The sequence below is a fragment of the Mesorhizobium sp. NPDC059054 genome, assembly GCF_042739215.1.
Taxonomy (GTDB): Bacteria; Pseudomonadota; Alphaproteobacteria; order Rhizobiales; family Rhizobiaceae; genus Mesorhizobium.
The window spans coordinates 1-54,328 of the sequence record NZ_JBHYHV010000004.1 but is presented as its reverse complement, the minus strand read 5'-3'; the positions used below and the strand labels follow the sequence as shown (position 1 = coordinate 54,328).

The window sequence follows — 54,328 nt, the reverse complement described above, 5'->3', positions numbered from 1 at the left end:
GTGGCACCTGCGGCGTAGTCGTCACCGCCGACGCGCGTGACCAGATAGATCGCGACGTTGAAAAGGATCAACCCGATGTTGACGTAGGCGTAGCGGATGCGGCGCAGATGATTGGAATCGTAAAGCGGAATGAACATGCGGCTGGCTTCCGCCCATTGTCCACTGATGCCAAATCAGCGGTTCTTACCCGGCACCCATAGCACGTCGGACTTTCCATTGTCATTGACCGTGCGTGCGGCAACGAACAGGAAGTCCGACAGGCGGTTGACGTATTTGAGCGCCTCGGCGCCGACCTGTTCGTCGGGATTCTGCGCCAGTGCCACCATCACACGTTCGGCGCGGCGGGTGACCGTTCGGGCGAGATGAAGAGCCGCAGCGGCCGGGGTGCCACCGTTGAGGATGAAAGATCTCAGCGGCTGCAGGTCCTTGTTGAGCAGGTCGATGTCCTTCTCGACACGTTCGACCTGCGAGGCGACGATGCGCAGCGGTTCATATTCCAGCGGCTTGCCATCGTCCGGTACGGAAAGGTCGGCGCCGAGGTCAAAAAGATCGTTCTGGATCCGGCCAAGCATCACGTCGATCGACGGGTGGGCGGTAGCCGTATGCAAGCGTGCCATGCCAATGCAGGCATTGGCCTCGTCCACCGTGCCGCAGGCCTCGATGCGCAGATCGGACTTCAGGCGTCTTGCGCCGGTACCAAGTCCCGTGGTGCCGGTATCGCCGGTGCGGGTGTAGATCTTGTTGAGTTTGACCAATGCATCCTCCCGCTCGGCCGCAAACCTGCTCGGGCTATTTGCGCGTGAAATAGACCGCAAGCATGATCAGGACCAACGCCAGGAACTGCAGCAGCACGCGTGCCTGCATGAGCTTGTTCGATGTCACCCCCGAGCCGCCGCGCATCATGTTGATGAGGCCGCGGATGAGCACCGCGACCACGGCCACCATCACGACGATGGCGAGGATGTTGAAAACAGTGCCCATGGCGATTCCGTTCCGTTCAAGCGCGCTTGGCGAGGATGCGGTAGAGCATGGAAGCTGGCAACAGACGTTTCAGCGCTACCCCGATTCTGGCTGGCATGGTTACCACATAGTGCGGCCGGGGGCGTTGCGACAGAAGCGCATGGGCCAGCACTTTGTAGACGGCTTCCGGTCCGAGCTTGTAGGGCGACCGGATTCCACCCTGCTCAAGCCGCTGCAGTTGCGCTTGATAAGCGGTGCGATGCACAGAATTCTCGTGATCGATGTGCTTGAGGAACCAGGGCAGGCCATTACTCGCGAACTTCGAGGCGATCGGCCCCGGTTCAATCAGGGAGACGTGGATCCCGCTGCCGGCCAACTCCTGCCGCAGGCACAGCATCAATCCTTCCAGAGCGTGTTTGGATGCGGCATAGGCTCCGCGAAACGGCACCGGCGTAAGACCAAGGATGGACGAGCAGTGGACGATGCGGCCATGGCCCTGGGTGCGCATCACAGGCACGATGCGACGCGTGAGGTCATGCCAGCCGAACAGGTTTGCCTCGAACTGTTCGCGCAGCGCCTCTACCGGCAGATCTTCCACCGCACCGGGTTGGGCGTAGGCGCCGTTGTTGTAGAGCGCGTCGAGCCGGCCGCCGGTGTGCTCGAGCACGGTTTCGACCAGAGCCTTGATCGAATCCGGCTCTCGATAGTCGAGATAGAACGCCTCGATACCATCGGCTTCCAGCGTGGCAATGTCCTCGGGCTTGCGGGCCGTGGCGAACACCCGCCAGCCGTCTGCCTTCAGCGCCCGCGCGCAATGGGCGCCAATGCCCGAAGAGGCGCCGGTGACGATGATCGTGCGGGGCGCTTGGGATGAAGTACCGGAAGATGCGGCGAGACTTGCCATTTGCCGCAATCACTTCCCATATTCGCCGCCTGGAAACAACTGGAGGAACAGCATCGTTGCTGCGCACCATCGTCGCCTTCCGCCGCGTGCTCTACGATGCGGCCGGTCATTTCAACAATGACGACGGTTGGGCGATGGCCAGTCATCTGGCGATCACCTCGCTGATGGCGCTGTTTCCGTTTCTGATCTTCGCCACCTCGCTGGCGAGTTTCCTTGGCGCGCAAGCTTTCGTCGAGACGATCGTGCCACTGCTGTTCGACACCTGGCCTGAGCAGATTGCCAAGCCGATCGCGCGCGAGGTCATCAACGTGCTGACGGTCCGGCGAACGGACCTTCTCACTTACGGCGTGCTGCTTGCCGGGTTCTTCGCCTCCAACGGTATCGAGGCGGTGCGCACTTCCTTGAACCGGGCCTACCGCATGACGGAGACACGCTCAATCTTCTTTCGCCGCACGCAGAGCATCGTCTTCGTGCTGATCGCCGCCGTGGGCTTCCTGGCCATCAGTCTTTTGCTGGTTTTCGCGCCGCTGATCGCGCGTCTGGCGGAAGCGCATTTCCATTGGATCGGCCCTTATATGGGCACCATCACGCTATGGCGCTTCGTCATCGCTTCGACGGTTATCGTGTTCGCGCTCTTCGCCGTGCACATCTGGCTGCCGATGGGGCGGCGCAGCATTGTCTCGATCCTGCCGGGGATCGGCTTCACGCTGGTCGGCTGGGTGGTCGGATCAACCATCTTCGCTTCTTATCTCGACCATTTCTCGTCCTACGTGACGACCTATGCCGGCCTCGCCTCGATCATGATCGCCGTGGTCTTCCTTTACATCGTCTCGGTGATCTTCATTCTGGGCGGAGAACTCAATGCCGCCATCAGCCGCTATGCCGAAGCGCGTGCCCGTGTCGGCTGAGCCGTGGCCAGCCCGACCCCGAAGGTGGTGATGGCCATGCCGGCGATCTGGACCAGGTTCAGATGTTCGCCGAACAGGATCCAGGCCATCACGGCCGTGACCGCCGGAACCAGATAGAACAGCGAAGCCACCTTCGACATCGCCCCTTCGCGGATCATCACCATCAGCAGGAAGATGGCGCCGACCGAGAGCACCAGCACCAGCCAGGCCATGGCGAAGATGAAGTCGCTGTTGACGGTGAAGACGCGGGTTTCGAGGGCGAAACTGGCAATCACCATCACGACGGTGCCGCCGACATACTGCCAGAAGGTCGAGGCGACGAGGTTGCCGGATGATCCGAAACGCTTCTGCCAGACGGTGCCAGCGCTCATGGCAATGACGGAGATCACGCAAGCTGTGAGCGTGGCCGGCGTGACACCGCCGCCCAGTGCACCGAGCTTCGGCCACAAGACGATGATGACGCCGACGAAGCCGATTGCCAGGCCGGCCCAATGCCGGGGCTGTATTTCTTCGCCGAGCAGCTTGCCGGCCATGACCGCGGTGATCAGTGGCTGAAGCCCGACGATCAACGCCGAGATTCCGGCAGGCAACCCGCGATGGATCGCCCAGAAGACCGCACCGAGATAGATGCCGTGCATGAGGACGCCGGCAATGATGGCGTGCTGCGCCTGCGTGCGGCTTGGCCAACGTGCCTTGAGCAGCACGACCAGGACTGCGAACAGCACCGCGGCGATGGCAAAACGTATCGCCAGAAAAGTGAACGGCTCCGCCCATGGCATGGCATAGCGGGCGCCGATGAAGCCGGTTGCCCACAGCACGACGAAGGTTGCGGGAATGAACCGCTTGAATTCGTGCATGGATGAAACCGCTTTCCGATGGAGAATGTGCCGCCTAGAGCGTTTCCGTTTTCGGAAACGCTCTAACTCTTTATTTTTACGCAATTCCGGACGGAAAACTGCTGCGCGCTTTTCCTGGAATTGCTCTAGCCCGGCAATTCGAGCGGGCAAAGCCAAAACCGCTTACTTTTAAAGTGACGGGAATTGAAGCTGCTGCCGAGACAGCCCTATATGCCAACCATACGGCGGATGTCTTTGGGGGTCGCGCCGGCAGCACGCAGCGCGGCCAGACCCGTATCCTTCAAGCTCTTCGAGAGTTTGCGCCCATCCAGGCCCAGGATCAGCCCATGGTGGAAATAGGCCGGTTGCGGCAGGCCGAGCAGTTGCTGAAGCAGCCTTTGCACGGCCGTTGCATGGAACAGGTCCATGCCGCGCACGACATGGGTTATGCCTTGCAAGGCATCGTCCAGCACGACGGAAAGGTGGTAGCTGGTCGGAATATCGCGGCGCGCCAGAACGATGTCTCCCCAGTCTTGCGGCCGGGCCTGGACATGGCGTGTTGCCGACAGGCCCGTATCCTCGAATTCGGTCCAGACCAGATCGCGATCGAGGCGCGACAGGGCGGCCGCGATATCGAGCCGCCAGGCAAAGGGCACTCCTTGGGCAATGCGCGCCTTGCGCTCTGCCCGGGACAGAGCTTTGTCGATCGCTGGATAGAGCGGCGCGCCATCCGGGTCGCGGGGCCAGTCGCGCCCGCGTCGTTCGCGTTCGCTGATGAAGGCGCGGATGTCGCCGCGGCTCATGAATGCAGGATAGACGAGTTCTTCGGCGATCAGTCTGTCGAGCGCCACTTGGTATTCGGCAAAATGTTCCGACTGCCGTCGCACGGCTTCTTCCCAGCGCACGCCCAGCCACTCGAGGTCACGATAGATGCCCGCCTCGAATTCCGGCGTGCAGCGCGTGGTGTCGATGTCCTCGATGCGCAGCAGCAGGCGTGCGCCAACGTCATTCGCGAGTTGCCGGTTGAGCAGCGCCGAATAGGCATGACCAAGGTGCAGGTCGCCATTCGGGCTGGGCGCGAAACGAAATGTCAGGAGTGTCATCGGTCGGCGGCAATCGGGTTTTGCAAGCGTTAGCCGGATTGCTACCTTGCCGGCCTTTCGCGGACAAGGAACATGCAGCGCATCACCTCTCTCAACGACATCGCCATGGGCCTCGATGCCTTGTGCGGCATCGATCCGCGCCTGGAGACGGTGCGTGCCTTTGCCGGCGAAGTGCCGCTGCGGCTTTCGGAGCCGGGCTTTGCCAGTCTCGCTTCGATCATCGTGTCGCAACAAGTGTCGCGAGCCAGTGCCGACGCTATTTTCGGACGACTGACCAGGTTGCTGGACCCATTGACGGCTGAGGCCATTCTGGGCGCAGGCGAGGACGTTTTTCGCGAGGCAGGACTGTCGCGGCCCAAGCAGCGCGGACTGCTCGCCGTCTCGGGGGCGGTGATGGATGGGCTCGATCTGCATCACCTGTGTTCGTTGGAAGCCGGCGAAGCAATCGCCAGACTCACGGCGGTTCCAGGCATCGGTCCGTGGACGGCAGAGTGCTATCTGCTCTTTGCCGCCGGGCACCCGGATGTATTCCCGGCGCGCGATGTGGCGTTGCAAAGCGCGGTCGGCCACGCGCTGTCGATCGAGCCGCGTCCGCCAGAGAAAAAACTCATCGTGCTGGCCGAATCATGGGCGCCCTGGAGAGGTGTCGCGGCGCGACTTTTCTGGTCTTATTACAGGGAATTGAAGGGCAGGGACGCCGCTCCGCCGGTCTAAGCCGCAAAAAAGCTTAAAAATCATGCTCTTTTGAGGGGTATTCGGCACGGCTTCCCGCTTCACATCCCTGTCATGTCGGGCTTACAGTATCCGCGCCGTGAACCAAGGAGGCAAACAACGTGACGGTTGCCGTATCTCCGGATGGGCTTCCCGCACTGGTGCTGAATGCGGACTATCGCCCGCTCAGCTATTACCCGCTTTCGCTCTGGTCCTGGCAGGACGCGATCAAGGCGGTGTTCCTCGACCGCGTCAATATCGTCGCCGAATACGAGCACGCGGTCTCCTCGCCGAATTTCTCCATGAAGCTGCCGTCCGTCGTCAGCCTCAAGGCCTATGTGAAGCCGTCGCGCTATCCGGCCTTCACGCGTTTCAACGTGTTCCTGCGCGACCGCTTCCAGTGCCAATATTGCGGGACGCCGGAGGATCTTACCTTCGACCACGTCATCCCGCGTCATCGCGGCGGCGCGACGACGTGGGAAAATGTGGTCGCCGCCTGCTCCCCCTGTAATCTGCGCAAGGGCGGCATGATGCCCTCCCAGGCCAAGATGTGGCCGTTGCAGAAACCCTATCAGCCGACCGTGCACGATCTGCACAACAACGGCCGTCTCTTCCCGCCCAACCATCTGCATGAGAGCTGGATGGATTATCTCTACTGGGATGTGGAACTGGAGCCGTAAGGCTCGCTGCCTTTTGCTTTCGCCTGATCTTTATCCGGAAGCCCTACGGCTTGGCTTGCAGACCCTCGGGGCGCGCTTGCTCAGGCGCGTTTGAAAGCTCCGCGGAAGGCAACAGCCGCCAGGATCAGGCTGGCAATGGCATTCCAGCCGGCCAGCGACAGCCCGAGGATGCGCAGCGCGGCCTTGTCGCAGGATGGCGGCACGAACTTGTCGAGCGCATCGAGCACGCCGTTGCCGCCGGTGTCGACCGGAGCGGCGACGTTGGTGCAATCGGTCGGTCCCGGCCACCAGCCCCATTCGACGCCGGAGTGGAAGACGCCGAGATAGAGGCCGTAGACCATGAGCAGGCCACCGACGATCAAAAGGGCGCGGGTGATCCAGACGGGCAACTTGAAGATCGCCGCAAGGGCCGCAAGCAACATCAGCGGCGCGCCGACATAGTAGGGGATACGCTGCTCGTAGCAGAGCTTGCAGGGGATGTAGCCGCCTATGTACTGGAAGGCGAGCGCCGAGCCGACGGTGGCTGCCATGGCCACGGTCAGGAATGCTGCTGTGAGCATCGGACCGCGGCTGGCGGAGGTCGTCGCATCGGACATGTGGTTTCGCTCCTGTTGTCGGCGCGCCTGGTTAAAGGGCGTATTTGGCCGCGAAATAAAGCAGAATGAGGATGGCCGCTGCGGCTCCCGCCAGGAGGCCGAGCCGCTTCTCGATGAAGTCACGGATCGGTTCGCCATAGCGGCGCAGCAGCCAGGCGAGCAGCAGGAAACGGCCGCCGCGCGCCACGATGGCGAGCACGATGAACAGCAGAAGATTAACGCCGATGACGCCGGAGAGGATCGTGACCACCTTGATCGGCGGCAGATGCGCTGCCCCGGAGGTGATCAGCATCAGGATGATGAAGCCGATGCCGGACGATAGCCGCAACGCCTCGAACTCATCATACTTGCCATAGAACTCGAGCACGGGCTTGGCCACGGCTTCGTAGGCGTAGTGACCGATGAACCAGCCGGCAACGCCGCCGAGGACGGAGGCAATCGTAGCGACAAGCGCGTAGCGATAGGCGCGGTCGGGACGGGAAAGCGCCATCGGCAGGTAAAGGACGTCCGCCGGCACCAGGAAGACCGAGCTCTCGACGAAAGCGATGAACGCCAGCCACCACTCGGCCGATTTCCGCGCCGCCAGTGACAGCGTCCAGTCATAAAGTCCGCGAAGCATGCAGCCCCCTTCTTGGTGAGCGTCATGCTCTAGAAAGAATTTCTTGGCCACACAATGGCGGGGGCTTCACGAAAGCGAAAGGTCGCACTGCTCGAGGCCGAAGTTTCTCGAGATTTCAGCCCGCCGATGCGTTGCGCCAGTTGACGAACCGGGTCGTGACCGTATAGTCCGCGCCCATCTGGACCGCCCGGTCCGGGGCCCCTATGGCGGAATTGGTAGACGCGCTCGACTCAAAATCGAGTTCCGCAAGGAGTGCTGGTTCGATCCCGGCTAGGGGCACCAATTTTTATCTCACGCCAGTTCGCTGCGCTCACGGCTCCGATGGGGCGGCCTGCCGGCCGACGGGCGGTCGCCCTTGCGAACCCTTTGGGTTCGATTTGCGCTTCTACGAAGTACCAAGTTCTTCACATTGGTGATTTTATCGGATGACGTGGCGCCCCGAAACGAGCCCGCTTGCCTGGGTGGGGTTGGGGGTGCGGCAAGCGGGCTACGGTAACACGACGTGCCTTCGCCCTACCGTAAGGCCACTGTAGCCCATTCAAAGAACCGCACAATGAAAAGTTTCAAAAAAGTAATATATATCAATAGTTTAGATGGAACTAAAGTATGAATTGCGCTGCGGGCAGGTGTGTGAAGATCGCGATGTCGATGGGGAACTCAGGCCAATCCCCCTGCCATGCAATCAACCGCGGCTGAACAGGTTCCTCACCCTGTTGCGCAACAGGCGGGCGAAGTTGCGGGTTTCACGATAAAGATGCAGTTGCGACGCGGCCTGTCGGGTCGCCTTGTCGGCATCGGGCGTCAGGCCGATCACGAAAGTGCCGACGGGCCTTCGTTCCATCCACAAACGGCTCATGACAGGATGGTCGGGCACAGCGCATGAATCGGTCATGACGATGTTGGGATCGTCGAGATGCTGCTTGGTCACCTCGATCATCAGCAGCGTGCCTGGCGAAAACGCAGCCAGCTTCTCGTCATACGCCGTCTTCCACGTATAGGCATGACCGGCTTCGACGAAGACGATCAGGCTTGCGATGGTGCGACCGTCCAATATCAGAGAATGGATGCGGCACATGTCCTGCTCGGCCAGACGGTGCACCGCTTCGCGTGCGAAGGCGGCGCGAAAGCGATCGATGGCCATCGCGGTGCGTTCGCGTCCCTTCCAGCCGGATGCCTCCAGAGTCAGGAAATTCTCGATGGCCTGGCGGATTTCTTCCGGTCCGCGCGCCACTTCATGTTCCAGTTTTCCGGTCTCGCCGAGCCGGCGTTTCAGGCGGCGGAACTCGCGGTAGTGATGTGAACGCAAGGATTGCTTGAGGTAGGCATCGCCATCGAGTTTGCTTTGCAGGAAGGGACGCTGCGTTTCGCCGGTGATCACCAGTGGCAGGTTGCGTGCTTCGGCAAGGGCCCGCACCAGGCTGGCCATTGGGCCGTCGAGGCGCATGTCGGGCAAGGCAAAAACCTTGGGCAGCTTCAGATGCGGGCGCGACAGCATGGAGAAGAAATCCTCGATCACGCCGATGGGGTCGTCTCGATCGGTCAAGGGGGTGCCGACGGGTCCGAACGGGCTTGCCCAGGTGCGCATGATGGGAGCCGCGAGCGGTATACCTGGCCGTTCCACCGAGAAAGGCACCAGAAGGCGCAGCCGGCTACGGTGTTCGTTGCCGTCGCGGATAACGGCCAGCCGCACCTCCTTGTCTTCCAGGCGCGGCATTGCCGGTGCCAGGAAGCGCGGGTTGAAGAAGACATTGGGTTCGACAGTGCGGTTGCACAGATAGTCGAGTTCCTCGACCAGATCGAAGCCGGCCGAGGCCGGATAGACGGCAAGCGTCCGTTCTGGGCGGTTGGAGGCCAGCAACTCGATCTCGGCGAGTTCGGCGGCATTGGGCGTGACGCCGGCCAGGCCCGTCATCAGGGTTCCTGCCGGACCGCCGCTTGTTTCCTCGATCAGTGGGACAGCGGCCATCAGGCGGCTCCTCTGGCGGGAACGAAGATAATCATGGCGATGCCGAGCTTGCGCCACACCGTGAACGACAGGGCAGCGGCTTCGAATACCATGGCAATCGCAGTGGCCAGCGCGGCGCCCCAAAGATGGAAGGTTGGGATCAGCGCCACATTGAGCGCGATGTTGATGGCCAGCGTCAAGGCGAAAACGGCGGCGCAGATGTTCTGGTGACCGCTCATGGTGAGCAGGCTCTCGCAAGGACCGACGGCGGCACGGGCAACCACGCCGCAGACGAGGAGGAACAGCAACGGATAGCCTGCGGTGAATTCCGGCCCGAACAGGATCAGCATCGGTTTGCCGAGAAGTAGAACCACTAAGGCCATCAGCAGGGAAGGCCAGAAGGTCCATGAAACCGTCTCGCGGGCAAACGCGGCAAGCTTGTCCCTTTCGCCATGGGTATAGTGGGCATAGCGTTGCGCGACGCCGGCCTTCACCGCGAAATAGACGAAATGCACCAGTGCCAGAGTCTTCACCGTGGCAAAATAGACGGCGACATCATCCGGCTTGAGATAGAGACCGACCATGAGCACATCGGCATTGGTGAGCAGGAAAAAGAAACTCTCCACCAGGAAGATCGGCAGGGATATGGCGATCCAGTCGCGGAGATGGATGGTTGTCGGGCCGGAAGGAACGCGGGCGTCGGTACGTGCGGTGACTTCGATCAACTGGATGATGGTGGTGGCATAAGTGGCGACGATCGACGCAATCAGGGCGGTCTTCGCGTCCGCCGGCATGCCGATCAACAGCGCGAGCCCCATGCAGGCGAGGATTGCAAGCGGGCGGACGATGTAGACGCGGGTAAGGGCCGAAAGTGCCCAGGAGTTGGCCCGCGCGATGCCCTGAAGCAGATCGGACATCGCAATCATCGGCAGGCAGAAGATGCCGAGTATGAAGGGCACCACGTAGTAGCTCTCGATCCAGTCCGAACACAGCCAGACTCCCGCAATGCCGACCAGTGCGATGAGGGTCGAGGCGACCAGAACGAAGATCCGGCTGGCCAGCAGAATGCCGCGCAGTTCGGCCAACTTGCCGTGCTCGCGGAACTCGGGGATGAAGCGGATGACCGAGGTGTGGAAACCCAGGCAGGACAGGTTGCCGACGATGACCATCGTCGTCCAGACCAGCACGAGGATGCCGTATTCGAAGGACCCCATCCAGCGGGCCATCAGCACCTGGCTGACAAAGGCGATGACGGCACTGATGACGCGGATGACGAAGGCAATCAGCGAGATGCGTCCGGCTTCGCCGCGTTCGTCGGGGGAAAAGAGAACCGCATCGAGCTTGCCGAGCAAAGGCCGCGCACGCAGCGCCAGGCGCTGCGGCAGAAGCCGCTCGGCAGTCGTGGCTGCGGAAAAGCGCACGCGGTACTCCCAGTCCTCACCTTGGACCTTAACAGGCCCCGGCATGGCAAACTATCTATGCGGGACAGCTTAAAAAACGGTTCGGGGGCAGCATGATCGACGAAACCGAACGCAAGGCGATGCTGAAGGCGCATTCGATCGGAGCCAAGATGATCGCCTGGCTGGAAGAGATCGGCATAGAGCGGTTGGCGGATCTGAAAGGCGCGGACGCCGACGAGATCGCCATGCGCATCGACATCGCGCTTGGCCGCAGGCATTTGAACCGGTTGGGGATCGCCGCATTGCAAAACCTTATCGCATTGGCGGACGCGCAATCGGACTAGCGGGCGGACTAGCGGGCCTGTTGTGCTGGCCGGCACGGAGTTGGCAGGCATAGTCAGGAGAATGGCACCTGTATCCGGGCGAGCCGCCTCCGGGGTTCCAATGACAACGTTTCCACACTAGTTTGCCGCCCGGGTGGCGGGCGCAAGAATCGGAAAGCTTCATGTTCGGCAGCGCCCGTTCAAAGCTCAAAGCATGGATCGTTGGTGGTATCGGCACCATCGCGGCACTCGCGGTGGGTGGCGCTCTTGGTGCGTTCGATGCCATCCAGAAGCCGGCCGTCGTGCTTGAGCCAGGCCAGCCGGTGGAGACGGGTCCCTGGGTGGTCAGGCCATTGCGTGCCTATACAGTCGACAAGGGTGTCTATGGCTTGCCGCTGAAAGCCGGCGAGAAAGCCCTGGTTTTCGAAGCTGAAATGACGAACCGCACGGCAATCTCCAGCAAAGACTATTTCACGACCTTCCGGTCGACGGGCGGTACGGACGAGAAGCCCTTTGTCGTACTGGTTCGCGACTCGACGATGTCGCCGGCACTGCAGCCTGGATTGTCGGAGCGCATGGCCTATGTCTGGGGTTTGCCGGCAGGTGCGACGCCGCCCGATCGTTTCGTGCTCGCGGTGAATGGCGAAATCTACAAGCAGCGCGACAATCTCTACGGCGCGCCCGGCTGGTACAATGAACATGTCATCGGCACCGTGGCCATGGCCGTCGGCATCGGGCCTGACACACCGGATGCCAAGCCATGATGCGCCGGGTGGCCAACATCGCTGTTTTACTGGTCGCAGCACTGCTTTGCTACGGCATGCAAACAACCACGCCGCATTATGCAAATTTGACGGCCCCCATTCCAGTCTACGGCAAGATCCAGGATACGATCCGCACACGCACGTTCGATATCGCAGTCGACAAGGTCGTCTTTGCCCGTACGCTGAAGTTGGACCAGTTCGGCAAGCAGAACCTGCTGACCACGGGCGGGGTCTGGGCCATCGTGACGGCCAGGCTCGATGCAGCAGACCGATCGGCCATGGTAGCGGCCGCGACCTGGCAGGGACCGGATAGTCTCAACTATCGGACGAGCGAACGCGCCTCGTCTGCTGCCGGCGCCTTGCCGATTGCTCTCGATCCCGGTGTGCCGGGCAGGACGAGGCTGGTGTTCGAAGTCCTGCCGTCGCAGGTCTCAGGGGCTACGCTGCTCGTATCCGGCAAATTGGCCGGGCCACTCGACTCGGAAGCGCGTATCGCACTCGGTTCGGTCGCGACGCAACCGAACGGTTTGCCGGAAGGTGTGACCGAAACCTATGAACTCGGCGACACTTTCTGAGGCTGACCTTGAGCATCGCGGCGCAGCGGACTGACGAGACCGGAGGCCAGCGTACGCCGGCCGAAAGGCGCTGGTGGCTGCGCAGCCTGCTGGCGCTGATCGTGCTGATCCCTGCCACGCTCGCGGTGATGTCGTATGACAGCGTCAGGGAACTTCTGGGCAACCGGGATCTTTTCGCGAAGGAAGTTGCCTGGGGCAGCAAAGCACGTTTCGGTGGCAGTGACTGGCAATTGACCGATCTGCGCGCGGCTCTCGGGCGCGCCGATATTCCGCCTGAGGTGGTTCCAGTGCTGGTCGACCTGACCGTGACCGTCGGCGAGACTGACCTGCAGACTTTGTGGTTGGGTTGCAAGGTCATGCTCGTCGACGCCGCTGGTCGTCGCTGGTTACCGACGGCAGCGGTGTCGTTCAGGCAGACGGACGATGCCAAGACCTGCGTTTCGGCGATCTTTTCCGGCGCGAGGAGCGGCGATACGCTGAAGATACGCGAAACCTTCCTGGTGCCCAAGGATGCCACCGCGACCATCCAGCCGGCCGTTGGCGTAGCCAGTGAGCGCCCGACCTTCCTGTTGTTCGAGCGGCCGCGGGACTGAGAATGGCAGTCTGCTAGGCGGCCGCGTCGACAGCCGCCGTGGAGGCACGCTTTGGCAGTGCAAATGCGCTTTCCAGAACGGCGGCGAGCAGACAGATGCGCAGTGGTTCAACCAGGATTCCAGTGGAGCTGTCCTGGAACGGGCTGCCGAACAGAAAAGTCACGCCATGTGCGAGCACCTGCCAGCTGTCGAGCTCATGCGGGCCGATCAGCCGCGTTGCGCCCAACCAGGCCCAGGCAGCCGCCCAGTCGATCAGGCGGTAGCCGACGATGAGAACGACGATCAGCAACACGCCGGAACTTAAAGTAAGGCGCACGCCATTGGCGATCGGCAGGTAGCGGGAGCGGTAACCGCTGATGAAATGTTCGACGAAGTCGCGCAGGAATTTCGGGATCGCCTTGTAGCGCTCACCGAGGCGCCCGACCCGCTGGTGAACGCGCATCAATTCCTTGTCGTCGCGCACGTCATAACCGTAGATCAGCGCTGCCATCACCAGCCAGATCACCGGTACGAGCATGTAGAAGAAGAGGCTGATCAGTGTGCTCGAGGCACTGGCTGGCATCATTTCGACAGGCACCATCGGCGCTGCCGCCATGGCGTTGCCGACGGGCGTGGCGATGCTCTCTGCCGTGGCCTGAAAGAAAGAACCGATGTTGCGGCTCATGACCCAGGAGAGGGCGACATCCTTCCAGCGGCTGATGACGTAGAGACCGATGAAGATCCAGTTGGTCTCGCAGATGACCACGATGATCTGCCAGGCCGAGGATGCACCACCTCGTTTTTGCATTTCCTTGGCAACGCGCCGGATCACCCAGGAGATGGCGACCGAAAACAGCAGCCAGCGCGAATCCAGCACATCCAGCACGTTTCCGGATTCACCGAATGGCGCCAGGTCGAGCGCAGCGCGCGAATACTGCCGCACGGTGTCGCCGAGGAAACCCCAGGCGGCGTAGTAGGCGAAGAATGGCAGCAGCGCGACGGTGACCATATTGGCGAGGCGGGCGCTGCCAGCGCTGGACTCTTCGCCTGTTTCGCCTCTCGCGGCGGCCTGAGCGGCACGCACCGCTGGCAGTGCGGGCCGCAATGTCTGGAACATGGCGACTGTGACAACGAGTTGGGCGAGGGCCACCAGCGTCAGCAAGGCCAGGCCGGCCATATGATTCACAATCGCCACATGCGTGGCGAGCCGCATGAACAAGCCGTTGGCGATCAGTCCAAGCAGCACCAACGCAATGAGTTGTGGCCAGAAACGCCAGAGCAGGCGCAGCGTCAGTCCGATCGGCCTTGCAATCCCAGCAAGCATATCCACCTCGCACCGCCCCCGCCGCTTTTTAGCAAAGTTTCGGATAATGTCTGCCCTCGATGTTGTCGTAACGACCGCCTGCTGACAGCCCTATCGAGGCGGTCGATCTCCGCTTTACGGAGCCCGCGCCTGCTCTCGGAAAAGCTGATTGGGCCAAGGGAACAAAGGCCGGCGGATCTTCATTTGAAAATCGTCGGAAGCGGAGGGAGCCGACGTGGAGGAATACACCATGAAGATCGCATGCGGTATTGCGCTGGCGGCCCTGATCATCGGGCAGTCGGCGGAAGAATTGGCGGCCGAACCCTTGAACACGATGGACGATGTCGGCTCTGCGCTGCAGAATTGCTGGGATCCACCCTCCGGTACGGCGAAAGGTTCAGTCACGCTGCAATTCAGCTTCAAGCGTGACGGATCGTTGATTGGTCTACCCAAGGCGACCAGCATTCGCGTGGACGGTAATGCCGATCAGCGCAAGCAATTCGTGCAGGCGGCGACCGACGCCGTTCAGAAATGCGTGCCGCTCGCCCTGGCACCGAAGCTGGCGGACGGCATGGCGGGCACGGTTTTTACCTTGCAACTGGCTTCGCCAAAGCAGAAATAGCGGCGCCGTAGCGCCTGCCGTCAGCCGAAGGCGCCGTGACAGTGCTTGAACTTCTTGCCCGAACCACACGGGCAGGGTTCGTTGCGGCCCACCTTACCCCAGCTTGCCGGGTTTTGCGGGTCGCGTTGCTCGGCGGGAACGACGCGCGCATCCTCCAGAACAGCGACATCGGCGCCTTCACCGAAATCGTTCGTGCCGGTGCTGGCATCGATGTGCTGGCCGAACATCTCCGGGGCCTCGGGTAATGGTGCGTCGGCCGCCTCGCGCACCAGCTCCACGCGCATCAACTGCGCAGTCACGGCCTGGCGGAGGTTGCCGAGCATGGCCTGGAACAGTTCGAAGGCCTCGCCCTTGTATTCATTGAGCGGATCGCGCTGGGCGTAGCCGCGGAAACCGACCACCGAGCGCAGATGGTCAAGATTGACGATGTGCTCGCGCCACAAATGATCCAGCGTCTGCAGGACGACGGACCGCTCGACGTAGTTCATCACGTCCGGGCCGAAGCGGCCCGCACGTTCGTTGGCGGCTTCGTCGGCCGCCTTGGCGATGCGTTCGCGGATATCGTCCTCGGCAATGCCTTCTTCCTTGGCCCATTCCTCGATCGGCAGATCGAGATTGAGGTACTGCTGTGCCTCGGCCTTGAGGCCGGCAATATCCCATTGCTCGGCGTAGGCATTTTCGGGAATGGCCTTGGCGACGATCTCGTCGATGACGTCGTTGCGCATTTCGGCAACCGTCTCGGAAAGGCTTTCGCCGTCCATCAGCGCGATGCGCTGCTCGAACACGACTTTGCGCTGGTCGTTGGAGACGTCGTCATATTTGAGAAGGTTCTTGCGAATGTCGAAGTTGCGTGCCTCGACCTTCTTCTGGGCCTTCTCCAGAGCCTTGTTGATCCACGGGTGGATGATCGCTTCGTCTTCCTTGAGGCCGAGCTTCTGCAGCATGCCGTCCATGCGCTCAGAACCGAAGATGCGCATCAGGTCATCCTGCAGCGACAGGAAGAACTTCGAGCGGCCGGGATCGCCCTGACGGCCGGAGCGGCCGCGCAGCTGGTTGTCGATGCGCCGGCTCTCGTGGCGTTCGGTGGCAAGCACATAGAGGCCGCCGGCGGCGAGTGCCTTTTCCTTGAGCTGTTTCACATCTTCGCGGATGGCGTTTTCCCGCGCTTCGCGCTCAGGCCCCGCAGGCATGTCATTCAATTCCTCGGCAATGCGCATGTCGGCATTGCCGCCAAGCTGAATATCAGTACCGCGGCCGGCCATATTGGTGGCAATGGTGATGGCGCCGGGCTTGCCGGCCTGGGCGACGATCGCCGCTTCGCGCTCGTGATGGCGGGCGTTGAGGACTTCGAAATCCTCGAAGCCGTCCTGGCGCAGGCGTTCGGCCAGCTGTTCGGACTTTTCGATCGACGTCGTGCCGACCAGCGTCGGCTGTCCCTTGGCGTTGGCCTCACGGATCTCCCTGACGATCGCCTTGTATTTCTCCTCGACCGTCCGATAGACCTCGTCATCCTCATCGATGCGGCTGACGGGCAGGTTGGTCGGGATCTCGGTGACTTCGAGATTGTAGATGTTGCCGAACTCTTCCGCCTCGGTCAGTGCGGTACCGGTCATGCCGGCCAGCTTCTTGTACATGCGGAAATAGTTCTGGAAGGTGACGGACGCCAGCGTCTGGTTTTCCGGCTGGATCTGCACATGCTCCTTGGCTTCAAGCGCCTGGTGCAGGCCTTCCGAATAGCGGCGGCCGGGCATCATGCGGCCGGTGAATTCATCGATGATGACGATCTCGCCGTTGCGGACGATGTAGTCCTTGTCTCGCTGGAAGAGGCAGTGAGCCTTCAGCGCGTTGTTGACATGGTGGACCATGGCGACGTTTTCGACGTCGTAAAGCGACTCGCCCTTCAACAGGTCGGCGCCGCGCAGCATGTTCTCCACCTTCTCGGTGCCTTCTTCGGTGAAGATCGCCGTCTTCTGCTTCTCGTCGACCTCGTAATCGACAGGCTGCAACTTAACGATGAAGGCATCGACGGTGTTGTACATATCCGAGCGGTCCTCGAGCGGACCGGAGATGATGAGCGGGGTGCGCGCCTCATCGACGAGGATCGAATCCACTTCGTCGACGATCGCGTAATTGTGGCCGCGCTGAACCATCTGCGCGCGCTCATATTTCATGTTATCGCGCAAATAGTCGAAGCCGAGTTCGTTGTTGGTCGCGTAGGTGACATCGCAGGCGTAGGCATCGCGACGCTCTTCGTCGGACAGGCCGTGTACGATGATGCCGACGCTGAGGCCGAGGAATTTATAGACACGACCCATCCATTCAGCGTCGCGCGTGGCGAGATAGTCGTTGACGGTAACGACATGCACGCCTTTGCCGGCAAGGGCATTGAGATAGACGGGCAGGGTGGCGACCAGCGTCTTGCCCTCGCCTGTGCGCATTTCGGCAATGCCGCCATTGTGCAGGACCATGCCGCCGATCAGCTGCACGTCGAACGGCCGTAGGCCAAGCACCCTTCGCGCCGCCTCGCGCGCGGTGGCAAAGGCGGGGATCAGCAAATCGTCCAGCTCAGCGCCATTGGCGATATCCTCGCGGAATTTTCCGGTGCGAGCGGTAAGCTCTGCGTCGGAGAGCGCGCGCATCTCGTTTTCCATGGCGTTGATCGCTTCGACCCGAGGCCGGGTCGACTTGACACGGCGGTCGTTGGAGGAGCCGAAAATCTTACGGGCGAGGCCGCCGAGACTGACCATTCAATGGTCCTTTCGCTTGCAATCCTGGGCGTGGGAGCGGATGCGGCAGCATCCTGCAAACCCGCTTGAACGGAAAAACACCAAAAAGCGCCCGGAAAACGGTTCTGGACGCCAAGTGGTTGGACAGATAAGAGGGGGCACAATCGATGTCAACGCTGCGTTACTGAGCCGCGGAACGCCTAATTCTGCCACATTCCGGCTGATCAAAAGACCCAATCATTCTCATCGGAGCTCTTTCGCATGACCTTGTTGTTTCGCCGCGTGTCGCTAGCCAGCCTCGGTCTGGCCATCGGCTTGTCGGCTTTGTCCGTTTCGCCGCTCGCTGCCCAGGAAACCAAACCGGCGGACGCCGCCGCGGCTCCGGCGCCGGCGCCGGTCGATCCCAACGCGGTCATCGCCACTGTGGATGGCAAGCCAATTACCGAGGCGGATCTGACGCTTGCCGAAGGAGAACTGTCGCGCCAGTTCGCACAGCTTCCCGCGGAGCAGCGTCGTGCCGCGGCACTGTCGGCTGCCATCGAGATCAAGGTTCTCTCCGCCAAGGCCATTGCTGATGGGCTCGACAAGGATCCCGAATTCCAGCGTCGCGCCGCTTTCCTTCAGCAGCGCGCCTTGCATGGTGAACTGGTCGAGAAAGAAGTAGTCGGCAAGATCACCGATGCCGAAATCCGCGCTCGCTACGACAAGGAAATCGCTGCGCAGCCGCCGGTGAACGAAGTGCATGCCCGTCACATTCTCGTGAAGACGAAGGAAGAAGCGGACGCCATCGTCAAGAAGCTTGACGCCGGCGAAGACTTTCAGAAGCTTGCTAACGAGAACACCAGTGATCCGAGCGGCAAGACCAATGGCGGCGATCTCGGTTTCTTCGGTCCCGGCCAGATGGTACCGGAATTCGAAAAGGCGGCAATGGCGCTGGAAGTCGGCAAATACACCAAGGAGCCGGTACAGACGCAGTTCGGCTGGCACATCATCAAGCTTGAGGACAAGCGCCAGCAACAGCCGCCGGCCTTCGATCAGGTCAAGGATCAGGCCAAGTCGGCGATAATCCGCGACAAGTATTTCGAGGCCGTCAAGGAAGCACGCAAGGCCGCCAAGGTCGAGATTCCTGACGAGAATCTGCGCAAGGCCGTCGAAGCGGCCGAGGGCAGCGCCGGCAAGTAATTGCAATTCCCGCCGGACAGGTTTGAAAGAGCGGTGCCTGCAAAGGCGCCGCTCTTTTTTGTTTGCCTGTTGGAGCGTTTCCGCGTTTCCGTGAAAAACGGAAACGCTCTAGGTCTTTATGCCGTGGACGATGATCCGGACCGCGGCGCGAATCCTGCCCTCATCCTCATCCAGGCGGCCGGTCAAAAGACGGACCCACGCATAGGACGACACCATATCGGCTACCTGCAGCGGGTCGACGTTGTCGGCAACCTCGCCGCGTGCCTTGGCGCGTTCGGTTATCTTGCCTTGCTCGACGCGACGGCTGGCCGCATAGGCAGCAAGCGCATTCGCGGCGGTTTCGTCGGACTGTGCCTCGGCGACAATGGAGCGGAAGATCGATCCTGAAGGCGTGTCGCGCCAATGCGCGAGCAAACCTGTCAGGAATCTCACGAGATCCCTCTCCAGATCCCCCGTGTCCGGATATTCTATATGCTTCTGGCGCTGGTACACGTCGATCAGCAGCGCTGCCTTGCTTGGCCACCAGCGATAGATGGTGGGTTTGCCGGCGCGGGCGCGGCGTGCCACGGCCTCGATGGAAAAACCGGAATAGCCGTCTTCCTGGAGCACGGCCTCGGCCGCCTCGAGAATAGCCTCGGCGCTGGCGGGGTTGCGCCGTGCGCCGATCGAACGGCGGGCCTTTCCTTCGCTCGCAGTCAACGCACTCACGCTCCTCGAAACTTTGCCGACCACTATACATCAACTCTTGACGAAACGAAACGGACCGTTCTATATGCAACGAAACGTATCGTTCTTATGGAGGTCATCATGTCCGCCGGTTCGCCTGTTACCGCCCCGTCCCGATTTTCCCGGTCCCGCTTCGCTCTGCTCGTGCTTGCGGGTGTCTATCCACTCATCACCACGATCCTGTACGTGCTGGCACCGCTGACGGAAGAGTGGGAGATCTGGCAGCGCACGCTGGTCATCGCGCCAACCATGGTCACGGCAATGATCTGGGGGCTGATACCGACCGTTCAGCGCGTGTTTCGCGGATTCATCAACCCGGTTGTGCGTTAGAGCGCCGCGCTTCCATCCGACGCGCAAAAGGATGCTCTGATATTTCAAAGCTGCGCATCGTGCTTTCCGAAAAGCGATTCGATTTTCGGGCCGGTGTGCCAGGACAGCCGCGACGCTGGACATTAGAAAACGCCTTGCGAAGCCTCGCGCTATCGGGCAAACGGTGCGTGCCCCTTACCGTCTCCCGGACTGCCGAGGTTCTTCATGTCCGCTACGATTTCCCCGCTCGCCCCGAAGAAATATCCCAAGATGCCGGCAATCGAGGGGGTACGCATCGCGACGGCGGAAGCAGGCATCAAATACAAGAACCGTACTGACCTTCTGGCGATGGTCTTCGATCCTGGCACTGCTGTCGCAGGCGTGTTCACACGCTCGAAATGCCCCTCGGCGCCGGTGGATCTGTGCCGCCAGAACCTCGGTCAAGGCGAGGCACGCGTGCTTGTGGTCAATTCCGGCAACGCCAACGCCTTCACCGGCAAGAAGGGCCGTGAGACCACCTCCATGACCGCAGCCGCTGCTGGCAAGGCCGCTGGCTGCGCGCCGGAAGAAGTGTTCCTCGCCTCGACTGGCGTGATCGGCGAGCCGCTCGACTCCAACAAATACAGCCATCTCCTGGCAGGCATGGTCAAGGAAGCGCGGCCCGATCAATGGATCGAGGCGGCCAAGGCGATCATGACCACCGACACCTATCCGAAGGTGGTCACGGCCACGGTCAAGCTGGGAGATGTCGACGTGACCCTCAACGGCATCGCCAAGGGCGCCGGCATGATTGCGCCGGATATGGCGACGATGCTGTCCTTCGTTGCCACGGATGCGCCGATCGCCGCGCCGGTGCTGCAGGATCTGCTTTCCAAGGGTACGGCCAAGACTTTCAATGCGGTGACGGTGGATAGCGATACCTCGACCAGCGATACGCTGCTTCTGTTTGCGACCGGTGCCGCCGGTAAGCGCGGCGCGGCCAAGATCACCGATGCCAAGGACGCGCGTCTCGGCGCCTTCCGCCGCGCCCTGAACAAGATGCTGAAGGCGCTTGCCATCCAGGTGGTGCGCGACGGCGAGGGCGCCCGCAAACAGATCGAAGTCACTGTGACGGGCGCGAAGTCGGCGCGCTCGGCCAAGCGCATCGCCTTGTCGATCGCCAATTCGCCGCTGGTGAAGACCGCCGTTGCCGGAGAAGACGCCAATTGGGGCCGGGTCGTCATGGCAGTCGGCAAGGCCGGCGAGCCCGCCGACCGCGATCGGCTGGCGATCTGGTTCGGCGACAACAGGCTTGCTGTCGACGGTGAGCGCGACACCGCCTATTCGGAAGCGGCGACCTCGGCCTATATGAAGCGCGACAGCATCGTCATTCGCGCGGACATCGGCATAGGCCGCGGCAAGGCGACAGTGTGGACCTGTGACCTCACCAAGGAGTATGTCGCCATCAACGGCGACTACCGGAGTTGATTTGTTGAACCCGCAGCATCCTGCCACCGTGCTGGCCAAGGTTCGTCGCTACGAAGCGGCGGGCTTTCGTGCGTGGCCCGCTGCGGCGGCGCACTATGACGGCACATGGGTGGTGCGGCTGACAGCCGGCCATCCGGCCAAGCGGCTGAATTCGATCAATCCGCTCGACCCTAACGACGTCCATCAGCTGCCCGAGCGCATCGCGCGCGCAGGCCGCCGCTTCGAGGCCTACGGACGGCCGTTGACCTTCCGCATTTCGCCATTGGCAGGGGCCGCCCTTTCGCGGCATCTCGACGCCGAAGGCTGGTCGCGTTTCGGCGATTCGCTGGTCATGCGCATGTCGCTTGCAAAGGCGCCGGTCGATGACGTCCTCGACCAGATTCCGCTCAAGGACATCAGCCGCTTCGTTTCCGCCACGCTGAAAGTACATGGTGCCGACGCTTCGTTGCGGCCTGGCCTGTCGGAAATCATCGGCGCCATCCAGCCGGAAGCTGGGCTGTTCGCGCTGGAACGCGGTGATGAGGCAATGGCGACGCTGATCTGCGTGCACGATGGCGATCTCGCCGGACTGTTCGAGATTGCCACCGACAAGACAGTGCGTCGCAAGGGATACGGCCGCCAACTGGTGCTGTCAGCCCTGAAATGGGCGCGGCTGCGTGGTGCTCGCGAGGCCTGGTTGCAGGTCGAGGCCGACAATGCGCCGGCGCTTGCCCTCTATCATGGGCTCGGCTTCGAGGAGGTCTATCGTTACCACTACAGGCAGCCGGCCTCCGCATGAACTCTGAACTGTCCAAGCCAAAGAGGCTGCTTCTGGTCGTCGCCTGCGCTCTGGTCGATGCCGACGGCCGGGTGCTCATCGCGCAGCGTCCGGAGGGCAAGCAGCTTGCCGGCATGTGGGAATTTCCAGGCGGCAAGGTTGAGCCGGGCGAAACACCGGAAGACTGCCTGGTGCGCGAACTTCACGAGGAACTTGGCATCGAAACCAAGACGGCCTGCCTCGCGCCGCTGACCTTCGCCAGCCACAGCTACGACGATTTTCACCTGCTGATGCCACTCTACGTCTGCCGCCGCTTCTGGGGCACTCCGGAGCCGAAGGAAGCACAGGCGTTGAAATGGGTGCGGCCGAAACAGATGCGCGACTATCCGATGCCGCCGGCGGATGCGCCGCTTATCCCTTTCCTGATCGATCTGCTCTGATCGCCACAATTAGCGTTAACAGAGGTTTAATCCACTCGTGAAAGAGTGATCCCGGGCTGCGGCAAAGATGCCGTCTTGGGGTGGCGCATGAGCATTGATCGGGATTGGGCGGATATCCGTCCGCAGCGTTCGCTGGGCAAGATCGGCATGGGCGTGTTGAGGGTCACCCTGCTGTTTGGATCGGCGGCGGTGGCACTTTCAATCCTTGGTGCTTCCTATCTCGACAGCCGGCTGGGACAGCGGTTCGCCAGCGCCGATCCGCAGGCAGGGCTCGACATGATGAGCACCGGATCCATTGGCCGCACGAGCACCTATACCGTGCGGCGCAGCGTGCTGCAGGCGAGCCCCGATGCCGTCTGCGTCATCCGCGACAACGGTACCCGCTCGGGCGCGTGCTGAGCGTTGGCCCGGCGGATTCACCGCTCGTTAAGCCTACCCCGTTAACCTTTGTAAATCAGTCGACGCTAAGGTAGGCCGAACAGGAAAGGTGGTCATGTCCTTGCTGCGGCGATTTTTCAAAAACGAGACAGGCGCGACGGCGATCGAATACGCGCTGGTCGGCTCCCTGATGGCCGCAGCCATCATTCTGGGTTTCGGTAACCTTGCCAGCGTGCTGCAGTGGCTCTGGAGCGACAACGAGAGCAGGCTCGTCCAGGCCTTGAGCGTTAAATAGGCTGCAAATCTGCCTGTTATTCCTGTCCGGATTCCTTCAGGAATTTCTCCAGCGATACAGTTGCCGATCCGGGTTTCAGCGGCTTCTGCTGCGAAGCGTCCGGTGCCCAGCCGGACAACCAGATGATCGAAAAGCTCGCCCTCACGCGACCATCGCCGTCGGAAAATCGTTCGGAATAGATCTCGGCGGCGCGGGCGAGCAGCGCGCGGCTCATCGGGCGCCGGCTGCGGTCGATCAAGGCGTTTGTTTCACCCATCGCCTTCAGATCGTTCATGAGGCCGAACGGGGTGCCGTAGCGAACTGTCACCGTCTCGACATCGGCAACGGGCAGTGCGAGCCCAGCCCGCTGCAGCAGTGCACCGGCGTCACGCACATCGGCAAAGGGGATGACGCGTGGACTTGCGCCGCCATGGAGTTCGGTTTCCGCCACAAGCAGGCTTTCGCGCAACTCGGCCAGCGTGCCGGAGCCGGTCATCGCGCCGAGGAAGAGACCGTCAGGCTTCAGCGCGCGGCGGATCTGGGCCAGCATGCCCGGAATGTCGTTCATCGACTGAAGGGCAAGGAGCGACACGATCAGGTCGAGGCTGCCGGGTTCAAAGGGTACTGTCTCGGGAGCGGCGACCATTCCTTGACCGCCGGCGAGGAAGGCGGGATCGGCTTCGATCCGCGTGACCTTATCGACCTTACCGCTTGCGGCAAGAATATCAGTGACATGAGCAGTCTGGCAGAACAATGCCGCCGCATGGTCGAACCGGCGCTCGACCGTAGCCAGCCGGTCGGCCAGGTCGGCGGCAACGCGCTGCATCAGGAAATCCGCGCCAGAGGTGTGCCTGGCAAGTGCCCGGCGTTTCCGGGTCAACCAAAGAGCGGTGTCGAACAAGGGCTGCAAAGGCGGGTCCTGCTTCTGCTATGCTGGGGTCCGATTTCGATATTTGCGTTCAGCCTGGACATGCGTCGGGCAAATATCGGAATCAAAGCTCCACAAGGCGGGCAATCACGTGGCCGATCCGATGGCTGATATCAAGGGGCTAGCCCAGACGGTATTGCAATGGCCGGCGCGGATATTGTTTCCGCCAGCCTGTGCCGGTTGTCGCCGCCATGTTTCCCGACCTGGTGTCCTATGTGGCGATTGCTGGCCAAAGCTCCGGCTTCTGGAGCGCCCCTGGTGCCCGGTCATGGGAACGCCCTTCACACACGATATGGGCGAAGATTTCCTGTCTGCCGAGGCGATCGCAGATCCTCCGCCTTTTGAGCGGGCACGGGCTGCGGCTGTCTATTCGGGTGTGGCCAGGCAGATGGTGCAGGCACTGAAATACAACGACCGCACCGACCTTGCGCCATGGATGGCGCTCTGGATGGCTCGTGCCGGCGCGGAACTGCTTGGCGAAGCGGATGTCATCGTGCCAGTCCCGCTGCACTGGAGGCGTTTCTTTCGTCGAAAGTTCAATCAGTCAGCCGAACTTGGGCGAGCTCTTGCCGCCCAATCGGGGCTGCGTTTCCTGCCGCAAGCCGTTCGGCGCGTGAAGATGACCCGTCAGCAGGTCGGGTTGGAACGCCACCAGCGCGAGGAGAACGTGCGTACGGCCTTCCAGGTACCGCCGGAGGCGGAGATCGAAATCGCCGGCAGGCGCGTGCTGGTGGTGGACGATGTCTACACAACCGGCGCCACCGTGAAGGCGGTCGCCAAGACGTTGAAAAGAAAGGGGGCCAGTGCGGTCGACGTGCTCACTTTCGCAAGGGTCCTGCCGGGGGACTTTCGGGCCGACGAGTCCGAGACTATATAGGTTTCATGACAAGCTATGGTTTTGGGCAGGATTGTTGACCCATGGTCGACGTGACGATCTACACACGCATGATGTGCGGCTATTGTGCGGCCGCCAAGCGGCTTCTCGACAGGAAGGGCGTAGCCTATACCGAGCACGACGCATCCTTTTCGCCGGAGCTGCGCCAGGAAATGATCCAGCGCGCCAACGGCCGTGCCACTTTCCCGCAGATCTTCGTCGGCGACGTGCATGTCGGCGGCTGTGACGATCTGCATGCGCTGGAAGCCGCAGGCCGGCTCGACGCGCTGCTTGTCGGCGCGGTGGCGCGCTGAACGCACAGGATTATCGAAAGCGAGGACGAGACGATGGGTGTTTTCAAGGCCGCCGCCATTCAGATGCGGTCCGGCACCAGCCCGGAGCGCAATGCCGTTGACATGGAGCGCCTTGCGCGCGAGGCGGCAGCACAGGGCGCCACCTATGTGCAGACGCCGGAGATGACTGGTGCCCTGGTACGCGACAAGGATGCCAAGCAGGCCATATTCACCAGCGAGGACAAGGATGTCGTCGTCGCCAGGGCCAGGCAGTTGGCGCGTGAACTCGGCATTTATTTCCACATCGGCTCGACTGCCATCCTGCGAGCCGACGGCAAGCTCGCGAATCGCGCTTTGCTGATCGCGCCGGATGGCAAGACGCTCGCGTCCTACGACAAGATCCATATGTTCGACGTCGATCTCGACAATGGCGAAAGCTGGCGGGAATCTTCGGCCTATGAGGCGGGTACCGAAGCAGGTGTCGTCGATCTTGCCGGTACAACGCTCGGCTTCGCCATCTGTTATGATCTGCGCTTCCCGCAACTCTTCCGCACCGAGGCATTGGGCGGTGCCGCAGTATTGTCGGTTCCTGCTGCCTTTACCCGGCAGACCGGTGAAGCGCACTGGCATGTGCTGCTGAGGGCGCGCGCCATCGAGAACGGCGCCTTCGTCATTGCCGCGGCGCAGGGCGGCCTTCATGAGGATGGCCGCGAAACCTATGGCCATTCGTTGATCGTCGATCCGTGGGGACGTATCCTTGCCGAGGCAGATCACGATGAGCCCGCTGTGATCGTGGCGGAAATCGACCCGGCACAATCGGCTGCGGCACGCGCGAAGATCCCCAATCTGAAGAACGCGCGCGATTTTTCGTTGCGCCGGTTTGAAGCCGAGCCGGCGTCGCTCAGAGGAGCCGCGTCTTGATCCGCTTTTCACTTGTGTGCGAGCAGGAACACGATTTCGAAGGCTGGTTCCGCTCCAATGAGGATTTCGACAAACAGAAAAAGCGCGGTTTCGTCGAGTGCCCGACCTGTGGTTCGCACAAGGTCGAGAAGGCGCTGATGGCGCCTGCCGTTTCGACCAGCCGCAAGCAGGAAAAGATGGCGCTGGCCATGGGCGAGCAGCAGCGTCAGGCCATGGTGCAGCTGAAGGCGCTGGCCGACAAGATGCGTGAGAACTCGGACTATGTCGGCGACAAATTCGCCGAGGAAGCGCGCAAGATCCATTTCGGCGAGGCCGACCCGCGTGGGATCTACGGCGAAGCCACGCTTGAGGAAGCTCAAGGCCTGGCCGAAGACGGTGTCGAATTCATGCCGATGCCGACCTTCCCCGACGACCGCAACTGATCTTGATCGCATTCCGCTGAGCCATAGGCGTGTCAGCGGCGTTCGCCGCCGGCACTCAATCGTTTGCGTTCAGCCCCTTGATCAGCTTTTCGAGCAAAGCCGCCAGTTGCTCCTGCTCGTCCCGCGTCAGTACGGAAAGAACCTGATGCTCATTGGCGACATGGGCAGTCACGGCTTCGTCGATGAGGGCACGACCTTTTTCCGTCAATTGTACGATCACGCCGCGGCGGTCCTGCGGATGTGGCGCACGGGCGATCAATCCTGCCTTCTCCAACCGGTCGAGCCGGTTGGTCATGGCGCCCGAAGTCACCATCGTGGCTTCATAGAGCGCCGTCGGCGTCAGCGCGAAAGGCGCGCCCGAGCGCCGCAAGGTGGCCAGAACGTCGAACTCGCCGTTCTGCAGGCCGAATTGGGCGAACAGAGGGTTCAACTTGTCCCGCGCCACCACGAGGGCGGCGTAGCTGAGGCGACCGAACACCGCCATGGGGCGGACGTCGAGATCCGGCCTTTCCTTCCGCCATTGCGCCACCGCGTTCGCTGCACGATCCATCTATCTCACCATAAAGTATCTTGACATTAAGATTCTTTTTGTTAAATGATATGCCATTGGTCAACAATCGCCAAGTGGCCTTGTCCGCCGGGAGATCAGAGTGGCCAAGTCGCCGTCCAACCGGAAGCCCATGGGGGCGCCTTGGTCGACGAGCGGCGGGTTGCTTGAGCATGTAGGGGATCGTCGTCATGACAACGCTAACTGAAGAGAATCGCGCGGGCGCTTCGATGAAATCGGTCTGGGATTCGGCCTTCGGCCTGCTTTTGATCACCGGCACCTTGCTCGGTCTGACGCTGCCCCTCGGCAAGCTGGCGACGGCCAATGCCGTGCCGCCGATGCTGTGGGCGTTCATGACCTCTTTCGGTATCGGTGGCGCGCTTCTGCTGGTCCTGTTTTATCGGCGCCACCGCCTGGTGATGACGGGGCACAAACTGCGCTACTACATCGTCGCCGCAGCCATCTCCTTCGCAATCCCGAATTTCCTGATCTTCTCGGCCATCCCGCATCTCGGCGCCGGTTACACCGGCATCATGTTCACACTTTCGCCGGTGGTGACGCTTACCCTGTCGATCCTCTTCGGCGTGCGTCGTCCCAATCTGCTCGGTGTGATCGGTATCGTGGTGGGCTTTGCGGGAGCGCTGATGGTTGCGTTGACCCGAGGCGAAGCCGGTCAGCCGGCAGACCTGTTCTGGGTACTGATCGGCCTCTTGATCCCGGTCTTCCTCGCCGCTGGCAACATCTATCGCACGATCGACTGGCCAACGGGAACCGATGCCATCGAACTGGCTGTTGGCAGTCACCTTGCAGCGGCGGCGATGTTGTTTGGCGGGTTGCTCTTCTCTGGTCAGGCAGGCTCGTTCGGTATGCTGGTCAATGTGCCCTGGCTGGTGCTGGCCCAGGTGGTCACGGGAGCAGCGATGTTTGCCTTCTACTTCCGCCTCCAGGCGGTCGGCGGTCCGGTCTATCTCAGCCAGATCGGCTATGTCGGCGCGGCCATCGCGCTGGTCTCGGGTACGCTATTCCTCGGCGAGCACTATCAGTGGCTGACCTGGGCAGGTGCGGCCATCATCGTGGCCGGCGTGTTCGTCACCACCAAGGCGCAGCGGCAGGCGGCCTGATCCGCCTCTAAAACGGTTCCGCTTTTTGCGGAAGCATTCCAACTCTTTGTTTTTACGCAATTCGGGACGCAAAACCGCTGTGCGCTTTTGCTGGAATTGCTCTAGCCTTCATCGTCCTCGCGGGCGCCGATCACTTCGGGCTGCGGGTGGCGCCGGCGATGCGTGGCGGCGGCGCGGGCGGACTGCTCATAGATGCCCGTCATCAGTTCCAGCGTGCGTGCCGCGTCCTCCAGCCTGTCTGCGAGGTCGGGCACGCGCGTGACTGCGTCGATCAGAAGCGCTGAGCGGATATCGGCATAGCGTTCCGTCACGCGGTGCCCCAGGGGTGTGACCTCATAGGTCACACCGGCGCGGCCGCTACCTTGCCGCTTGACGAGATCGGCCTTCACCAGCTTGCGCAGGCTATACTGGATGTTGGGGATGTCGTCGCGATTGGTCATCTGCGCCAGGTCACGGATACTTTTCGGCCGGTCGTTCATGCGGATGATATGCAGCAGCGCATTCTCAGGACCGCTCGCCGAAAATTCGATCACCGTCGCCAGGCATTCGGCCTGCCAGCGACCGAAAGCCTCGTAGGAGCGCATCAAGGCGTATTCGATTTCGGCGACGTCGATCTCGAGTGGCGTGCGCGCCAGGTGCCAGCCGCGGTCGAGAAGATCCCTCTGCTGGTTCGATGTCTTCTTGGCTCTCATCCATGTCTCCTCGCGCAGCGACCATGCACCAGGTGACCGGGTTGCGTCCATGTCGTTTTATGATAGACTTTCTATCATAAAATATAACAAATGGTGAGGACGTAGACATGAGCATGCTCGACGGCGGCGTGGCCGCGCAACCCTTCTTTCTCGGCACTTTCGCTTCCAATTGCTCCGGTGGCATGACCGTCACCAAAGTGCCGGAGCGGTGGGTCAACTCCTGGGATAACAATCTCCGGCTGGCGCGGCTTCTCGATGACGCCGGCATCGATTTCATGCTGCCGATCGCGCGCTGGATCGGGTATGGCGGCGAGACCAATTTCCACGGCAATGTGCTGGAAACGATCACCTGGGCGACGGGACTGCTGGCGCTGACGCACAACATCACCGTCTTTGCCACGACCCATACGACGGCGAACCACCCCGTCGTCGTTGCCAAACAGCTCGCAACCATCGATCAGATCGGCGCCGGCCGCATCGGCCTCAACATCGTCGCCGGCTGGAACAAGCCGGAATACGAAGCGCTGGGGCTGACGCTGCCCGACGACCACAGCACGCGTTACGGCTATGCACAGGAATGGTTCGATATCATCCAGGCACTGTGGAGCCGCACCGAAGCCTTCGATTGGGACGGCACCTATTTCAAGCTGAAGAATGTGCTCGGCGATCCTCGTCCGTCGTCGCCACTCCCGATCCTCAATGCCGCCGGTTCGGAAGAGGGGCGGCGCTTTGCCGTTCGCAACGCCAACTTCCTGTTCACGCCGGCGATCGATCTGGCGCGCTCGAAGGACGAGATCCAGGCGCTCAAGGGCCAGGCGCTTGAAGCCGGCCGCAAGGTCGATGTGCTGACCTTCTCGCATGTCGTGTGCCGGCCGACCGAGAAGGAAGCAAAGGATTATCTGGAGCATTTCGGCCGCACCAATGCCGACTGGGCAGCGGTGGACAATCTGGTGCGTTTGCAATTCGCGCACGCGCAGTCGTTCCCGCATGATCTGCTCGCCCTCATCCGGGACCGCATGGCCGCCGGTCATGGCGGTTTTCCTCTCATAGGCACGCCGGAGCAGGTCGCCGACGGAATCACGGCTCTATACGAGGCCGGCTTCCGCGGCACGACACTGTCTTTTGTCGATTACGCGGAGGAGTTCCCCTATTTCCGCGACACTGTGCTTCCGATCCTCGAACAGCGCGGGATACGCATCGCGCCTGCCGCCACACGCTCTGCGGCGTGAGAGGCGGCTATGACGACATCAATGCCTTCAGGACCGGTCGACGCTGCCACTTTCCGCTCGGCCATGCGGCTTATCGTCGGCAATGTCAGCGTCATCACCGCGGGTATCGGCGAGGATCGCTCCGGCCTTGTGGTGATCTCGGTGGTTTCGCTATCGGCCGAGCCGCCCAAGGTCATTGCCTGCGTGAACCGCTCGTCCTCGACCTGGCCCGTCATCGAACGCCATCGCCATTTTGCCGTCAATTCGCTGGGGCCGCAGCGTCAGGGTGTGGCCGAGCGCTTCTCCGGCTTCGGCGGCATAAAGGGCAATGATCGTTATGCCGGCGCGGAATGGACGACGATGAAGACCGGCGCGTCGGTTCTGGTGGATGCCGTGGCGGCGTTCGACTGCAGCCTCGATGAAATGATCGATCGCGGCACGCATTCGATTGTCATCGGCTCCGTCGAAGCCGTGCGCACCCAGGATACGGGAGAGGCGCTGATCTATTGGCACGGCGCTTATCGGCCGCTTCGCGCAGAGGTATGAACGAACGGCCGGCGCCAACAGGTGCCGGCCACCTGTTCGTCAGGCTGCCTTTTCGGCAAGCACCATGTAGTTGACGTCCATGTCCTTGGAACGTTGCCAGCGGTCGGCGAGCGGGTTGTAGATGACGCCGGAGCGGTCGGTTACCGCCAGGCCCGCGCCGCTCAATGCGCGCTCCAGCTCGTCCGGCCGCACCAGCTTGCCGAATTTGTGCGTGCCGCGGGGCAGCCAGCGCAGCACGTATTCGGCGCCGATGATGGCGAGCCCCAACGCTTTCAGCGTGCGGTTTATGGTCGCCACGAACATGATGCCGCCCGGCTTCACCATCTCGCCGCACTTGCCGACGAACAGGTTGATGTCGGCGACATGCTCGACCACTTCCATGTTGAGCACGACATCGAATCTCTCGCCGGAATCGGCCAGATCTTCCGCTGTGGTGGCACGGTAGTCGACGGCCACGCCCGCTTCCGTAGCGTGCAGTTTCGCCACTTCAATGTTGGTCATCGAGGCGTCCGCCCCGACCACTTCGGCACCCAGGCGCGCCATCGGCTCGCACAGCAGCCCGCCGCCGCAGCCGATATCGAGGATGCGCAGACCCTCGAAGGGTTTCGCTGCGCGCGCATCGCGGCCGAAACGAGTGGCGATCTGGTCGCGGATATAGGCCAGCCGCACGGGATTGAATTTGTGCAGCGGGCGGAATTTCCCGTTGGGGTTCCACCATTCGGCGGCAAGAGCTGAGAAGCGCTCGACTTCTCCGGCGTCGATCGTCGATCGTCGGGGCTCTGGCATGACTTTGTCTCCTTCGGGGAGAAGGAAGTCAGCAGATGAGGGAGGATTGTCAAGGCGCGTTTTGCGCGCGCGTCACCGCAGCGTAGCATGACCGCGCACCGAAGCCCTTGTTTTCCAAAGCCATGACCCGGTCAAAGCGCTTCGGCAAGCGTCAGCAAATTTCCCGTGTATTCTCTCCAGCCGGCTTCGAGCAGGCGCAATGTCTGCTCTGGCACGAGGCCGTCATGCGTCAGCACAAGGCGGACAAAGCCGGCGTGTTCATTCAAGCTGAAGACGACACGCCCCGCAGGCGCTTGCTCGGCACAATCGAACGACCAGACCATGCAATGCGGAGGAGTGATCTCAAGCACTTCGACTTCGGTCCAGCCGCGCCAGCCGGCCACCGCTTGTCCCGTGATGTGGAAGCGATGGCCGGCAACCGGTTTGAAATCGACGGCGAAGAACCATTGCGAGATCAGCTTCGGATCCGTGAGGCAAGCCCAAACCGTGGGAAGCGAGGCGCGGATATCGCGCTCAAATGTCAGATTGATCGGCTTCAGCATCGAGCCTCTCCGCCAACTCACCGAGGCCATCGAGCTTTTCATTCCAGAAGGCTGAAAGCTGAGCAGCCCAGTCGGTAACTTTCACAAGCGGGGCAAGGTTCAATCGGTAGAGGCGCTGGCGCCCGGCGGCGCGCCGGCGCACCAGACCGGCACGAGTCAGCACCTGCAGGTGCAACGAGACATTTGCGAGCGTTGCGCCGACTTCGGCGGTGAGCTCAGCAACGGAACGCTCGCGATTTCCGATGCGCTCCAGCAGGCGCCGGCGCGTCGGATCGGCAATGGCTGCAAAGACGTCGCCTTCGGTCGAGGTTCTTGCCATCCATTCTCTCATTCAAGTATAAACTTGAATTTCAATCTGCATCGGCGATACGGTGCCCGTCAAGCTGTCGCTGGCTGTTGGGGCGAGAAAGAAAATCAAACAGGAGACCGAAATGACTGCCTTGAACGGAGTAATTCCCTGTCTGACCATCGATGGAGCCAAGAAAGCCATCGAGTTCTACAAAACAGCCTTTGGCGCGGAAGAGGTAAGCCGCCAGGATGCCGAAGACGGCAAACGGCTGATGCACGCGCATATCCGCATCAACGGATCGGATGTGATGATGTGGGACCTTTTTCCGGAGTTCGGCATGTCGACCGACATGCCGCATGGTGTGACGGTGCATCTCGAGGTCGATGACGCGGATCGCTGGTGGTCGCGGGCGATCGGCGCAGGCGCTGTCGCGACAATGCCGTTGGACAACGTGTTCTGGGGTAGTCGCTACGGCCAACTGCGCGATCCGTTTGGGCATAGCTGGGCGATCGGCGGACCGCTGAAGGAATAATCCGGCCTTTCGAGGCAAAGGGAAGGCGTCAAAACGCAAGAGACTTGCGCCACGCTGCCACATCGGCGGCGTGCGCCTTGCGAAGGCCTTGTGTTTTGGCTATGGAAGCCGCGCATTTTTGCGTCCCGGCCAACCGGGGCTTTTCTGTCCATCCCTGGCCACCAGGCCTGCATTCAAAGGCTTTCCGCTTCCATGGCGCGCATCGTGATGAAGTTCGGCGGAACCTCCGTCGCCGACCTCGACCGCATCCACAATGTGGCGCGTCACGTCAAACGCGAGGTCGAAGCCGGGCACGAGGTGGCCGTCGTCGTCTCGGCGATGTCGGGCAAGACCAACGAGCTTGTCGGCTGGGTGCAGGGCATGCCGAAGGCAACCGGCGCCAACAGCCCGTTCTTCGACGCGCGCGAATATGATGCCATCGTTGCTTCCGGCGAGCAGGTCACGTCCGGTCTGCTGGCGATTGCGCTGCAATCGATGGGCATCAACGCGCGCTCCTGGCAAGGTTGGCAAATCCCGATCAAGACCGATGGCGCGCACGGCGCGGCACGCATTGCCGACATCGACGGTTCGTTCCTGATCCAGCGTTTCAAGGAAGGCCAGGTGGCGGTGATTTCCGGTTTCCAGGGCATCGCACCGGACAACCGCATTTCGACGCTCGGCCGCGGCGGCTCCGACACCAGTGCGGTGGCGATCGCGGCAGCCGTGAAGGCCGACCGCTGCGACATCTATACCGATGTCGACGGCGTCTACACCACCGACCCACGCATCGAGCCCAAGGCCAAGCGGCTGGACCGCATCTCCTTCGAGGAAATGCTGGAAATGGCCTCACTCGGCTCCAAAGTTCTTCAGGTGCGCTCGGTGGAGCTTGCCATGGTACACAAGGTGCGCACTTTCGTGCGATCGTCCTTCGACGATCCCGATGCGCCCGGCATGGGGGATTTGCTCAATCCGCCCGGAACGCTCATTTGCGACGAGGATGAAATCGTGGAACAGCAGGTCGTCACCGGAATTGCCTACGCCAAGGACGAAGCGCAGATTTCGTTGCGCCGTGTCGCCGACCGGCCAGGTGTGGCCGGTGGCATCTTCGGCCCCCTCGCTGAAGCCAACATCAATGTCGACATGATCGTCCAGAACATTTCGGAAGACGGCAAGTCAACCGACATGACCTTCACCGTGCCGTCCGGCGATGTCGCCAAGGCCTTGGCGGTCCTGGACAAGGTCAAGCAGACCGTCGGGTTCGACGCCCTCCAGCACGACGAAGGCATGTCGAAGGTTTCCGTCATCGGCATCGGCATGCGCAGCCACGCCGGCGTCGCGGCGACCGCTTTCCGGGCACTTGCCGAAAAAAGCATCAATATTCGCGCGATCACCACGTCCGAGATCAAGATTTCGATCCTGATCGACGGTCCTTACACGGAACTGGCTGTTCGCACTTTGCATTCCGTCTACGGTCTCGATAAGCAATAAGAGACCCGAGTCGGTTTTTTGCGTCGGGCCGGTGCGCTGGGAACCGCACCGGCCCAATCGCCTTTGGAGAAGCCGCGATGCGTGAGACGGCCATCGGCCCGCGCGTTTTGTTGAAACGGCTCCGCGAGCTCATGCAGGAGCCGCTGGAGCCGCAGGATCGGCTTGACCGGATCGTGCGCGATATCGCCTCCAACATGGTGGCGGAAGTCTGCTCGCTCTACGTGTTGCGCGCGGATTCCGTGCTCGAGCTCTACGCCACGGAAGGTCTCAACAAGAACGCCGTGCACCTGGCGCAACTGCGCCTCGGCCAGGGCCTCGTCGGTACGATTGCTGCCAGCGCTCGCCCACTCAACCTTTCCAACGCGCAGGAACATCCCGCCTTCGCCTATCTGCCGGAGACAGGCGAAGAAATCTATCACGCCTTCCTCGGCGTGCCGGTGCTGAGGGCAGGCCGCACCCTCGGCGTGCTTGTCGTGCAGAACCGCACCAAGCGCGTCTACCGCGAGGACGAGGTCGAGGCGCTGGAAACCACCGCGATGGTGATCGCCGAGATGGTCGCCACCGGCGATCTTGCCCGGCTGTCGCGGCCCGGCATGGAACTCGACCTCAGCCGGCCGGTCTCCTTCACGGGCGTGTCCTTCAACGAAGGCGTCGGGCTCGGTCATGTGGTGCTGCACGAGCCGCGCATTGTCGTCACCAACCTGTTCAACGAAGACAGCGAGGAAGAAGTCCGCCGGCTCGAAGAGTCGCTTGGCTCGCTCAGGCTTTCCATCGACGACATGCTGGAGCGGCGCGATGTCGCCTTCGAAGGCGAACACCGCGAGGTGCTGGAAGCCTACCGTATGTTCGCCAATGACCGTGGCTGGGTGCGCCGCCTGGAAGAGGCGATCCGCAACGGCCTGACGGCGGAAGCAGCGGTGGAAAAGGTGCAGTCGGACATGCGCGCCCGCATGATCCACATGACAGATCCCTATCTGCGCGAGCGGATGAGCGATTTTGACGACCTCGCCAACCGATTGCTGCGTCAGCTGATGGGGCGCGGGCCGGAAGACGTCGCCGCTTCGCTGCCGAAAGATGCCATCATAGTCGCCCGCTCCATGGGGGCTGCGGAACTGCTCGACTATCCGCGCGACAAGATGCGCGGGCTGGTGCTCGAAGAGGGCGCGGCAACCAGCCATGTCGTCATCGTCGCGCGCGCCATGGGCATTCCGGTTGCCGGCCAGGTCAAAGGCGCGGTGTCGATGTCGGAGAACGGCGATGCCATCATCGTCGATGGCGACGAGGGCGCCATTCATCTGAGGCCACAACAAGACCTCGAGGCGGCCTACGCCGAGAAGGTGCGCTTTCGGGCCCGCCGGCAGGAACTCTACCGGGAGCTGCGCAAACAGCCGTCGGTCACCCGGGACGGCGTGCAGGTCGATCTCTTGATGAATGCCGGCCTGGCCGTAGACCTGCCGCAGTTGACCGAATCGGGTGCCGCCGGCATCGGCTTGTTCCGCACCGAGCTGCAATTCATGGTGGCGGCGACCTTCCCGCGTGCCGAGGCGCAGGAAAAACTCTACCGCGATGTGTTGGAAGCAGCGCGTGGCAAGCCTGTCACCTTCCGCACCATCGACATCGGCGGCGACAAGGTGCTGCCCTATTTCAAGAATGCCACGCAGGAAGAGAACCCGGCACTCGGCTGGCGGGCGATCCGCCTGACCCTGGACCGCCCCGGCCTGCTGCGGACACAGATCCGCGCGTTGCTCAAGGCCGCCGGCGGGCGTGAGTTGAAGCTGATGTTGCCGATGGTGACGGAGCTCGGCGAAATCGCGCAGGCACGCGAGATCATCGAACGCGAGGTGAGGCACCTGTCGCGCTTCGCCCACCATCTGCCGACCAGCCTGAAGCTGGGTGCGATGCTGGAAGTGCCGTCGCTGCTGTTCCAGCTCGACGAGTTGATGAAGGCGGTCGATTTCGTCTCGGTCGGCTCCAACGACCTGTTCCAGTTCGTGATGGCGGTGGATCGCGGCAACACACAATTGGCCGATCGTTTCGACCCGGTCTCGATACCGTTCCTGCGCGTGCTGAAGCAGATCGCCGATGCCGGCCACCGCAACGACACGCCGGTGACGCTCTGCGGCGAGCTCGCCGGCAAGCCGATTTCGGCCATGGCCTTGATCGGCCTCGGCTTCCGCTCCATCTCCATGTCACCGGCATCGATCGGCCCGGTCAAGGCGATGTTGACCGACCTGCCATTGGAAGAGCTGGAAGCTTTCTTCGCCGACAACCTCAACCAGCCTGCCACAGGCATGCCGATCCGCGCGCTGCTGCAGGCCTTCGCGGACGACCGCGGCATTCCCTTGTAAGAAGCCTTCGATACCCGATGATCAATCTGCCTCGCGACCGCATGGACCAAGTCGTCAAGCGTTTCGATATGCTCGAAGCGCAGATGGCGGCCGGCCCGGCGCCGGATGCCTATGTGAAGATGGCGGCTGAATATGCCGACATCCAGGAAATGGTCGCCAAGATCCGTGAACTGCGTGCTGCCGAACGCGAGCAGGAAGATCTCGAGGCGATGCTGGGCGACAAGGGCACGGACAGCGAAATGCGGGCGCTGGCCGAGGCCGACCTGCCGGAGGTGGAAAGCCGCATCGAGGCGCTGCAGCAGGAAATCCAGGTCCTGCTCCTGCCCAAGGATGCCGCCGACGAACGCAACGCGATCCTGGAAATCCGTGCAGGGACCGGTGGCGACGAGGCAGCTCTGTTCGCCGGCGATCTGTTTCGCATGTATGAGCGCTATTCGGCTTCCAAGGGTTGGCGGTTCGAGGTCGTCTCCGCCAGCGACGGCGAGGTCGGCGGCTTCAAGGAAATCATCGCCTCGGTTTCGGGGAGGGGCGTGTTCGCGAATCTGAAGTTCGAATCCGGCGTGCATCGGGTGCAACGGGTGCCGGCAACGGAAACGCAAGGGCGCATCCATACTTCGGCGGCGACGGTGGCTGTGCTGCCGGAGGCCGAGGAAGTCGATATCGAGATCAAGGCGGAAGACATCCGCATCGACACGATGCGCGCGTCCGGTTCCGGCGGCCAGCACGTCAACACCACCGATTCGGCCGTGCGCATCACGCATCTGCCCACCGGCATCATGGTGGTGCAGGCCGAGAAGTCCCAACACCAGAACAGGGCGCGCGCCATGCAGATCCTGCGTGCGCGGCTCTACGACCTTGAGCGCAGCCGCGCCGATGAGGAGCGTTCCGAATCGCGCAAGTCGCAGGTCGGTTCAGGCGATCGTTCCGAGCGCATCCGCACCTACAATTTTCCGCAGGGACGCCTGACGGACCATCGCATCAATCTTACCCTCTATAAGCTCGAGCGGGTGATGGAGGGCGAACTGGATGAAGTGGTCAACGCGCTGATCGCAGACCACCAGTCGAAGCTTCTCGCGGAGATGAAGGAAGGGTGAGGCCGTGAAGGGCACGACCCTTGCCGAGCTGTCGCTTTCGGCACGCAAGCGGCTGACGGATGCCGGCATTGAAGGTGCAGCGCTCGACGCAAGGCTTCTGGTCGAGGACCTTACCGGGACGACCCGCACCGAGGCGATCACCGATCCCGACCGCATCATCGACACCGATATGCTGTCTGCGGTCGATGCCGCGCTAATCCGTCGCATCTCCGGCGAACCGGTGCATCGAATCCTTGGCTATCGTGAATTCCACGGGCTGCGGCTCGGCCTGTCTGCCGAAACCCTGGAACCACGTCCCGACACCGAGACGTTGGTGGACGCGATCGCGCCGTTGCTCGCCGAAATTGGCGAACGAGAGGGCGTCTGCCGTATTCTGGACCTCGGCACCGGCACGGGTGCCATTGCGCTGGCGCTGCTCGCGATGATTCCCGAGGCTCGTGCCGTTGGTGCGGATATTTCCGAAGATGCGCTGGCCACTGCCGTCCGCAATGCCCTCGATCTCGGCTTTTCAAAACGGTTCACAGGCGTCAAATCCAACTGGTTCGAAGCAATTTCCGGTCAATTTGATGCAATCGTCTCCAACCCTCCCTATATATCCAGTGCGGAGATCGAAACGCTGCAGAAGGAGGTGCGCAATTTCGACCCGTTGCGGGCGCTGGATGGCGGTATTGATGGGCTCGATGCCTATCGGATAATCGCCAGGGAAAGTGCCAGGCATCTGGAAGCCAGCGGCGTCGTCGCTGTTGAGATCGGCAGCAGCCAGAAGGCAGAGGTGACCGATATCTTCCTGGATGCAGGATTCCTCCTGAAAACGGCGTTGCGCGATCTTGCCGGAAATGACCGCGTGCTAATGTTCACAGGCAGCGGAAAAGCTTGAAGGCGCGGCGAAAAACCGCTTGGCAAGGCTAAGGAATGCAGCTAGGGTCGATTTACCGGATGAGACGAAGCAGGCAGTGCTCTTAGCGATTCGGTTCCTTTGAAATAGCTGCCTTCTTGCGAAACGACGCCCAAGCTTCGTGCGGGAATCGTCCGGCAAGTGATGTAACCGGAACAGGATGACACGTGGCGCCAACGCAATCGATGCGGGCGAGCACCGGTGAAACAGCGAAACGGCAGGCTGCATGAGCGCCGCCGTGCGCGAAGATTTTCAAGTTTTTTGAAGCGAAGAGACCCTGATGAGGCCACAACAGCAGAATAGACGCATGCGCGGTCGCAACAATGGCGGCGGCGGCAACAATAACAATAACAACAACCGCAAGGGGCCGAACCCGCTCAACCGCAATTACGAGAGCAACGGTCCGGATGTGAAGATCCGCGGCTCCGCCCAGCAGATCGCCGAGAAATACGCGACTCTCGCTCGCGATGCGATGAGTTCGGGCGACCGGGTGATGGCTGAGAACTATCTCCAGCATGCTGAACACTATAATCGCATCATTGCCGCCGCCCAGGCGCAGATGCCGATCCAGAACTTCCAGCAGAATCGCGATGATTTCGACGATGATCTCGAAGAAGAGCGCGACGATTTCGAAAACAGCGCCAACGCAGGCGAAGGCCAGTCAGCCAACCAGGGTTCCGGCCCCCAGCCGGTGATCGAGGGCACGCCCGCCGAAGTGGCGCTCAATTCCGAAAATGGTCGCGACAACAACGGCCGCGAAAACGGCTATCGCGACAACAACCGCGACAACAATGGCAATCGCCATCACCGCGATCGCCGCCACAACAACAGCTATGGCCAGAACGGTCAGCGTGGTGACCGCGGTCCGCGCGGCGAAAACGGCAACAGGCGCGAAGAAGCGCAGCCTCAGGCCGCTGCTCCAGTAGAGGTTGCTCCGGCCGTCGTGGCCGAAGAGCCGGCTCCCGTGGCCGCTGCCGAACCGGCACCGCAGTTCGAAAGCTTCAACCCGGCGCAGCTCGCCGCTCACGCCGAAGCGCGCGAGACGGAGACCGAAGCAGCCGCGCCGCGCAAAGCCCGGCGGCCGCGCAAGCCGAAAGCTGAGACTGTGGAAGCAGCAGAAGCTGCCGATGCGACGGAAACGGCCAACGCCGATAGCTAAGCATCGGCTCCTTTCGAGATCAAAAACGGCGGAGAGAAATCTCCGCCGTTTTTTGTTTGGCTGCGCTATAGTCTTCGGTCAGACGGCATCAGAGAAATATCTGCCTTGATCGGCATCAATGCGTCTTGAGAGACAAGGGCTTACGTCCCATATCACGGCTGAACAGGGCCCGGCTCAGAAGAGCGGGTCCGTCACCAAGGCTGATCCGGTGCCGCAAAGCGGGCCGGTGACGGAAGGAGACAATGATGAACCTTGAGAAATATTCCGAGCGCGTGCGCGGCTTCATCCAGTCCGCACAGCAATATGCGTTGAACCGCAACCACCAGCAGTTCACCCCAGAACATATCCTGAAGGCACTGATCGATGACGACGAGGGATTTGCCGCGTCGTTGATCGAGCGTGCCGGGGGGCGCCCACGCGACGTCGAAGTCGCCGTCGATGCGGCGCTCAATGCCCAGCCCAAGGTCGAGGGCGGCAACGGCCAACTCTACATGGCGCAGCCGCTGGCGAAAGTGTTCTCGACCGCCGAGGACCTTGCCAAGAAAGCCGGCGACAGCTTCGTGACGGTGGAGCGTCTGCTGCAGGCTCTCGCCATGGAGAAGTCGGCCAAGACCGCCGATATCCTGTCCAAGGCTGGCGTGACGGCGCAGGCGCTCAATGCCACCATCAACGATATCCGCAAGGGCCGTACCGCCGATTCTGCGTCCGCCGAACAGAGTTACGACGCGCTGAAGAAATATGCGCGCGATCTCACTGCCGACGCCCGTGCCGGCAAGCTCGATCCGGTCATCGGCCGCGACGACGAGATCCGCCGTACCATCCAGGTGCTGTCGCGCCGCACCAAGAACAACCCCGTGCTGATCGGCGAACCCGGCGTTGGCAAGACGGCGATCGCCGAGGGCCTGGCGCTGCGCATCGTCAACGGCGATGTGCCGGAGTCGTTGAAGGACAAGCAGTTGATGGCGCTCGACATGGGCGCGTTGATCGCCGGCGCGAAATACCGCGGCGAGTTCGAGGAACGGTTGAAGGCCGTGCTCAACGAAGTCACCTCCGCCGCCGGCGGCATCATCCTGTTCATCGACGAGATGCATACGCTGGTCGGAGCCGGCAAAGCGGATGGCGCGATGGACGCTTCCAACCTGCTGAAACCCGCGCTTGCGCGCGGTGAACTGCACTGCGTCGGCGCCACCACGCTCGATGAATACCGCAAATACATTGAGAAGGATGCGGCCCTTGCCCGCCGCTTCCAGCCGGTCTTTGTCGAGGAGCCGACGGTCGAGGACACGATCTCGATCCTGCGCGGCCTGAAGGAGAAGTATGAACAGCACCACAAGGTGCGCATTTCGGACTCCGCTCTGGTTTCGGCGGCATCGCTGAGCAATCGCTACATTGCCGACCGCTTCCTCCCCGACAAGGCGATCGACCTGGTCGACGAAGCGGCCTCGCGTCTCAGGATGCAGGTCGATTCCAAGCCGGAGGCGCTGGACGAGATCGACCGCCGCATCATGCAGCTGAAGATCGAGCGCGAAGCGCTGAAGGTCGAGAAGGACGATGCCTCGAAGGATCGTCTGGGCCGGCTCGAAAAGGAGCTGACCGGGCTCGAGGAAGAGTCCGATGCCTTGACTGCGAAGTGGCAGGCCGAGAAGCAGAAGCTCGGGCTGGCCGCCGATCTGAAGAAGGAGCTCGACGACGCCCGCAACGAGCTGGCGATCGCGCAGCGCAAGGGTGAGTTCCAGCGCGCCGGTGAACTGGCCTACGGCAAGATCCCGGATCTGGAAAAGAAGCTTGCCGAAGCCGAAGCGCGTGACGGACAGGGCGGCGGCATGGTCGAGGAAGTGGTCACGCCGGACCATGTCGCTCAGATCGTGTCGCGCTGGACCGGAATTCCGGTCGACAAGATGCTGGAAGGCGAACGCGAGAAGCTGCTTCGCATGGAAGACGAGATCGCCAAGCGTGTCGTCGGTCAGGGCGAGGCCGTACAGGCTGTGTCGAAGGCCGTGCGGCGTGCCCGTGCCGGCCTGCAGGATCCAAACCGGCCGATCGGCTCGTTCATGTTCCTGGGACCGACGGGCGTCGGCAAGACCGAACTCACCAAGGCGCTCGCTTCGTTCCTGTTCGACGACGAGACCGCGATGGTGCGCATCGACATGTCGGAGTTCATGGAGAAGCACTCGGTCGCCCGCCTCATCGGCGCCCCTCCCGGCTATGTCGGCTATGAGGAAGGTGGGGCGCTGACGGAAGCCGTGCGGCGCCGGCCCTACCAGGTGGTGCTGTTCGACGAGATCGAGAAAGCGCATCCGGATGTCTTCAACGTGCTGTTGCAAGTGCTGGATGACGGCCGGCTGACCGACGGGCAGGGCCGTACGGTCGACTTCCGCAACACGCTGATCATCATGACGTCGAACCTCGGCGCCGAATATCTGGTCGGCCTCGGCGAAGACCAGGATGTCGATGCCGTGCGCGACGAGGTGATGGCGGTGGTGAAAGCCTCGTTCCGTCCGGAATTCCTCAACCGCGTCGACGAGGTGATCCTGTTCCACCGGCTGCGGCGCAAGGATATGGGCCAGATCGTGGAGATCCAGCTCAAGCGGCTGGAGAAGCTTCTGGTCGATCGCAAGATCACGCTCAACCTCGACAAGGAAGCTGTCGAGTGGCTGGCCGACAAGGGTTACGACCCGGCCTATGGCGCGCGGCCGCTGAAGCGGGTGATGCAGAAGGAACTGCAGGATCCGCTGGCGGAAAAGATCCTGATGGGCGAGATCCTCGATGGCTCGACCGTCAAGGTAACCGCAGGTTCGGACAGGTTGAACTTCCGCTCGAAACCGACTGTCGTGGCTGAGCAAGCCGCTTAACGGCAGCTTGCTGAAGGCCTATTGCTAAGAAAGCGCGCCTCTTCCAGGAAGGGGCGCGTTTTTTCGTATCGGCCGGTGCGGCTTATTTGGCGAACTTTTTGGCGCCTGCCACACACAGCACGACACCGAGAGTGACGACGATCATGGCGGCGCTGACCTGTTCATGCAGCAGGCTGGCAGCCAGAGCCAGGCCGAAGAAGGGCTGCAAGAGCTGCAATTGGCCGACCGCTGCGATGCCACCCTGCGCCAGCCCGCGATACCAGAACACGAAGCCGATCAGCATGCTGAATAGTGAAACATAGGCAAGGCCGACCCATGCCGGCATGCCGACGTTGGCGAGAGACGGCGGGAAGGTGATGACGCTCAACACCAGCATGAGTGGCAGCGAGATCACCAGGGCCCAGCAGATAACCTGCCAGCCGCCCAGCCGGCGCGACAGTTTTCCGCCTTCGGCATAACCCAACCCGCAGACGACGATGGCGGCCAGCATCAGCGCGTCGCCAACCGGCGAGGCGGAAAGCCCGCGCGATAAGGCAAATCCGGCTACCAGTGCGCTGCCGAGGCATGAAAACAGCCAGAAGGCGAGGCGAGGCCGCTCACCGCCGCGCAGCACGCCGAAGATGGCTGTTGCCAGCGGTAACAGGCCGATGAAGACGATGGAGTGCGCCGAGGTGACATGCTCGAGCGCCAGCGCAGTCAGAAGCGGAAAGCCGACAACGACGCCGAGCGCCACGATGGTGAGCGAGATCAGGTCGTCCCGGCTTGGGCGTTTCTCGCGAAAGACCATCAGAAGCGCCAGGCCGAGCAGACCGGCGAGCGCAGCACGCGTCACCGTTAGGAAAACCGGGCTGAAATCCATCACGGCCACCCGGGTCGCCGGCAGCGAGCCGCTGAAGATCAGCACGCCTAGAAAACCGTTGAACCATCCACTCGTCGTCTTGTCCACGCGCGAACTCTTCCTTTTCGCAGGATCCTTGTCCGAAAAGTCTGCAACCTTTGCTGCGCTGACCTTCGGTTGGGGAGCTTGCTTGCAATCGATCGGCTCTTATCGACAGGAATGGGGTAGCGTCGCCAGATACACTGGGATACAGTTTAATCAAACTGTTATGGATACGGTGGCACTACAGATGGATCGCCTCCTCGCCGCGCCTGCAAGCGGAGACGGAACATTGATCGCGACTGTCATGGCGACGGTACGGCAGCGCATCTCGGCACGCCAATTGACGCCAGGCGCCAAGCTGCCCTCCGTGCGCGCCTTCGCCAAGACGATGCAGGTTTCCACGTCCACCGTGGTTGAAGCCTATGAGCGTCTGGCGGCGGAAGGCGCGATCCGTTCGCGGCCGGGCTCGGGCTTCTATGTCTGCGGTCCGCTGGCGCCGCTTTCGCTTGCCGAGGTCGGGCCGAGGCTCGACCGCGAGATCGATCCATTCTGGGTATCGCGGCAGTCGCTGGAAGCCGGCGGGGACGTGTTGAAGCCCGGTTGCGGTTGGCTGCCCGCCGACTGGATGCCGCAGCAGGCACTGCGGCGCGCGCTGCGCGGCCTTGCTCATGCCAAGGACGCGACATTGGCCGACTATGGCACACCGCTCGGGCTGGCGCCGCTGCGGCAACTGCTTGCACGCCGCATAGGCGAACACGGCATCGAGGCCTCGCCTGACCAGATCGTGCTGACGGAGTCGGGCACGCAGGCGATCGACCTGCTGTGTCGGTTCCTCATCGAACCCGGCGACACGGTGCTGGTCGACGACCCGTGCTATTTCAACTTCCATGCCTTGTTGCGCGCGCATCGCGCCAATATCGTCAGCGTTCCCTATACGCCGACAGGGCCGGATCTCGACCTGTTCGCCCAGGCGCTCGCCGAGCACCGGCCGCGCCTCTACATCACCAATTCCGCGCTGCACAATCCGACTGGCGCAATGCTCTCGCCGGTCACCGCGCATCGCTTGCTCAAACTGGCCGATCAGTTTGACCTGACCATCGTCGAAGACGATATCTTCGCCGATTTCGAGATGGAACCAGCGCCGCGTCTTGCCGCTTTCGATGGGCTCTCGCGGGTGATCCATATCGGCAGTTTTTCCAAGACGCTGTCCGCATCGGTACGTTGCGGTTTCATCGCGACCCCGCGCGACTGGGTCGAGCCACTGACCGATCTCAAGATATCGACCACTTTCGGCGGTGGACATCTTTCGGCGGAATTGGTGCTTTCGCTGCTCAAGGATGGCAGCTACCGCAAACATATCGAGACATTGCGGCAGCGCCTGTCGGCGGCAATGGCCGACACGATTCGGCGGTTCGAACCGCTTGGCATCAAACCTTGGATCGAGCCGCGCGCCGGCATGTTCTTGTGGTGCAGCCTGCCGGACGGGTTGGATGCCGCCGATGTCGCCCGGCGTGCGCTGGCCGATGGTGTCGTGCTGGCACCCGGCAACGCCTTCAGCCTGTCGAGGACGGCCAGCCGTTTCCTGCGTTTCAATGTGGCGCAATCGCAGGGGGAGCGGATGTTCGAAGTGCTTGCCAAAGCGATGAAGCGCAGCGATCCGCAGGCAGGAGCCTGACGACGCTTCAGGCTGTGGCGGGCTCTACCGGCTTCCGGTACGCATCGAGGCTCCATGGACCTGGACCGGCAGCGAACAGGTACAGGAACACGAAACAGTAGACGATGGCGAGGTTGCCGCCGTTCAGGATCGGAAAGAACGAATTCGGCGCATGGCCGATCCAATAGGCGAAGGCCATCAGGCCGGACAGAACGAACGCGGCGGGGCGTGTGAACAAGCCGGCCAACAGCAGGGCACCCCCGATCAATTCCAGAACTCCCGCAAACCATGGCAGGGAAAAGGTCGCCGGGACACGTTCGAGTGCGGGGAACCCCAGCAGCTTGCCGCTGCCGTACTGAAACAGGGTGAGGGCGCTCACAATGCGAAGAATGCTCAGAAATTGCGGTCGAAGCGAATCGATATCGATCATGGGCATCTCTCGTTGTTCAGCTCCCTACTGATAACGGTGACACCCGATAACAGGGCAATAAACTGTTCGAGATTTTAGCTGCTGCTGATTTGCGTGGCGGAGCCGGCCGGCGGCCGATCAGGACAAGCGAAACGTGCCGCCGCGCAGGGCTTCGATCACGGTGGCAAGCGTCTGTTCGCGAGCCCGGTCGCCGATGTCGATGGCATGCCTTTCCAGATTCCCCAATTCGGAAAGCTGCCGGTGAAGTGCTGCGATCGGCTCGGGATCGGTGAGGGTGTCACCGCCACGGTCGCGGCAGCGGCGGATGGCCACCTCGAGCGGCGGGCGCAGCACCATATAGTGCAGCGGCATGCCAAGTGCCTTGAATGGTTCCAGAAACCAGGGGCCGATGATGCCATCGACGATGACGAAGAAACCACCTTTGGCGTAGCCTTGCGCTGCCTTGGCCAGAACATCGATCACCACCGCATTCTGTCGATGAGCCTCCGGCAGATAGGGGGCGATGGCGCCGTTTTTTATGAAATGCCAGAAATCGTCGGAGTGGAGATGGACCTTCGCTGACCCGCCTTCGACTGCCAGGGCTTTGGCGGTGGTGGTTTTGCCTGACCCCGGTGTGCCGGTCAGGATCAGAATCTCGCCTGCAAATTCGACCATGGCCGCGTCTAACATGATGTGTGAAGGCGTCCAAGGTTGCCGGCATCTGGCGGGAACACTCAATCCTCGACGTCGCCGCGGTGTACAATGTGCACCTTGTTGCCGTCAGGATCGCGCAGATAGGCACCGAAATAGCCGTCGCCATAGTGAGGGCGAAGGCCCGGAGCGCCTTCGTCCGATCCACCGGCCGCGATACCCGCCGCATAAGCCTCGGAGACCGCTTCGGGAGAGGGCGCCAGGAACGCAACCATGGAGCCGTTGCCGGCGTTCGCCGGCCTGCGGTCAAAAAGAATGTAGGTGTAAAATCGTGGCAAGGTGCGGTTCTTGCCGACCCAGCACGCGGATGCCGGGCCACCATCGGGCGTAACCGGGCGACGCCGAAGATCGAGCGGCAAAAGCACGGCGTCATAGAAGCGTTCGGCGCGATCGAGATCGCTGACGCCGACAGTTACATGGCTGAACATAGGTTCGTCCTTTGATGGTGCAGTGGAGGTTTTAGTTTGAATTGTCTGCCCCGGACTGCACCACCTGCTGGCGGTCGGGGTGCCAACGTCATCGCGCGGGAAAAAGTGCGGCGCTGAATAAAGTCCCGACGATCAAGTGGTATTTCTAACGCGCAGGGGAAGAGATAAAGCGCTGGCAGCACCACCGATCCGACGGAGGCTGGTTTGACACTCGAAGAATACAATAGCTTCTGCGCATCACTGCCTGCTGTCCATCACGTTGTGCAATGGGGTGGTGCCCATGTCTGGAAAGTCGGCAGCAAGGTCTTCGCGATTGCCGGCTGGAGTGAACAGGCCGAGAGTCCCTACTTCACCTTCAAATGCTCGGACATGGCGTACGATATTCTGAGGGAACAGCCCGGCTGCCGACCTGCACCCTATCTCGCATCACGCGGCATGAAATGGATCCAGCGGGTAACGGCCGAGACCATGGATGACGAAGCTCTGAAGGACTACCTCAGGGATAGTCACCGCCTCGCTGCGCGCAATCTGACCAGGCGCGAGCGGCGGGAACTGGGATTGGAGGAGTAGAGCCACAGGTAAGGTGTTTTCGAGACGCCAGTCTTGCGAAACCGCCATGTTCATGCCCAGTTCATGGTTGAATCGTTAGGCGGATCATGGCCCCGCAGGACTTGCATAGCCCCCGGCCGATGGACAAATCGGTGACGGAACGCGTCGGAGAATTCGGACTACATGCTGCGCACGATGCTTTCGTTTTCAGCCCTGACGCTAGAGCGTTTCCGTTTTTATCGGAAACGCGGAAACGCTCTCACACTTTGTTTTTACGCAATTCCAGCAAAACCGTTGTGCACTTTTGCTGGAATTGCTCTGGGCGTGTCGCTGGCGTTCGGCGCCGAGGCGGCGCCCTCGCCGCAGCCGGTCGTGGAAGGTACCGCGGCAAGAAAGGCCGAAGGTATCCAGGTCGCCCAGAACGGCGACTATCAGGTGTTCTATGACGGCAAGGGTAATCGCGTCATCGTCGATGCCTATACCGGCAAGGTCCTGGCGATTCAGCCGCCGCAGACGCGCTTCGATCGGCGGGCATTGCGTCTCGAAAACCGCCAACGGCGCGTCGAGCGTGTGCCTGACGACGAGCGTTATTATCTTGACGATCCCGAGGACATGGCACGCTTCCGTCGCCGGCAGATGGAGGACCAGCGCGCCTATCAGTATCCGGAAGACGACGGCGGTTATTACGACAATCCTCCACCCGACGGCGGCATGGTCGAGACCTTCCCGCCGGCACCGGGGCGACGCGACCGCTATGGCGATCCCTTACCGGCCAACCCCGATGGCATTCCGGCACCGCAGCCGGTGGAGCGTCAGCCGCTGAAGGAAGCTTCGATCGACCCGGCGCAGCCAACCTCGCCCGACGGTGCGGTCGCCCCGGCCGAGCCGTCTGCCGGAGGCAAGTCGGCGGTCAATCCGTCGCTATCGCTGGGCGCGCGCGAAGATATCGCTGCGCTGCAGGTTCTGCTCGATCGCGCCGGCGCTTCGCCCGGCGCCATTGACGGGCGTTTCGGTTCCAACATGGACAAGGCGCTGGCCGCTTATCGGGAAATCACCGGCACCAATCTGAAGTCGACCGATGCAACGGCCATCAAGGCGGAACTCGAGAAAACGGGAGGTCCGGCTTTCGCCACCTATTCCATCACCGCCGGGGATGCCGCGGGCCCCTACGTTGCTTCCATCCCGGAAGACTACAGCCGCAAGGCGACACTGGAGCGCATGAGCTTCACTTCGGTGACCGAGGCGCTCGCCGAGCGGTTCCACATGGACGAGGCGTATCTCAAGGCGATCAATCCCGGCGTCAATTTCAACCGGCCGGGCACCCTGGTGAAAGTGGTCAATTTCGGCAGGCTGGCGCAGACGCCGGTGACACACATCATTGCCGACAAGAGCCGCAAGCAGGTTCGCGCCTATGATGGTTCGGGAAAGCTGGTTGCAGCTTATCCGGCAACGATCGGATCATCCGACACGCCATCGCCCACAGGCACGCATGCGGTATCGCGTGTCGCCTTCGATCCGAACTACACCTACAATCCCAAGATCAATTTCAAGCAGGGCGCCAACGACAAGGTGTTGACCATTCCGCCGGGGCCGAATGGCCCGGTCGGTTCGATCTGGATCGCGCTCGACAAGCCGACCTACGGCATCCATGGCACACCTGAGCCTTCGAAGATCGGCAAGACTGAAAGCCACGGTTGCGTACGCCTGACCAATTGGGATGCGGCAGAACTCGCCAGGCTGGTGAAGCCCGGCGTGCCGGTCGATTTCGTCGAATAGGTTCCTTCCGGGGAACAAACGCGCCTCGTTTTCAATTTCGCGCAGCGTTCCGTCCGAAAATCGATACCGATTCGTGCAGGGCCGCGTTAAACAAAGCCATGCAGGCGAGCAGCGATACGAACATGGATGCCGGCGTTCTCGGCGGGTTGGCTGCGACGGAAACCTTTTGCCCGCGGCGCAGCCGTCGCTATGTGCTGGTCGCCGCCATTCTCGCTTCCGCGCTCGGCTTCATCGACGGTTCGGTGCTTTCGATCGCCATGCCGGTGCTGCGTGCCGATCTCGGCGCAAGCCTTGTCGAGGCACAGTGGATTTCCAATGCCTATGCGCTGACGCTGTCCGCGCTCATCCTGGCCGGTGGTGCGGCCGGAGACCGGTTCGGTCTGCGCCGTGCCTTCGTCGCCGGGATCGCGCTGTTCATTGCAGCTTCAATCGCCTGCGCGCTCGCTCCGACAGCGCCGCTGCTCATTCTATTCCGGGCGATCCAGGGCATCGGCGCGGCCATCATGGTGCCTGGCAGCCTCGCCATTATCGCCAAGGCCTATCCGAAGGCGGAACGGGGCCGGGCCATCGGCATCTGGGCGGCAGCTTCGGCGTTGACGACGGCGCTTGGCCCTGTCCTTGGCGGCATGGTTCTCTCCAGTTTCGGTGCGGGCGTCTGGCGGATGATTTTCGCCATCAATCTGCCGCTCGGCGCTTTTGCGATCTGGCTGCTGCTTGCGAAAGTACCGGCCGATTCACCCGCGCACCCCAGAGGGCTCGACCTTGGCGGTGCGGCGCTTGCCACAGCGGCCTTCGGTGCCATGGCCTATGGTTTGACGGCGATGAGCGCGGAAGGCGGCAATGGCTCGATGATGGTCAACATCGCCGTCTTTCTGATCGGTCTTGCCGCGCTTGCGGTGTTCCTGTTGTGGGAGAACAGCCATCGCGAACCGATGGTCAATCTCAGGCTGTTTCGGATCGCTGCCTTCTCCGGCGCCAATGCTGCGACCTTCTTTCTTTATTTCGCGCTGTCGGCAGTGCTTTTCTATCTGCCGATGCTCCTGATCGCAGGTTGGGGGCTAAGCACAGCGGAGGCGGGATTCATCTTCCTGCCCCTGTCGGCGGCAATCGCACTGTTGTCCGGCCCAGTCGGTCGATGGTCCGACCGGACCGGCGCGCGCCTGCCGATCACTCTCGGCAGTTTCGTGGTGGGTGTCGCCTTTGCCGGATTGGCCATACTGGCAGGCACGGATTTCCATGGCTTCTGGAGCGGGGTTTTCCCACTTGCGATGCTGATGGGGCTCGGTATGGCGCTGGTTGTATCACCCCTGTCGACAGCGATCATGACTTCGGTCGACGACAGAGATACCGGTGCTGCGTCCGGTATCAACAATGCGGTTGCGCGCATTGCCGGTCTGATGGCTGTCGCCGCGCTCGGCGCCGTGGTCGGATTGGTCTATGCTGCCGCCGGCGGTGGTGCGAGCGGCACCGAGTTCGGGGTGTTGCCTCAATCCGTCATCGAGCCGGCGGCGGATGCGATGCGGACAGCTGCAACGGGTCGCGCTTTCCAGGCCGTCGCGGCGATCTCGGCGGTCATGTGTTTCATCGCAGCCATAACCGCTTGGTTGACGCAGCCGGCGCCACCGGTTCCCCAACCGGAGGAGAAGTCGGACGCCTCGCCCGCTCACTGAATTTGTGACGGTCACGGAAAGAATTGAATGACTCTGCGACCGGGATCATCCGGTAAAGAGAGCCGCACTTCTTTGGTGCATATTCGCAAGCGGTAATGTGCTATAATGCCGGACAGGCACGCGACGTGGTTTATCGTCGAGTGAGGGGTGCGCATGTCGAAGAATGATCTGCGGCGGCAACTGGGTTCCTCCGAGATCGCTTCAGGCGATGTGAGATGGCCTGACCGGCGCATGCTCGTTCTTGTCGGCTCCTGGATATTGCTGGTGGCGGGACTTTTTGCTTTCGCCGTGAAGGTCGATCTTTTTGACTGGCTCTACCGGATCACGCGCACTCACGAGGACTGGCAGCTGGACGAAATCCTCGCGCTGCTTTTGTGTGTCGGTGTCGTGTCCCTGGTATTCCTGGCTATTCGGACAAGGCAGCTTGCCCATGAGGTCAGGCGCCGCGAGGCAGCCGAGCGACTGGCCCATGATTCAGCTCGGCACGATCCGCTGACCGGACTTGCCAATGGCAGACGTTTTCGCGAGGCGCTGGCTCAGGCGATCGAGAACGCAAGGCAATCGCAATCAAGCTGTGCGGTCCTGTTCATCGATCTCGATCGCTTCAAGCCGGTCAACGACATGCATGGTCACGCTGTCGGCGACGAGGTGTTGATCGATGTAGCACAGCAGATCGCGCTGGCGGCGCCGGCGGGAGCGACGGCAGCCCGGCTCGGCGGTGACGAGTTCGGCGTGATCGTGATGGCGGTGCCGGGTCGCGAGTCCGTCCTCTTCCTGTCGCAGCGGCTTTCACGCGATATCAGCAAGGCACGCCAGTTGGGCGAAGTGCAGCTTGAAGTCGGCGCCACCGTTGGCATCGCGATCTTTCCGGATGACGGCAACGATGCCAATTCGCTGATCAAGGCCGCCGATCAAGCCATGTATGCGGCCAAACCTTCGCGCCGCGGGCTGATCGGTCTGGGCGATTCGAATGGTGTCATCGCAAACTGACCAGTTGGCTGTCGACAAAGCGGCTATTTGCTGGTGGCCGCGCTTGCACTGGCAACTTTGAGCCCGGTGCCTTCCTGCTGCTTGAGGAGATCGTCGATGCGTTCGCGCTCGCGCTTGAAGGCGACGAGATCGTCGCCCTGCAGGACCTTGCCCGTGGGGAGACGCACGCGCATCGGATCCACTTTGGTGCCGTTGACAATGAGCTCGTAGTGAAGATGCGCGCCGGTCGAGAGACCGGTGGTTCCGACATAACCGATCACTTGGCCCTGCCGGACGCGGGCCCCCGGTTGGACGCCGCGTGCGAAGGCACTCTGGTGATTGTAGGACGTCTCGTAGCCATTGGCGTGACGAAGGATCGTTTGTTTGCCATAGCCGGCTGCCCAGCCGGCTTTTTCGACCACGCCGTTGCCAGCTGCGATGATCGGCGTGCCGGTCGGCGCTGCCCAATCGACGCCGGTGTGCATTCTGACATAGCCGAGAATCGGATGGCGGCGCGCGCCGAAGCCAGAGCGGAAGGTGCCGTTGGGCACGGCTTTTCGCAGCAGGAATTGCTCGGCACTGCGGCCGTTCTCGTCGAAGTAGTCCGTGCTGCCGTCCTGAAGCTGGAACCGGTAGAGCGTACGGGTCATACCGCCGATGCTGGCCGACACATAGAGAAGTTCCGAATCTTCCGAAGCCTGGTCGTCACTATCGGGTTGCGAGAACAGCACTTCGAGGCGATCGCTGGAACTCAGTCGCGACTGGTAGTCGACATCGGAGGCCAGGATCTTGATGACCTGCTGGGCCATCTTGGTGGACAAGCCATAAGAATAGGCCGCACGATAGATGCCATCATAGATGCTTGGCAGATTGCCGCGCACCACCACCGGCGGAGAATCGTCGAAGGCGGTTTGCAGCTCTGGGTTGGGATCGGGTTCCTCGGCCGGTACGAATTGGCCGCGGTCGTCAAGCGCAATGGTAACGATGTGCCTGGTCCGATCATAGACACCGGTGCGAACAACCTTGGCGGCATCGCCGCGGACTTCCAGCCCGACGCGCAGCACGGTACCAGCCTTCAGCGCCGTGGTGTTGAGCAGCTTGCCGATCGCTTCGGCCATGCCGAAGGCATCGGAATTGGTGTATCCGGAATCGGAAAAAGCCTCCGCGATGTCGCGGTCCTTGGTGAAAGGAATGATGTCTTCGGCAAAGGTCAGTGCCTCTGTCTCGGTTTCGACGCGTGGCGCCACCGAAACATTTTCAGGCACGATCCTGACGTCGTAAGACCCCGCGATCGATTGTGAAAGCTGATCCCCGAAACGCTGCGGATCGACATAGTGAAGAGCCGCGACCTGGACCGCACCGTCACCGAGGCCGGAGGCATTGGCGTCGCGGACAACCTTCTCGACTTCGTCGGCGGAGAGATCACTCTTTTCATCGAAAGCTGCGGTGGCGATCGGGAAATCGATCGTCTTCAGGCTCATCTCGCTTTCGACCTTGGCGCCATATATCTGGCCGGCCGGCATCGGTGCCGGATTGGATGCGTCAGAATCGTCGTTGCGGAAGACCTGGAGTGGATCGAAGGGCGGATAGGACTTGTTGGTGGTGTGATTGACGGCCAGCGCCATCTTCACCTGGACAAAGGGCATGGTGTTGATGACGTCGCGGTCGCCGACCTTGGTGACCATCGAGACTTCCATGCGCCGCCGGTCCTTGGCCTTGGCAATCTGTCGTTGCGCGACAAGACGTGTGGTCTTTGCTTCTTCGCCCGAATCGCTGCCATCGGCCAGGCTGGCCAGTTCGGCTATTTCCGGCGGCGTTGCCAATTGCTGGCGTCCGTCGAGAGCCGCAACCAGGGCCACGCCCATCAAGACGGAAGAGGTAATGCCGGTGAGAAATGTGCCGGACAGCCATCGTGCCGAGACTTCGCGGCGGTCCGGCGGACCGCTGCGACCGTCCGCGATCAGCGGCGGCTCGTTGCCGAGTTCGGCTATGACCTCGTCCGTGTCCTGCATTCAAAAAGGCGATTTCTTCCCCAGGCGGGTTGTTCTCTGTTCTCTTGCAAGGTGATGACATTTGCCTGCGGTAGCCGACGAAGTCAACGAAAGCGCCGTACGTGTGCGGAACCTCAGCCTCGCCTTCTGCCCCATGATGCACCGCTTCTTATAAGAAGGCGGTTAAGAGGCGTAGCGCGGCTGCCTTCACTGAACTGCTCTCTTCTTCCAATACGGCGGCAATAGGGCTTCGGCGGCTTGAAGCTGCCGGTACGGGGCGCATTCCACCGGAATGATGACAAGAAGGCCGATGGTGGCGCGAAAATTAGACAAACCATCCAGGGCCGTTCGCCACGTTCTCATCGCTTAGCCTGCGAACATCTGTCGGCTTTTGAGCTGGCCTGCCCGCAAGATCTCCTCAAAGGGGGCGGGGTCGGATTTGATTGAAAAAAACCGTCGGAATTATTTGTCGCAAAAAATTCAAAAAAGCACCGAATCGTTGTTGACACTTCGAACGGCTCCCGACTATATACGCCTCATCAACGAGGGCGGTGCGCCGCTGGCGACAGCGAAGTTCGCTTCCAAAAACCCTCGGAGAGAAATTCAAGAGAGCCGCGTGAGCGACACTCTACTGGTCTGGAGCTGAGAAGCGGAACGGGCCATGACGTTGCGTCTGCGATGTCTGTTCTTTGACA

Annotated in this window: 58 protein-coding genes and 1 tRNA gene (1 of these 59 cut by a window edge); 35 read left to right on the top strand and 24 right to left on the bottom strand. The window is 61.8% G+C overall.

Annotation, left to right across the window (positions count from 1 at the left end):
* The 4 genes in view from ACFWXH_RS17460 to ACFWXH_RS17445 are tightly spaced (at most 36 nt apart) and all read right to left on the bottom strand, a layout consistent with a single transcriptional unit that may run on beyond the window.
* Positions 1-137, bottom strand: partial view of a rhomboid family intramembrane serine protease gene (locus tag ACFWXH_RS17460; RefSeq protein WP_379122341.1) — the beginning only. It extends 643 nt beyond the left edge of the window; only the first 137 of its 780 coding nucleotides appear in the window; it begins with the start codon at positions 135-137; its stop codon lies beyond the left edge, outside the window.
* Between the two features lie 36 nt (positions 138-173).
* Positions 174-755 (bottom strand): cob(I)yrinic acid a,c-diamide adenosyltransferase, encoded by a 582-nt coding sequence (locus ACFWXH_RS17455; protein WP_379122339.1) that lies wholly within the window; start codon positions 753-755, stop codon positions 174-176.
* Positions 756-789: 34 nt separating this feature from the next.
* A complete protein-coding gene (locus ACFWXH_RS17450) occupies positions 790-981 on the bottom strand; it encodes a twin transmembrane helix small protein (RefSeq protein ID WP_054313644.1) in 192 nt (63 codons plus the stop codon).
* A 16-nt stretch (positions 982-997) separates the two neighbouring features.
* Positions 998-1,864, bottom strand: coding sequence for an SDR family oxidoreductase (locus ACFWXH_RS17445; protein WP_379122337.1), 867 nt, complete (start codon positions 1,862-1,864; stop codon positions 998-1,000).
* Between the two features lie 56 nt (positions 1,865-1,920).
* On the opposite strand from ACFWXH_RS17445, the gene ACFWXH_RS17440 reads away from it, so the two are divergent.
* A complete protein-coding gene (locus ACFWXH_RS17440) occupies positions 1,921-2,772 on the top strand; it encodes a YihY/virulence factor BrkB family protein (RefSeq protein ID WP_054313642.1) in 852 nt (283 codons plus the stop codon).
* Here ACFWXH_RS17440 and ACFWXH_RS17435 read toward each other — a convergent pair.
* Positions 2,742-3,629, bottom strand: coding sequence for a DMT family transporter (locus ACFWXH_RS17435; RefSeq protein ID WP_379122335.1), 888 nt, complete (start codon positions 3,627-3,629; stop codon positions 2,742-2,744). The genes ACFWXH_RS17440 and ACFWXH_RS17435 overlap by 31 nt on opposite strands.
* A 206-nt stretch (positions 3,630-3,835) precedes the next feature.
* Positions 3,836-4,711, bottom strand: a complete 876-nt coding sequence (gene gluQRS, locus ACFWXH_RS17430; protein ID WP_379122333.1) for a tRNA glutamyl-Q(34) synthetase GluQRS — start codon at positions 4,709-4,711, stop codon at positions 3,836-3,838.
* Between the two features lie 72 nt (positions 4,712-4,783).
* On the opposite strand from gluQRS, the gene ACFWXH_RS17425 reads away from it, so the two are divergent.
* Together ACFWXH_RS17425 and ACFWXH_RS17420 are read left to right on the top strand one after the other, a co-directional pair.
* Complete coding sequence (locus ACFWXH_RS17425) at positions 4,784-5,425, top strand: DNA-3-methyladenine glycosylase family protein (protein WP_379122331.1); 642 nt, start codon at positions 4,784-4,786, stop codon at positions 5,423-5,425.
* Positions 5,426-5,544: 119 nt separating this feature from the next.
* Positions 5,545-6,102, top strand: a complete 558-nt coding sequence (locus ACFWXH_RS17420; RefSeq protein ID WP_054313638.1) for an HNH endonuclease — start codon at positions 5,545-5,547, stop codon at positions 6,100-6,102.
* 80 nt (positions 6,103-6,182) lie between these two features.
* On the opposite strand, the gene ACFWXH_RS17415 is transcribed toward ACFWXH_RS17420, so the two are convergent.
* On the bottom strand, positions 6,183-6,698 hold the full coding sequence (locus ACFWXH_RS17415) for a disulfide bond formation protein B (protein WP_379122328.1): 516 nt from the start codon (positions 6,696-6,698) through the stop codon (positions 6,183-6,185).
* 31 nt (positions 6,699-6,729) lie between these two features.
* Positions 6,730-7,317, bottom strand: a complete 588-nt coding sequence (locus ACFWXH_RS17410) for a YqaA family protein (RefSeq protein ID WP_054313636.1) — start codon at positions 7,315-7,317, stop codon at positions 6,730-6,732.
* 197 nt (positions 7,318-7,514) lie between these two features.
* Here ACFWXH_RS17410 and ACFWXH_RS17405 point away from each other — a divergent pair.
* Positions 7,515-7,599 (top strand) — tRNA-Leu (locus ACFWXH_RS17405).
* A 400-nt stretch (positions 7,600-7,999) separates the two neighbouring features.
* Here the strand turns inward: ACFWXH_RS17405 and ACFWXH_RS17400 are convergent.
* Together ACFWXH_RS17400 and ACFWXH_RS17395 are read right to left on the bottom strand one after the other, a co-directional pair.
* Positions 8,000-9,283 carry a GNAT family N-acetyltransferase gene (locus ACFWXH_RS17400; RefSeq protein WP_379122326.1) on the bottom strand — a complete coding sequence of 428 codons (1,284 nt, stop codon included), beginning with the start codon at positions 9,281-9,283 and terminating at the stop codon, positions 8,000-8,002.
* Complete coding sequence (locus ACFWXH_RS17395; RefSeq protein WP_379123280.1) at positions 9,283-10,683, bottom strand: lipopolysaccharide biosynthesis protein; 1,401 nt, start codon at positions 10,681-10,683, stop codon at positions 9,283-9,285. The genes ACFWXH_RS17400 and ACFWXH_RS17395 overlap by 1 nt, the downstream gene beginning before the upstream one ends.
* A 92-nt stretch (positions 10,684-10,775) precedes the next feature.
* Between ACFWXH_RS17395 and ACFWXH_RS17390 the strand changes: the two genes are divergently transcribed.
* The 4 genes from ACFWXH_RS17390 (at position 10,776) to ACFWXH_RS17375 (ending at position 12,917) form a co-directional block, all read left to right on the top strand.
* Complete coding sequence (locus tag ACFWXH_RS17390) at positions 10,776-11,006, top strand: hypothetical protein (RefSeq protein WP_379122324.1); 231 nt, start codon at positions 10,776-10,778, stop codon at positions 11,004-11,006.
* A gap of 161 nt (positions 11,007-11,167) precedes the next feature.
* Positions 11,168-11,749: a hypothetical protein gene (locus tag ACFWXH_RS17385; RefSeq protein WP_379122322.1), complete on the top strand. Its 582-nt coding sequence runs from the start codon at positions 11,168-11,170 to the stop codon at positions 11,747-11,749.
* Positions 11,746-12,324, top strand: coding sequence for a hypothetical protein (locus ACFWXH_RS17380; RefSeq protein WP_379122320.1), 579 nt, complete (start codon positions 11,746-11,748; stop codon positions 12,322-12,324). Before ACFWXH_RS17385 ends, ACFWXH_RS17380 begins: the two co-directional genes overlap by 4 nt.
* Before the next feature lie 8 nt (positions 12,325-12,332).
* Positions 12,333-12,917 carry a hypothetical protein gene (locus tag ACFWXH_RS17375; protein ID WP_379122318.1) on the top strand — a complete coding sequence of 195 codons (585 nt, stop codon included), beginning with the start codon at positions 12,333-12,335 and terminating at the stop codon, positions 12,915-12,917.
* A 13-nt stretch (positions 12,918-12,930) separates the two neighbouring features.
* On the opposite strand, the gene ACFWXH_RS17370 is transcribed toward ACFWXH_RS17375, so the two are convergent.
* The gene (locus tag ACFWXH_RS17370) at positions 12,931-14,220 is read right to left on the bottom strand and encodes a hypothetical protein (RefSeq protein ID WP_379122316.1); all 1,290 of its coding nucleotides are present in this window, start codon (positions 14,218-14,220) and stop codon (positions 12,931-12,933) included.
* A 229-nt stretch (positions 14,221-14,449) separates the two neighbouring features.
* Between ACFWXH_RS17370 and ACFWXH_RS17365 the strand changes: the two genes are divergently transcribed.
* Positions 14,450-14,821: a hypothetical protein gene (locus ACFWXH_RS17365; RefSeq protein WP_379122314.1), complete on the top strand. Its 372-nt coding sequence runs from the start codon at positions 14,450-14,452 to the stop codon at positions 14,819-14,821.
* Between the two features lie 20 nt (positions 14,822-14,841).
* Here the strand turns inward: ACFWXH_RS17365 and secA are convergent, their stop codons facing one another.
* Positions 14,842-17,568, bottom strand: a complete 2,727-nt coding sequence (gene secA / locus ACFWXH_RS17360; protein WP_054313628.1) for a preprotein translocase subunit SecA — start codon at positions 17,566-17,568, stop codon at positions 14,842-14,844.
* A 240-nt stretch (positions 17,569-17,808) separates the two neighbouring features.
* Here secA and ACFWXH_RS17355 point away from each other — a divergent pair, with 240 nt between their 5' ends.
* The gene (locus ACFWXH_RS17355) at positions 17,809-18,729 is read left to right on the top strand and encodes a peptidylprolyl isomerase (RefSeq protein ID WP_054313627.1); all 921 of its coding nucleotides are present in this window, start codon (positions 17,809-17,811) and stop codon (positions 18,727-18,729) included.
* A gap of 108 nt (positions 18,730-18,837) precedes the next feature.
* Here ACFWXH_RS17355 and ACFWXH_RS17350 read toward each other — a convergent pair whose 3' ends face one another.
* Positions 18,838-19,428: a TetR/AcrR family transcriptional regulator gene (locus ACFWXH_RS17350; protein ID WP_379122311.1), complete on the bottom strand. Its 591-nt coding sequence runs from the start codon at positions 19,426-19,428 to the stop codon at positions 18,838-18,840.
* Between the two features lie 108 nt (positions 19,429-19,536).
* On the opposite strand from ACFWXH_RS17350, the gene ACFWXH_RS17345 reads away from it, so the two are divergent.
* The 6 genes from ACFWXH_RS17345 (at position 19,537) to ACFWXH_RS17320 (ending at position 23,101) form a co-directional block, all read left to right on the top strand.
* On the top strand, positions 19,537-19,785 hold the full coding sequence (locus ACFWXH_RS17345; protein WP_379122309.1) for a hypothetical protein: 249 nt from the start codon (positions 19,537-19,539) through the stop codon (positions 19,783-19,785).
* A gap of 204 nt (positions 19,786-19,989) precedes the next feature.
* Positions 19,990-21,231, top strand: a complete 1,242-nt coding sequence (gene argJ, locus ACFWXH_RS17340; RefSeq protein WP_379122307.1) for a bifunctional glutamate N-acetyltransferase/amino-acid acetyltransferase ArgJ — start codon at positions 19,990-19,992, stop codon at positions 21,229-21,231.
* Positions 21,200-22,009, top strand: coding sequence for a GNAT family N-acetyltransferase (locus ACFWXH_RS17335; RefSeq protein ID WP_200911808.1), 810 nt, complete (start codon positions 21,200-21,202; stop codon positions 22,007-22,009). The genes argJ and ACFWXH_RS17335 overlap by 32 nt, the downstream gene beginning before the upstream one ends.
* A complete protein-coding gene (locus ACFWXH_RS17330) occupies positions 22,006-22,428 on the top strand; it encodes a (deoxy)nucleoside triphosphate pyrophosphohydrolase (RefSeq protein WP_054313624.1) in 423 nt (140 codons plus the stop codon). Before ACFWXH_RS17335 ends, ACFWXH_RS17330 begins: the two co-directional genes overlap by 4 nt.
* Positions 22,429-22,515: 87 nt before the next feature.
* Positions 22,516-22,827, top strand: coding sequence for a hypothetical protein (locus tag ACFWXH_RS17325; RefSeq protein ID WP_054313935.1), 312 nt, complete (start codon positions 22,516-22,518; stop codon positions 22,825-22,827).
* Positions 22,828-22,921: 94 nt separating this feature from the next.
* Positions 22,922-23,101, top strand: a complete 180-nt coding sequence (locus ACFWXH_RS17320; RefSeq protein ID WP_054313623.1) for a Flp family type IVb pilin — start codon at positions 22,922-22,924, stop codon at positions 23,099-23,101.
* Positions 23,102-23,117: 16 nt separating this feature from the next.
* Here the strand turns inward: ACFWXH_RS17320 and ACFWXH_RS17315 are convergent, their stop codons facing one another.
* Positions 23,118-23,990, bottom strand: coding sequence for a methyltransferase domain-containing protein (locus tag ACFWXH_RS17315; RefSeq protein ID WP_379122304.1), 873 nt, complete (start codon positions 23,988-23,990; stop codon positions 23,118-23,120).
* Positions 23,991-24,099: 109 nt separating this feature from the next.
* On the opposite strand from ACFWXH_RS17315, the gene ACFWXH_RS17310 reads away from it, so the two are divergent.
* The 4 genes from ACFWXH_RS17310 to ACFWXH_RS17295 are packed head-to-tail and all read left to right on the top strand — an operon-like array spanning position 24,100 to position 26,518.
* Positions 24,100-24,885, top strand: coding sequence for a ComF family protein (locus tag ACFWXH_RS17310; RefSeq protein WP_379122302.1), 786 nt, complete (start codon positions 24,100-24,102; stop codon positions 24,883-24,885).
* A 41-nt stretch (positions 24,886-24,926) separates the two neighbouring features.
* A complete protein-coding gene (grxC, locus tag ACFWXH_RS17305; RefSeq protein ID WP_379122300.1) occupies positions 24,927-25,196 on the top strand; it encodes a glutaredoxin 3 in 270 nt (89 codons plus the stop codon).
* 33 nt (positions 25,197-25,229) lie between these two features.
* Positions 25,230-26,096, top strand: a complete 867-nt coding sequence (locus ACFWXH_RS17300; protein ID WP_379122298.1) for a carbon-nitrogen hydrolase family protein — start codon at positions 25,230-25,232, stop codon at positions 26,094-26,096.
* A complete protein-coding gene (locus ACFWXH_RS17295; protein ID WP_379122296.1) occupies positions 26,093-26,518 on the top strand; it encodes a DUF1178 family protein in 426 nt (141 codons plus the stop codon). The genes ACFWXH_RS17300 and ACFWXH_RS17295 overlap by 4 nt, the downstream gene beginning before the upstream one ends.
* A 55-nt stretch (positions 26,519-26,573) precedes the next feature.
* Here ACFWXH_RS17295 and ACFWXH_RS17290 read toward each other — a convergent pair whose 3' ends face one another.
* Complete coding sequence (locus tag ACFWXH_RS17290) at positions 26,574-27,068, bottom strand: MarR family winged helix-turn-helix transcriptional regulator (protein WP_054313618.1); 495 nt, start codon at positions 27,066-27,068, stop codon at positions 26,574-26,576.
* Between the two features lie 227 nt (positions 27,069-27,295).
* Between ACFWXH_RS17290 and ACFWXH_RS17285 the strand changes: the two genes are divergently transcribed.
* Entirely contained in the window at positions 27,296-28,186 is an 891-nt protein-coding gene (locus ACFWXH_RS17285; RefSeq protein WP_379123279.1) for a DMT family transporter, read from the top strand.
* A 101-nt stretch (positions 28,187-28,287) separates the two neighbouring features.
* Here ACFWXH_RS17285 and ACFWXH_RS17280 read toward each other — a convergent pair whose 3' ends face one another.
* Positions 28,288-28,878 (bottom strand): winged helix DNA-binding protein, encoded by a 591-nt coding sequence (locus ACFWXH_RS17280; protein ID WP_054313616.1) that lies wholly within the window; start codon positions 28,876-28,878, stop codon positions 28,288-28,290.
* A 107-nt stretch (positions 28,879-28,985) separates the two neighbouring features.
* Between ACFWXH_RS17280 and ACFWXH_RS17275 the strand changes: the two genes are divergently transcribed.
* A complete protein-coding gene (locus tag ACFWXH_RS17275; protein ID WP_379122293.1) occupies positions 28,986-30,107 on the top strand; it encodes an LLM class flavin-dependent oxidoreductase in 1,122 nt (373 codons plus the stop codon).
* A 9-nt stretch (positions 30,108-30,116) separates the two neighbouring features.
* A complete protein-coding gene (locus tag ACFWXH_RS17270) occupies positions 30,117-30,632 on the top strand; it encodes a flavin reductase family protein (protein WP_379122291.1) in 516 nt (171 codons plus the stop codon).
* Between the two features lie 39 nt (positions 30,633-30,671).
* Here ACFWXH_RS17270 and ubiG read toward each other — a convergent pair whose 3' ends face one another.
* The 3 genes from ubiG to ACFWXH_RS17255 form a co-directional block, all read right to left on the bottom strand.
* On the bottom strand, positions 30,672-31,418 hold the full coding sequence (ubiG, locus tag ACFWXH_RS17265; RefSeq protein WP_054313613.1) for a bifunctional 2-polyprenyl-6-hydroxyphenol methylase/3-demethylubiquinol 3-O-methyltransferase UbiG: 747 nt from the start codon (positions 31,416-31,418) through the stop codon (positions 30,672-30,674).
* A gap of 131 nt (positions 31,419-31,549) precedes the next feature.
* Positions 31,550-31,960 (bottom strand): SRPBCC domain-containing protein, encoded by a 411-nt coding sequence (locus tag ACFWXH_RS17260; RefSeq protein WP_379122289.1) that lies wholly within the window; start codon positions 31,958-31,960, stop codon positions 31,550-31,552.
* A complete protein-coding gene (locus ACFWXH_RS17255; protein WP_379122287.1) occupies positions 31,932-32,279 on the bottom strand; it encodes an ArsR/SmtB family transcription factor in 348 nt (115 codons plus the stop codon). Before ACFWXH_RS17255 ends, ACFWXH_RS17260 begins: the two co-directional genes overlap by 29 nt.
* Positions 32,280-32,391: 112 nt before the next feature.
* On the opposite strand from ACFWXH_RS17255, the gene ACFWXH_RS17250 reads away from it, so the two are divergent.
* The 7 genes from ACFWXH_RS17250 (at position 32,392) to clpB (ending at position 42,596) form a co-directional block, all read left to right on the top strand.
* Complete coding sequence (locus ACFWXH_RS17250; RefSeq protein WP_379122285.1) at positions 32,392-32,781, top strand: VOC family protein; 390 nt, start codon at positions 32,392-32,394, stop codon at positions 32,779-32,781.
* Positions 32,782-32,973: 192 nt separating this feature from the next.
* Entirely contained in the window at positions 32,974-34,248 is a 1,275-nt protein-coding gene (locus ACFWXH_RS17245) for an aspartate kinase (protein ID WP_054313610.1), read from the top strand.
* Positions 34,249-34,325: 77 nt separating this feature from the next.
* Entirely contained in the window at positions 34,326-36,596 is a 2,271-nt protein-coding gene (ptsP, locus tag ACFWXH_RS17240) for a phosphoenolpyruvate--protein phosphotransferase (RefSeq protein WP_054313609.1), read from the top strand.
* Between the two features lie 17 nt (positions 36,597-36,613).
* Positions 36,614-37,690, top strand: a complete 1,077-nt coding sequence (gene prfA, locus ACFWXH_RS17235) for a peptide chain release factor 1 (RefSeq protein WP_379122282.1) — start codon at positions 36,614-36,616, stop codon at positions 37,688-37,690.
* 4 nt (positions 37,691-37,694) lie between these two features.
* Positions 37,695-38,567 carry a peptide chain release factor N(5)-glutamine methyltransferase gene (prmC, locus tag ACFWXH_RS17230; protein WP_379122280.1) on the top strand — a complete coding sequence of 291 codons (873 nt, stop codon included), beginning with the start codon at positions 37,695-37,697 and terminating at the stop codon, positions 38,565-38,567.
* 325 nt (positions 38,568-38,892) lie between these two features.
* A complete protein-coding gene (locus ACFWXH_RS17225) occupies positions 38,893-39,744 on the top strand; it encodes a DUF4167 domain-containing protein (protein ID WP_379122278.1) in 852 nt (283 codons plus the stop codon).
* A 245-nt stretch (positions 39,745-39,989) separates the two neighbouring features.
* Positions 39,990-42,596 carry an ATP-dependent chaperone ClpB gene (clpB, locus tag ACFWXH_RS17220; protein ID WP_379122277.1) on the top strand — a complete coding sequence of 869 codons (2,607 nt, stop codon included), beginning with the start codon at positions 39,990-39,992 and terminating at the stop codon, positions 42,594-42,596.
* A gap of 82 nt (positions 42,597-42,678) precedes the next feature.
* Here clpB and ACFWXH_RS17215 read toward each other — a convergent pair whose 3' ends face one another.
* Positions 42,679-43,542: a DMT family transporter gene (locus ACFWXH_RS17215; RefSeq protein ID WP_379122275.1), complete on the bottom strand. Its 864-nt coding sequence runs from the start codon at positions 43,540-43,542 to the stop codon at positions 42,679-42,681.
* Between the two features lie 181 nt (positions 43,543-43,723).
* On the opposite strand from ACFWXH_RS17215, the gene ACFWXH_RS17210 reads away from it, so the two are divergent.
* The gene (locus ACFWXH_RS17210) at positions 43,724-45,151 is read left to right on the top strand and encodes a PLP-dependent aminotransferase family protein (protein WP_379122273.1); all 1,428 of its coding nucleotides are present in this window, start codon (positions 43,724-43,726) and stop codon (positions 45,149-45,151) included.
* A gap of 7 nt (positions 45,152-45,158) precedes the next feature.
* Here the strand turns inward: ACFWXH_RS17210 and ACFWXH_RS17205 are convergent, their stop codons facing one another.
* The 3 genes from ACFWXH_RS17205 to ACFWXH_RS17195 form a co-directional block, all read right to left on the bottom strand.
* Entirely contained in the window at positions 45,159-45,560 is a 402-nt protein-coding gene (locus ACFWXH_RS17205) for a DoxX family protein (protein ID WP_379122271.1), read from the bottom strand.
* 117 nt (positions 45,561-45,677) lie between these two features.
* Positions 45,678-46,214 (bottom strand): AAA family ATPase, encoded by a 537-nt coding sequence (locus ACFWXH_RS17200; protein WP_379122269.1) that lies wholly within the window; start codon positions 46,212-46,214, stop codon positions 45,678-45,680.
* A 59-nt stretch (positions 46,215-46,273) separates the two neighbouring features.
* The gene (locus tag ACFWXH_RS17195) at positions 46,274-46,678 is read right to left on the bottom strand and encodes a VOC family protein (protein WP_379122267.1); all 405 of its coding nucleotides are present in this window, start codon (positions 46,676-46,678) and stop codon (positions 46,274-46,276) included.
* 204 nt (positions 46,679-46,882) lie between these two features.
* Between ACFWXH_RS17195 and ACFWXH_RS17190 the strand changes: the two genes are divergently transcribed.
* From ACFWXH_RS17190 to ACFWXH_RS17175, 4 genes are all read left to right on the top strand, one after another.
* Positions 46,883-47,248, top strand: a complete 366-nt coding sequence (locus ACFWXH_RS17190; RefSeq protein WP_379122265.1) for an MmcQ/YjbR family DNA-binding protein — start codon at positions 46,883-46,885, stop codon at positions 47,246-47,248.
* Positions 47,249-47,551: 303 nt separating this feature from the next.
* Entirely contained in the window at positions 47,552-49,003 is a 1,452-nt protein-coding gene (locus tag ACFWXH_RS17185; protein ID WP_379122263.1) for a L,D-transpeptidase family protein, read from the top strand.
* Positions 49,004-49,125: 122 nt separating this feature from the next.
* Positions 49,126-50,673 (top strand): MFS transporter, encoded by a 1,548-nt coding sequence (locus ACFWXH_RS17180; protein ID WP_379122261.1) that lies wholly within the window; start codon positions 49,126-49,128, stop codon positions 50,671-50,673.
* 153 nt (positions 50,674-50,826) lie between these two features.
* A complete protein-coding gene (locus ACFWXH_RS17175; protein WP_379122259.1) occupies positions 50,827-51,663 on the top strand; it encodes a diguanylate cyclase domain-containing protein in 837 nt (278 codons plus the stop codon).
* Between the two features lie 23 nt (positions 51,664-51,686).
* Here ACFWXH_RS17175 and ACFWXH_RS17170 read toward each other — a convergent pair whose 3' ends face one another.
* Complete coding sequence (locus ACFWXH_RS17170) at positions 51,687-53,654, bottom strand: M23 family metallopeptidase (RefSeq protein WP_379122257.1); 1,968 nt, start codon at positions 53,652-53,654, stop codon at positions 51,687-51,689.
* Between the last annotated feature and the right edge of the window lie 674 nt (positions 53,655-54,328).

What these genes read in the sequence shown, in the direction of transcription:
- secA (WP_054313628.1), bottom strand. Translation starts at nt 17,568, where the DNA reads ATGGTCAGTCTCGGCGGCCTCGCCCGTAAGATTTTCGGCTCCTCCAAC.
- ACFWXH_RS17355 (WP_054313627.1), top strand. Translation starts at nt 17,809, where the DNA reads ATGACCTTGTTGTTTCGCCGCGTGTCGCTAGCCAGCCTCGGTCTGGCC.
- ACFWXH_RS17450 (WP_054313644.1), bottom strand. Translation starts at nt 981, where the DNA reads ATGGGCACTGTTTTCAACATCCTCGCCATCGTCGTGATGGTGGCCGTG.
- ACFWXH_RS17425 (WP_379122331.1), top strand. Translation starts at nt 4,784, where the DNA reads ATGCAGCGCATCACCTCTCTCAACGACATCGCCATGGGCCTCGATGCC.
- ACFWXH_RS17195 (WP_379122267.1), bottom strand. Translation starts at nt 46,678, where the DNA reads ATGTTCAGCCATGTAACTGTCGGCGTCAGCGATCTCGATCGCGCCGAA.
- ACFWXH_RS17365 (WP_379122314.1), top strand. Translation starts at nt 14,450, where the DNA reads ATGAAGATCGCATGCGGTATTGCGCTGGCGGCCCTGATCATCGGGCAG.
- ACFWXH_RS17435 (WP_379122335.1), bottom strand. Translation starts at nt 3,629, where the DNA reads ATGCACGAATTCAAGCGGTTCATTCCCGCAACCTTCGTCGTGCTGTGG.
- argJ (WP_379122307.1), top strand. Translation starts at nt 19,990, where the DNA reads ATGTCCGCTACGATTTCCCCGCTCGCCCCGAAGAAATATCCCAAGATG.
- ACFWXH_RS17205 (WP_379122271.1), bottom strand. Translation starts at nt 45,560, where the DNA reads ATGATCGATATCGATTCGCTTCGACCGCAATTTCTGAGCATTCTTCGC.
- ACFWXH_RS17245 (WP_054313610.1), top strand. Translation starts at nt 32,974, where the DNA reads ATGGCGCGCATCGTGATGAAGTTCGGCGGAACCTCCGTCGCCGACCTC.
- ACFWXH_RS17280 (WP_054313616.1), bottom strand. Translation starts at nt 28,878, where the DNA reads ATGAGAGCCAAGAAGACATCGAACCAGCAGAGGGATCTTCTCGACCGC.
- ACFWXH_RS17385 (WP_379122322.1), top strand. Translation starts at nt 11,168, where the DNA reads ATGTTCGGCAGCGCCCGTTCAAAGCTCAAAGCATGGATCGTTGGTGGT.
- prfA (WP_379122282.1), top strand. Translation starts at nt 36,614, where the DNA reads ATGATCAATCTGCCTCGCGACCGCATGGACCAAGTCGTCAAGCGTTTC.
- ACFWXH_RS17445 (WP_379122337.1), bottom strand. Translation starts at nt 1,864, where the DNA reads ATGGCAAGTCTCGCCGCATCTTCCGGTACTTCATCCCAAGCGCCCCGC.
- ACFWXH_RS17380 (WP_379122320.1), top strand. Translation starts at nt 11,746, where the DNA reads ATGATGCGCCGGGTGGCCAACATCGCTGTTTTACTGGTCGCAGCACTG.
- ACFWXH_RS17390 (WP_379122324.1), top strand. Translation starts at nt 10,776, where the DNA reads ATGATCGACGAAACCGAACGCAAGGCGATGCTGAAGGCGCATTCGATC.
- ACFWXH_RS17270 (WP_379122291.1), top strand. Translation starts at nt 30,117, where the DNA reads ATGACGACATCAATGCCTTCAGGACCGGTCGACGCTGCCACTTTCCGC.
- ACFWXH_RS17225 (WP_379122278.1), top strand. Translation starts at nt 38,893, where the DNA reads ATGCGCGGTCGCAACAATGGCGGCGGCGGCAACAATAACAATAACAAC.
- ACFWXH_RS17290 (WP_054313618.1), bottom strand. Translation starts at nt 27,068, where the DNA reads ATGGATCGTGCAGCGAACGCGGTGGCGCAATGGCGGAAGGAAAGGCCG.
- ubiG (WP_054313613.1), bottom strand. Translation starts at nt 31,418, where the DNA reads ATGCCAGAGCCCCGACGATCGACGATCGACGCCGGAGAAGTCGAGCGC.
- ACFWXH_RS17255 (WP_379122287.1), bottom strand. Translation starts at nt 32,279, where the DNA reads ATGGCAAGAACCTCGACCGAAGGCGACGTCTTTGCAGCCATTGCCGAT.
- ACFWXH_RS17370 (WP_379122316.1), bottom strand. Translation starts at nt 14,220, where the DNA reads ATGCTTGCTGGGATTGCAAGGCCGATCGGACTGACGCTGCGCCTGCTC.
- ACFWXH_RS17300 (WP_379122298.1), top strand. Translation starts at nt 25,230, where the DNA reads ATGGGTGTTTTCAAGGCCGCCGCCATTCAGATGCGGTCCGGCACCAGC.
- ACFWXH_RS17210 (WP_379122273.1), top strand. Translation starts at nt 43,724, where the DNA reads ATGGATCGCCTCCTCGCCGCGCCTGCAAGCGGAGACGGAACATTGATC.
- ACFWXH_RS17260 (WP_379122289.1), bottom strand. Translation starts at nt 31,960, where the DNA reads ATGCTGAAGCCGATCAATCTGACATTTGAGCGCGATATCCGCGCCTCG.
- ACFWXH_RS17175 (WP_379122259.1), top strand. Translation starts at nt 50,827, where the DNA reads ATGTCGAAGAATGATCTGCGGCGGCAACTGGGTTCCTCCGAGATCGCT.
- ACFWXH_RS17410 (WP_054313636.1), bottom strand. Translation starts at nt 7,317, where the DNA reads ATGCTTCGCGGACTTTATGACTGGACGCTGTCACTGGCGGCGCGGAAA.
- ACFWXH_RS17335 (WP_200911808.1), top strand. Translation starts at nt 21,200, where the DNA reads ATGTCGCCATCAACGGCGACTACCGGAGTTGATTTGTTGAACCCGCAG.
- ACFWXH_RS17180 (WP_379122261.1), top strand. Translation starts at nt 49,126, where the DNA reads ATGGATGCCGGCGTTCTCGGCGGGTTGGCTGCGACGGAAACCTTTTGC.
- ACFWXH_RS17200 (WP_379122269.1), bottom strand. Translation starts at nt 46,214, where the DNA reads ATGGTCGAATTTGCAGGCGAGATTCTGATCCTGACCGGCACACCGGGG.
- ACFWXH_RS17345 (WP_379122309.1), top strand. Translation starts at nt 19,537, where the DNA reads ATGTCCGCCGGTTCGCCTGTTACCGCCCCGTCCCGATTTTCCCGGTCC.
- ACFWXH_RS17170 (WP_379122257.1), bottom strand. Translation starts at nt 53,654, where the DNA reads ATGCAGGACACGGACGAGGTCATAGCCGAACTCGGCAACGAGCCGCCG.
- clpB (WP_379122277.1), top strand. Translation starts at nt 39,990, where the DNA reads ATGAACCTTGAGAAATATTCCGAGCGCGTGCGCGGCTTCATCCAGTCC.
- ACFWXH_RS17320 (WP_054313623.1), top strand. Translation starts at nt 22,922, where the DNA reads ATGTCCTTGCTGCGGCGATTTTTCAAAAACGAGACAGGCGCGACGGCG.
- gluQRS (WP_379122333.1), bottom strand. Translation starts at nt 4,711, where the DNA reads ATGACACTCCTGACATTTCGTTTCGCGCCCAGCCCGAATGGCGACCTG.
- ACFWXH_RS17285 (WP_379123279.1), top strand. Translation starts at nt 27,296, where the DNA reads ATGAAATCGGTCTGGGATTCGGCCTTCGGCCTGCTTTTGATCACCGGC.
- ACFWXH_RS17400 (WP_379122326.1), bottom strand. Translation starts at nt 9,283, where the DNA reads ATGGCCGCTGTCCCACTGATCGAGGAAACAAGCGGCGGTCCGGCAGGA.
- ACFWXH_RS17250 (WP_379122285.1), top strand. Translation starts at nt 32,392, where the DNA reads ATGACTGCCTTGAACGGAGTAATTCCCTGTCTGACCATCGATGGAGCC.
- grxC (WP_379122300.1), top strand. Translation starts at nt 24,927, where the DNA reads ATGGTCGACGTGACGATCTACACACGCATGATGTGCGGCTATTGTGCG.
- ACFWXH_RS17275 (WP_379122293.1), top strand. Translation starts at nt 28,986, where the DNA reads ATGAGCATGCTCGACGGCGGCGTGGCCGCGCAACCCTTCTTTCTCGGC.
- ACFWXH_RS17415 (WP_379122328.1), bottom strand. Translation starts at nt 6,698, where the DNA reads ATGTCCGATGCGACGACCTCCGCCAGCCGCGGTCCGATGCTCACAGCA.
- ACFWXH_RS17330 (WP_054313624.1), top strand. Translation starts at nt 22,006, where the DNA reads ATGAACTCTGAACTGTCCAAGCCAAAGAGGCTGCTTCTGGTCGTCGCC.
- ptsP (WP_054313609.1), top strand. Translation starts at nt 34,326, where the DNA reads ATGCGTGAGACGGCCATCGGCCCGCGCGTTTTGTTGAAACGGCTCCGC.
- ACFWXH_RS17325 (WP_054313935.1), top strand. Translation starts at nt 22,516, where the DNA reads ATGAGCATTGATCGGGATTGGGCGGATATCCGTCCGCAGCGTTCGCTG.